The 56,362-nt window shown below is 72.0% G+C and carries 46 protein-coding genes and 2 pseudogenes (1 of these 48 cut by a window edge); 24 read left to right on the top strand and 24 right to left on the bottom strand.

Features of this window, described 5'->3' with window-relative positions; translation table 11 throughout:
• Window positions 1-382, top strand: the 3' end of a protein-coding gene (locus tag ACZ7L4_RS38345; RefSeq protein WP_472109673.1) for a carbohydrate ABC transporter permease. The gene continues 452 nt to the left of window position 1, outside the view; 382 of the gene's 834 nt are visible here — the last part of the coding sequence; its start codon lies off the left edge, out of view; it ends in the stop codon at window positions 380-382.
• Window positions 383-389: 7 nt separating this feature from the next.
• On the top strand, window positions 390-1,622 hold the full coding sequence (locus ACZ7L4_RS38340; RefSeq protein ID WP_472109672.1) for a Gfo/Idh/MocA family protein: 1,233 nt from the start codon (window positions 390-392) through the stop codon (window positions 1,620-1,622).
• 15 nt (window positions 1,623-1,637) lie between these two features.
• Here ACZ7L4_RS38340 and ACZ7L4_RS38335 read toward each other — a convergent pair whose 3' ends face one another.
• The 3 genes from ACZ7L4_RS38335 to ACZ7L4_RS38325 all read right to left on the bottom strand — a co-directional run bounded on the left by ACZ7L4_RS38335 (window position 1,638) and on the right by ACZ7L4_RS38325 (window position 6,949).
• A complete protein-coding gene (locus ACZ7L4_RS38335; protein ID WP_472109671.1) occupies window positions 1,638-4,001 on the bottom strand; it encodes a phosphoketolase family protein in 2,364 nt (787 codons plus the stop codon).
• Between the two features lie 149 nt (window positions 4,002-4,150).
• Window positions 4,151-5,749 carry a carbohydrate-binding protein gene (locus ACZ7L4_RS38330; RefSeq protein ID WP_472109670.1) on the bottom strand — a complete coding sequence of 533 codons (1,599 nt, stop codon included), beginning with the start codon at window positions 5,747-5,749 and terminating at the stop codon, window positions 4,151-4,153.
• A 243-nt stretch (window positions 5,750-5,992) separates the two neighbouring features.
• The gene (locus ACZ7L4_RS38325; protein WP_472109669.1) at window positions 5,993-6,949 is read right to left on the bottom strand and encodes a helix-turn-helix transcriptional regulator; all 957 of its coding nucleotides are present in this window, start codon (window positions 6,947-6,949) and stop codon (window positions 5,993-5,995) included.
• Between the two features lie 307 nt (window positions 6,950-7,256).
• Between ACZ7L4_RS38325 and ACZ7L4_RS38320 the strand changes: the two genes are divergently transcribed.
• On the top strand, window positions 7,257-7,610 hold the full coding sequence (locus ACZ7L4_RS38320; RefSeq protein WP_472109668.1) for an ANTAR domain-containing protein: 354 nt from the start codon (window positions 7,257-7,259) through the stop codon (window positions 7,608-7,610).
• 22 nt (window positions 7,611-7,632) lie between these two features.
• Here ACZ7L4_RS38320 and ACZ7L4_RS38315 read toward each other — a convergent pair.
• Window positions 7,633-7,923: pseudogene (locus ACZ7L4_RS38315) on the bottom strand (WCX domain-containing protein); the annotation flags it as partial.
• A gap of 6 nt (window positions 7,924-7,929) precedes the next feature.
• On the opposite strand from ACZ7L4_RS38315, the pseudogene ACZ7L4_RS38310 reads away from it, so the two are divergent.
• Window positions 7,930-8,091 (top strand): annotated as a pseudogene (locus ACZ7L4_RS38310) (RidA family protein); the annotation flags it as partial.
• A gap of 29 nt (window positions 8,092-8,120) precedes the next feature.
• On the opposite strand, the gene ACZ7L4_RS38305 reads toward ACZ7L4_RS38310, so the two are convergent.
• Window positions 8,121-8,642, bottom strand: a complete 522-nt coding sequence (locus tag ACZ7L4_RS38305) for a GNAT family N-acetyltransferase (RefSeq protein ID WP_472109667.1) — start codon at window positions 8,640-8,642, stop codon at window positions 8,121-8,123.
• Between ACZ7L4_RS38305 and ACZ7L4_RS38300 the strand changes: the two genes are divergently transcribed.
• Window positions 8,641-9,222, top strand: a complete 582-nt coding sequence (locus ACZ7L4_RS38300; RefSeq protein ID WP_472109666.1) for a helix-turn-helix domain-containing protein — start codon at window positions 8,641-8,643, stop codon at window positions 9,220-9,222. The two genes, ACZ7L4_RS38305 and ACZ7L4_RS38300, sit on opposite strands and share 2 nt — an antisense overlap.
• The gene (locus tag ACZ7L4_RS38295) at window positions 9,219-10,439 is read left to right on the top strand and encodes an MFS transporter (protein ID WP_472109665.1); all 1,221 of its coding nucleotides are present in this window, start codon (window positions 9,219-9,221) and stop codon (window positions 10,437-10,439) included. Before ACZ7L4_RS38300 ends, ACZ7L4_RS38295 begins: the two co-directional genes overlap by 4 nt.
• Window positions 10,440-10,457: 18 nt before the next feature.
• Here ACZ7L4_RS38295 and ACZ7L4_RS38290 read toward each other — a convergent pair whose 3' ends face one another.
• Complete coding sequence (locus ACZ7L4_RS38290) at window positions 10,458-10,862, bottom strand: DUF5997 family protein (RefSeq protein WP_472109664.1); 405 nt, start codon at window positions 10,860-10,862, stop codon at window positions 10,458-10,460.
• Between the two features lie 58 nt (window positions 10,863-10,920).
• On the opposite strand from ACZ7L4_RS38290, the gene ACZ7L4_RS38285 reads away from it, so the two are divergent.
• Window positions 10,921-11,694 (top strand): LysR substrate-binding domain-containing protein, encoded by a 774-nt coding sequence (locus ACZ7L4_RS38285; protein ID WP_472109663.1) that lies wholly within the window; start codon window positions 10,921-10,923, stop codon window positions 11,692-11,694.
• 248 nt (window positions 11,695-11,942) lie between these two features.
• On the opposite strand, the gene ACZ7L4_RS38280 is transcribed toward ACZ7L4_RS38285, so the two are convergent.
• Window positions 11,943-12,560, bottom strand: a complete 618-nt coding sequence (locus ACZ7L4_RS38280; RefSeq protein WP_472109662.1) for a TetR/AcrR family transcriptional regulator — start codon at window positions 12,558-12,560, stop codon at window positions 11,943-11,945.
• A 223-nt stretch (window positions 12,561-12,783) separates the two neighbouring features.
• Here ACZ7L4_RS38280 and ACZ7L4_RS38275 point away from each other — a divergent pair, with 223 nt between their 5' ends.
• Genes ACZ7L4_RS38275 through ACZ7L4_RS38260 form a run of 4 tightly spaced genes read left to right on the top strand, consistent with a single transcriptional unit; the run spans window position 12,784 to window position 17,588 of the window.
• Window positions 12,784-13,371, top strand: coding sequence for a (2Fe-2S)-binding protein (locus tag ACZ7L4_RS38275; RefSeq protein WP_472109661.1), 588 nt, complete (start codon window positions 12,784-12,786; stop codon window positions 13,369-13,371).
• Entirely contained in the window at window positions 13,368-14,357 is a 990-nt protein-coding gene (locus ACZ7L4_RS38270) for an FAD binding domain-containing protein (RefSeq protein WP_472109660.1), read from the top strand. Before ACZ7L4_RS38275 ends, ACZ7L4_RS38270 begins: the two co-directional genes overlap by 4 nt.
• Window positions 14,354-16,486 (top strand): xanthine dehydrogenase family protein molybdopterin-binding subunit, encoded by a 2,133-nt coding sequence (locus tag ACZ7L4_RS38265; RefSeq protein ID WP_472109659.1) that lies wholly within the window; start codon window positions 14,354-14,356, stop codon window positions 16,484-16,486. The genes ACZ7L4_RS38270 and ACZ7L4_RS38265 overlap by 4 nt, the downstream gene beginning before the upstream one ends.
• The gene (locus tag ACZ7L4_RS38260) at window positions 16,479-17,588 is read left to right on the top strand and encodes an XdhC family protein (protein WP_472109658.1); all 1,110 of its coding nucleotides are present in this window, start codon (window positions 16,479-16,481) and stop codon (window positions 17,586-17,588) included. Before ACZ7L4_RS38265 ends, ACZ7L4_RS38260 begins: the two co-directional genes overlap by 8 nt.
• Window positions 17,589-17,641: 53 nt before the next feature.
• Here the strand turns inward: ACZ7L4_RS38260 and ACZ7L4_RS38255 are convergent, their stop codons facing one another.
• From ACZ7L4_RS38255 to ACZ7L4_RS38245, 3 genes are read right to left on the bottom strand one after another with little or no spacing between them, the layout of a single operon-like run.
• On the bottom strand, window positions 17,642-18,592 hold the full coding sequence (locus ACZ7L4_RS38255; protein WP_472109657.1) for a YihY/virulence factor BrkB family protein: 951 nt from the start codon (window positions 18,590-18,592) through the stop codon (window positions 17,642-17,644).
• Window positions 18,576-18,773: a hypothetical protein gene (locus tag ACZ7L4_RS38250; RefSeq protein WP_472109656.1), complete on the bottom strand. Its 198-nt coding sequence runs from the start codon at window positions 18,771-18,773 to the stop codon at window positions 18,576-18,578. Before ACZ7L4_RS38250 ends, ACZ7L4_RS38255 begins: the two co-directional genes overlap by 17 nt.
• A 44-nt stretch (window positions 18,774-18,817) precedes the next feature.
• On the bottom strand, window positions 18,818-20,344 hold the full coding sequence (locus tag ACZ7L4_RS38245) for an FAD-dependent oxidoreductase (RefSeq protein ID WP_472109655.1): 1,527 nt from the start codon (window positions 20,342-20,344) through the stop codon (window positions 18,818-18,820).
• 78 nt (window positions 20,345-20,422) lie between these two features.
• On the opposite strand from ACZ7L4_RS38245, the gene ACZ7L4_RS38240 reads away from it, so the two are divergent.
• Window positions 20,423-21,268, top strand: coding sequence for an endonuclease/exonuclease/phosphatase family protein (locus tag ACZ7L4_RS38240; protein ID WP_472109654.1), 846 nt, complete (start codon window positions 20,423-20,425; stop codon window positions 21,266-21,268).
• On the opposite strand, the gene ACZ7L4_RS38235 is transcribed toward ACZ7L4_RS38240, so the two are convergent.
• Both ACZ7L4_RS38235 and ACZ7L4_RS38230 read right to left on the bottom strand, forming a co-directional pair.
• The gene (locus ACZ7L4_RS38235; RefSeq protein ID WP_472109653.1) at window positions 21,208-22,380 is read right to left on the bottom strand and encodes an aromatic acid exporter family protein; all 1,173 of its coding nucleotides are present in this window, start codon (window positions 22,378-22,380) and stop codon (window positions 21,208-21,210) included. The genes ACZ7L4_RS38240 and ACZ7L4_RS38235 overlap by 61 nt on opposite strands.
• Before the next feature lie 37 nt (window positions 22,381-22,417).
• On the bottom strand, window positions 22,418-22,858 hold the full coding sequence (locus ACZ7L4_RS38230; RefSeq protein WP_472109652.1) for a CBS domain-containing protein: 441 nt from the start codon (window positions 22,856-22,858) through the stop codon (window positions 22,418-22,420).
• Window positions 22,859-23,058: 200 nt separating this feature from the next.
• Here ACZ7L4_RS38230 and ACZ7L4_RS38225 point away from each other — a divergent pair, with 200 nt between their 5' ends.
• The gene (locus ACZ7L4_RS38225) at window positions 23,059-24,585 is read left to right on the top strand and encodes an aminotransferase class I/II-fold pyridoxal phosphate-dependent enzyme (protein ID WP_472109651.1); all 1,527 of its coding nucleotides are present in this window, start codon (window positions 23,059-23,061) and stop codon (window positions 24,583-24,585) included.
• Here the strand turns inward: ACZ7L4_RS38225 and ACZ7L4_RS38220 are convergent.
• The 3 genes from ACZ7L4_RS38220 to ACZ7L4_RS38210 all read right to left on the bottom strand — a co-directional run bounded on the left by ACZ7L4_RS38220 (window position 24,524) and on the right by ACZ7L4_RS38210 (window position 27,887).
• On the bottom strand, window positions 24,524-25,576 hold the full coding sequence (locus ACZ7L4_RS38220; protein WP_472109795.1) for an acyltransferase family protein: 1,053 nt from the start codon (window positions 25,574-25,576) through the stop codon (window positions 24,524-24,526). The genes ACZ7L4_RS38225 and ACZ7L4_RS38220 overlap by 62 nt on opposite strands.
• Window positions 25,577-25,677: 101 nt before the next feature.
• Entirely contained in the window at window positions 25,678-27,021 is a 1,344-nt protein-coding gene (locus ACZ7L4_RS38215; RefSeq protein WP_472109794.1) for a vWA domain-containing protein, read from the bottom strand.
• Between the two features lie 8 nt (window positions 27,022-27,029).
• Entirely contained in the window at window positions 27,030-27,887 is an 858-nt protein-coding gene (locus ACZ7L4_RS38210; RefSeq protein WP_472109650.1) for an AAA family ATPase, read from the bottom strand.
• A 146-nt stretch (window positions 27,888-28,033) separates the two neighbouring features.
• On the opposite strand from ACZ7L4_RS38210, the gene ACZ7L4_RS38205 reads away from it, so the two are divergent.
• The 3 genes from ACZ7L4_RS38205 to ACZ7L4_RS38195 all read left to right on the top strand — a co-directional run bounded on the left by ACZ7L4_RS38205 (window position 28,034) and on the right by ACZ7L4_RS38195 (window position 30,215).
• Window positions 28,034-28,531, top strand: a complete 498-nt coding sequence (locus tag ACZ7L4_RS38205) for a winged helix-turn-helix transcriptional regulator (protein WP_472109649.1) — start codon at window positions 28,034-28,036, stop codon at window positions 28,529-28,531.
• A gap of 95 nt (window positions 28,532-28,626) precedes the next feature.
• The gene (locus ACZ7L4_RS38200; protein WP_472109648.1) at window positions 28,627-29,157 is read left to right on the top strand and encodes an SRPBCC family protein; all 531 of its coding nucleotides are present in this window, start codon (window positions 28,627-28,629) and stop codon (window positions 29,155-29,157) included.
• On the top strand, window positions 29,157-30,215 hold the full coding sequence (locus ACZ7L4_RS38195; protein WP_472109647.1) for an LLM class flavin-dependent oxidoreductase: 1,059 nt from the start codon (window positions 29,157-29,159) through the stop codon (window positions 30,213-30,215). Before ACZ7L4_RS38200 ends, ACZ7L4_RS38195 begins: the two co-directional genes overlap by 1 nt.
• On the opposite strand, the gene ACZ7L4_RS38190 is transcribed toward ACZ7L4_RS38195, so the two are convergent.
• Window positions 30,195-31,211 (bottom strand): Ppx/GppA family phosphatase, encoded by a 1,017-nt coding sequence (locus tag ACZ7L4_RS38190; RefSeq protein WP_472109646.1) that lies wholly within the window; start codon window positions 31,209-31,211, stop codon window positions 30,195-30,197. The two genes, ACZ7L4_RS38195 and ACZ7L4_RS38190, sit on opposite strands and share 21 nt — an antisense overlap.
• A 59-nt stretch (window positions 31,212-31,270) precedes the next feature.
• A complete protein-coding gene (locus tag ACZ7L4_RS38185) occupies window positions 31,271-34,393 on the bottom strand; it encodes an acetyl-CoA carboxylase family protein (RefSeq protein WP_472109645.1) in 3,123 nt (1,040 codons plus the stop codon).
• Between the two features lie 87 nt (window positions 34,394-34,480).
• Here ACZ7L4_RS38185 and ACZ7L4_RS38180 point away from each other — a divergent pair, with 87 nt between their 5' ends.
• A complete protein-coding gene (locus tag ACZ7L4_RS38180; protein ID WP_472109644.1) occupies window positions 34,481-35,122 on the top strand; it encodes a TetR/AcrR family transcriptional regulator in 642 nt (213 codons plus the stop codon).
• A gap of 11 nt (window positions 35,123-35,133) precedes the next feature.
• The gene (locus tag ACZ7L4_RS38175) at window positions 35,134-36,792 is read left to right on the top strand and encodes an AMP-binding protein (RefSeq protein ID WP_472109643.1); all 1,659 of its coding nucleotides are present in this window, start codon (window positions 35,134-35,136) and stop codon (window positions 36,790-36,792) included.
• Here the strand turns inward: ACZ7L4_RS38175 and ACZ7L4_RS38170 are convergent.
• The 6 genes from ACZ7L4_RS38170 to ACZ7L4_RS38145 form a co-directional block, all read right to left on the bottom strand.
• Window positions 36,740-37,456, bottom strand: a complete 717-nt coding sequence (locus ACZ7L4_RS38170; protein ID WP_472109642.1) for an HAD family hydrolase — start codon at window positions 37,454-37,456, stop codon at window positions 36,740-36,742. The genes ACZ7L4_RS38175 and ACZ7L4_RS38170 overlap by 53 nt on opposite strands.
• Window positions 37,457-37,488: 32 nt before the next feature.
• Window positions 37,489-37,974, bottom strand: a complete 486-nt coding sequence (locus ACZ7L4_RS38165) for an Lrp/AsnC family transcriptional regulator (RefSeq protein WP_403838607.1) — start codon at window positions 37,972-37,974, stop codon at window positions 37,489-37,491.
• 53 nt (window positions 37,975-38,027) lie between these two features.
• On the bottom strand, window positions 38,028-38,564 hold the full coding sequence (locus ACZ7L4_RS38160) for a flavin reductase family protein (RefSeq protein WP_472109641.1): 537 nt from the start codon (window positions 38,562-38,564) through the stop codon (window positions 38,028-38,030).
• Window positions 38,561-40,765 (bottom strand): tetratricopeptide repeat protein, encoded by a 2,205-nt coding sequence (locus ACZ7L4_RS38155; RefSeq protein ID WP_472109640.1) that lies wholly within the window; start codon window positions 40,763-40,765, stop codon window positions 38,561-38,563. Before ACZ7L4_RS38155 ends, ACZ7L4_RS38160 begins: the two co-directional genes overlap by 4 nt.
• Complete coding sequence (locus tag ACZ7L4_RS38150) at window positions 40,762-41,949, bottom strand: hypothetical protein (protein WP_472109639.1); 1,188 nt, start codon at window positions 41,947-41,949, stop codon at window positions 40,762-40,764. The genes ACZ7L4_RS38155 and ACZ7L4_RS38150 overlap by 4 nt, the downstream gene beginning before the upstream one ends.
• 575 nt (window positions 41,950-42,524) lie before the next feature.
• The gene (locus ACZ7L4_RS38145) at window positions 42,525-43,610 is read right to left on the bottom strand and encodes a LacI family DNA-binding transcriptional regulator (RefSeq protein ID WP_472109638.1); all 1,086 of its coding nucleotides are present in this window, start codon (window positions 43,608-43,610) and stop codon (window positions 42,525-42,527) included.
• Window positions 43,611-43,884: 274 nt separating this feature from the next.
• Between ACZ7L4_RS38145 and ACZ7L4_RS38140 the strand changes: the two genes are divergently transcribed.
• The 5 genes from ACZ7L4_RS38140 (at window position 43,885) to ACZ7L4_RS38120 (ending at window position 49,384) form a co-directional block, all read left to right on the top strand.
• Complete coding sequence (locus ACZ7L4_RS38140) at window positions 43,885-45,159, top strand: extracellular solute-binding protein (RefSeq protein ID WP_472109637.1); 1,275 nt, start codon at window positions 43,885-43,887, stop codon at window positions 45,157-45,159.
• Between the two features lie 107 nt (window positions 45,160-45,266).
• Entirely contained in the window at window positions 45,267-46,259 is a 993-nt protein-coding gene (locus ACZ7L4_RS38135) for a carbohydrate ABC transporter permease (protein WP_472109636.1), read from the top strand.
• Window positions 46,260-46,278: 19 nt separating this feature from the next.
• The gene (locus ACZ7L4_RS38130) at window positions 46,279-47,193 is read left to right on the top strand and encodes a sugar ABC transporter permease (RefSeq protein WP_472109635.1); all 915 of its coding nucleotides are present in this window, start codon (window positions 46,279-46,281) and stop codon (window positions 47,191-47,193) included.
• Window positions 47,194-47,217: 24 nt separating this feature from the next.
• Window positions 47,218-48,873, top strand: a complete 1,656-nt coding sequence (locus ACZ7L4_RS38125) for a glycoside hydrolase family 13 protein (protein WP_472109634.1) — start codon at window positions 47,218-47,220, stop codon at window positions 48,871-48,873.
• A gap of 67 nt (window positions 48,874-48,940) precedes the next feature.
• The gene (locus tag ACZ7L4_RS38120; RefSeq protein WP_472109633.1) at window positions 48,941-49,384 is read left to right on the top strand and encodes a hypothetical protein; all 444 of its coding nucleotides are present in this window, start codon (window positions 48,941-48,943) and stop codon (window positions 49,382-49,384) included.
• 4 nt (window positions 49,385-49,388) lie between these two features.
• Here ACZ7L4_RS38120 and ACZ7L4_RS38115 read toward each other — a convergent pair whose 3' ends face one another.
• Window positions 49,389-50,822, bottom strand: a complete 1,434-nt coding sequence (locus ACZ7L4_RS38115) for an alpha-amylase (RefSeq protein ID WP_472109632.1) — start codon at window positions 50,820-50,822, stop codon at window positions 49,389-49,391.
• 218 nt (window positions 50,823-51,040) lie between these two features.
• On the opposite strand from ACZ7L4_RS38115, the gene pulA reads away from it, so the two are divergent.
• Complete coding sequence (gene pulA, locus ACZ7L4_RS38110; RefSeq protein WP_472109631.1) at window positions 51,041-56,359, top strand: pullulanase-type alpha-1,6-glucosidase; 5,319 nt, start codon at window positions 51,041-51,043, stop codon at window positions 56,357-56,359.
• The last annotated feature ends 3 nt before the right edge of the window (window positions 56,360-56,362 follow it).

Here is a 56,362-nt window from a genome sequence, read left to right as displayed (position 1 = left end):
GGCGTTCGGCACCTTCCTGCTGCGGCAGTTCTTCATGGGGCTTCCCGAAGAGGTGGAGGAGGCGGCGCGGCTCGACGGCGCCAACCCCTTCACCGTCTTCTGGCGCATCGCGCTGCCGCTCGCCCGACCCGGCCTTCTCGCGCTCGGCATCCTCACGTTCCTGTGGTCCTGGAACGACCTGATGTGGCCGCTGATCGTCAACACCGACCCGGCCAAGATGCCGCTGTCGGCGGGCCTCGCCTCGCTCCAGGGCGCCCACCTCACCGAGTACCCGGTGCTGATGGCGGGATCCCTGCTCGCCACGCTCCCGGTGATCGTGGTGTTCGTCGCGATGCAGCGCCAGTTCATCCAGGGCATCGCTTTCTCCGGCATGAAGGGCTGAACCACGCATGACCACCCAACTCCGTACGGACGAGCCGCAGCACACCCCCACGCCCACCCGCGACCTGCGCCTCGGTGTCATCGGCCTCGGCCTGCGCGCCACCGTCGCCCGCGAGGCCCACCACCCCGGCGAGGGCTCCTCCGTGGTGGCCGTCGCCGACACCGCGCCCGGCATGTTCGGCCGCGCCCGCGAGTGGTTCGGCGACGACGTGCACACCTACGAGGGCCACAAGGCCATGCTCGACGCCGAGGACCTCGACGCCGTCTTCGTCATCACCCCGGACCACACCCACGAGGAACTCGCCGTCGACCTCCTCGAAGCCGGTGTCGCCGTCTTCGTCGAGAAACCCCTGGCGATCACCACCGAGGGCTGCGACCGCGTCCTCGCTGCCGCCCGCGCCTCCGGCTCCCGGCTCTACGTCGGGCACAACATGCGCCACATGCCGGTCGTCCGCGTCATGCGCGAGCTCATCGAGCGCGGCGAGATCGGCGAGGTCAAGGCCGTGTGGTGCCGGCACTTCGTCGGCCACGGCGGCGACTTCTACTTCAAGGACTGGCACGCCGACCGCCGCAACACCACGGGCCTGCTCCTCCAGAAGGGCGCCCACGACCTCGACGTCATCCACTGGCTTGCCGGGGCGTACGCCGAGCGGGTCAGCGCGCTCGGCGGACTCACCGTGTACGGGGACATCGCCGACCGCTCGGGCCAGGCACCGGGCGCCACCATGCCCGACTGGTACGACCCCGAGAACAACTGGCCGCCGCTGTCCCTCACGGGCCTCAACCCGGTCGTCGACGTCGAGGACCTGTCGATGATGGTGATGCGGCTCGAAGGCGGCATCCACGCCAGCTACCAGCAGTGCCACTACACGCCCGACTACTGGCGGAACTACACCGTCATCGGCACCGAGGGCCGCCTGGAGAACTTCGGCGACCACGGCGACACCGCCGAGGTCCGCGTCTGGAAGCACCGCAGCGGCTACCGCGCCGACGCCGACCTCGTCGTCCCGATGCCCTCGCCCGGCGAGGGCGGACACGGCGGCTCCGACCCGCTGCTCGTCGCCGAGTTCCTGCGCTTCGTGCGCGAGGGCGGCGCCACCGACACCAGCCCCGTCGCCGCCCGCGAAGCGGTGGCCGCCGGTGTCGCGGCCACCGAGTCGCTGCGGGCGGACGGCCAGCCGGTGACGGTGGAGCGCGTCGCACCGGAACTCGCCGACTGGTTCACGGGCGGCCAGAGCTGAGGGGAGCGGAGCCGCTCACCCCGTCCACGACCAGTTCGCGACCTCCGGCAGATCGGTGCCGTGCTCGCGGATCCACGCCTGGTGCCGCGTGCGGGCGTCGGCCATCGTCTGGCGCACTGCCGTGGCCCGTACACCGAGCCCCGGCACCCGGTCGATGACGTCCATGACCAGGCGGTACCGGTCGAGGTCGTTGCGCACGACCATGTCGAACGGCGTGGTCGTGGTCCCCGACTCCTTGTAGCCGCGCACGTGCAGGTGTTCATGGCCGGTGCGGCGGTACGCGAGGCGGTGGATCAGCCACGGGTAGCCGTGGTACGCGAAGATCACCGGCTTGTCGGCCGTGAACAGCGCGTCGTACTCGAAGTCCGGCATGCCGTGCGGGTGTTCGCCCTTGGGCAGCAGCCGCGTCATGTCGACGACGTTGACGACACGCACCGCGAGCTCCGGCAGGTGCTCGCGCAACAGGCCCGCCGCCGCGAGGACCTCCTGCGTCGGCACGTCACCGGCGCACGCGAGGACGACGTCCGGCTCGCGGCTGCCGTCCTCGGTGCCCGCCCACTCCCACACACCGGCGCCGCGCGCGCAGTGGGCACGGGCGTCGTCCAGGGACAGCCAGTCGAAGCACGGCTGCTTCCCGGCCACCACGACATTGACGTAGTCGCGGCTGTGCAGCACGTGCTCGGCCACCGAGAGCAGCGTGTTGGCGTCCGGCGGCAGATAGACCCGTACGACGTCGGGGCTCTTGTTGAGGACGTGGTCGACGAAGCCGGGGTCCTGGTGCGAGAACCCGTTGTGGTCCTGACGCCAGACGTGCGAGGTCAGCAGGTAGTTCAGGGAGGGCAGCGGCGCCCGCCACGACAGCTCCCGCGAGGTCTTCAGCCACTTGATGTGCTGGTTCACCATCGAGTCGACGATGTGCACGAACGCCTCGTAGCAGGAGAACAGGCCGTGCCTGCCCGTGAGGTTGTAGCCCTCCAGCCAGCCCTGGCAAAGATGCTCCGACAGCACCTCCATCACACGGCCGTCGTGCGCCAGGTGCTCGTCGGTGGGCAGCGTCCCCGCCTGCCAGGCCTTGCCGGTGGCGTCGTAGACGGCCTGGAGCCGGTTGGACGCGGTCTCGTCGGGGCCGACCATGCGGAAGTCGCGGCGGTCGGCGGTGTCCTTCATGATCTGGGCCAGCAGATCGCCGAGGACCCGGGTGGGCTCGTGGAGCGCGGTGCCCGGCTTGTCGACGGGCACGGCGAAGCGCTCCAGCGGCGGGATCGGCAGCCTGCGGGTGAGCAGCCCGCCGTTCGCATGGGGCGTGCCGCCGAGGCGCCGGGAGCCCTCGGGCACGTACGAGAGGACCTGTTCGGTGGGGCGGCCGTCGGCGTCGAAGAGTTCCTCGGGGCGGTAGGAGCGCAGCCACGCCTCCAGCTGCCGCAGGTGGTCCGGGTTCTCGCGGACGCCGGGCAGCGGCACCTGGTGGGAGCGCCACGTGCCCTCGACGGGCTCGTCGTCCACGCTCGCGGGCCCCGTCCAGCCCTTCGGCGTGCGCAGCACGATCATCGGCCAGCGGGCGCGCTCGGTCGTCTTCCCCTCCCGGGCCTCGCGCTGGATGCGGGCGATGCGGTCGAGGGCCTGGTCCATGGTGCGGGCCAGATCGCGGTGCACGCGCAGCGGGTCGTCGCCCGTCACGTGCAGCGGCTCGTGCCCGTACCCGCGAAGCAGCTCGTCGAGCTCGGCGTCGGGGATGCGGGCGAGCACGGTCGGGTTGGCGATCTTGTAGCCGTTGAGGTGCAGGATCGGCAGGACCGCACCGTCGTGCACCGGGTCGAGGAACTTGTTCGCGTGCCAGGACGTCGCGAGCGGCCCGGTCTCCGCCTCGCCGTCGCCGATCACACAGGCGACGAGCAGGTCCGGGTTGTCGAGGGCGGCGCCGTAGGCGTGCGCGAGGGAGTAGCCGAGTTCGCCGCCCTCGTGGATCGAGCCGGGCGTCTCGGGCGCGACATGGCTGGGCACACCGCCGGGGAACGAGAACTGCTTGAACAGCCGCCCCATGCCGGCGGCGTCCCGCGAGACGTCCGGATACGTCTGCGAGTACGTCCCCTCCAGCCAGGAGTTCGCGAGCACGGCGGGCCCGCCGTGGCCGGGACCCCAGACGCACAGGGCGTCGAGGTCGCGCTCCTTGATGACACGGTTGAGGTGGGTGTGCACGAGGTTGAGGCCGGGGGAGGTGCCCCAGTGGCCGAGAAGGCGCGGCTTGATGTGTTCGGGGGCGAGCGGCTCGGTGAGCAGCGGGTTGTCGAGCAGGTAGATCTGGCCGGCCGCGAGATAGTTGGCGGCCCGCCAGTGCGCGTCGAGCGCGGCGGCCTGGTGCTTGGACAGATCCTTCGCCATGGCAGCTCCATCGGTAGCGGCAGAGATGTGCTCGGCGCCGCCAGTCTGCCGCCCGGTCCGGCCGCGCACGTAGGGCCCTTGGGGCCATCGTGCCGGGTCGCCGGACCGACCCGCCCCAAACACGACGGGGCGAGTCGGGTGACGTGCGGCTACAGGGTGACCTGCCTGCCGCCGAGGGTCACGACGAGCTTGCCGTCCGCCGCGTACGACCACGCGAGCGCGCCGCTGTAGGAGGCACAGCGGGAGCCGTTCGTACCCGTCCAGAACTGGTTCGTGGAGTCCGCGCTGCCGACGGTCTTGTCGTTCGACCCGGAGACCGAGAACCGGCACGAGGTGTTGCTCTTGAACACCGAAGTCCCCTCGTCCCAGGCGAAGTTGCGCTGCGGATTGTCGATGCTGAGGTTGTTCGACACCGCCATGGAGCCCGGGTTGCTGTTGTACGTGAACCCGTGCTTGCCGTTCTTGTACGCGATGCTGCGCCGCACGACGTGGTTGACGGCGATGTCCTCGCCGCCGAGCTTGTACCCGTTGCGGTCGCCGTTCGCGTTCACGGTGCCGTCGCTGAGCGTGCCGTTGTTGTACGCGAGGGAGTCCTCGATGGTCACCGGGCCGATGGGGCCCGTGTCGGACTTCGTGTAGAGGTCCCAGCCGTCGTCGATGTTGTTGTGGGAGACGGCGTAGCGGAAGACGTTCCCGGTGCCGGTGGTCAGCTTCGCGGCGAAGCCGTCGGCGTCCTCGCCGTCCGAGTCGGCGTTGTCGTGGGACTCCGCGCTCACGATCAGGTTGTCGGAGGGCCACTGCGACTGCGGGGTGGTGGAGGCGATGCGGCCCAACTGCAGCCCCGTGTCGCGGTTGTAGCGGGTGACGGTGCGCTCGATGACGTTGTCGCTGCCGCCGACGTAGATGCCGTTGTCCCCGGCGCGCTCCACGACGAGCCCCTTGAGGTGCCAGTACGAGGCGTTGAGCTGGAGCCCGCGGTTGCTCGAACTCTCGCTCTGCGCCGAGAAGTTGAGGACCGGCTTCTCGCCCGGGTAGGCGGCGAGCGTGGTGCGGGCGGCGGCCGTGCCGTTCTTGCCCTCGGGGATGGTGACCGTGGAGGAGTACGCGTACGTGCCGCCGCGCACGTAGATGGTGCCGCCCGCGGAGACCCGGCTGATGGCCGAGGTCAGCGTGGTGGGCGCGGACTCGGTGCCCGCCGCCCCGTCGGTGCCTGTCGGTGACACGTACAGGGCGCCGCTCGCGGGCGGCGTGGTGGTGTCGCCCGTCGGCGTGTCGACATCCACGTAGTCGATGTTGGGAAGCCCTGCGGAGCTCGTCGGGTCGAGGCGGATGGTGTTGCTGCCCGCCTTGAGTGGCACCGTGACGGTCTTGGTGGCCCATGTGGTCCAGGCCCCGGTGCCGGCGAAGGAGGTCGAGGCGGCGGTGGCGCCGTTCACCACGATGTTCGTGGCGCGCGCGGTCGTGGTGCCGTTCGCGTAGCGGATGGCGAGGGTCGCGGTGCCGGCCGCGGGGGAGTCCACGGTCACCTGCGCGTACGCGCCGCTCGCGTTGGTGGCGTTGCAGTAGCCGGAGCCGGTGTAGCCGGACCATTCGGTCTCGACGACGCCGGTGCACACGGCCGGGGAGGACTCGGCCTGGTAGCGGGTGGTGGCGGCCTGGGCCGTGGTGCCGGACAGGGCGACGAGGGTGCCGGCCAGGAGTCCGGCCGAGGTGAGGGCGGTGAGGGGTCTCGCGGCTCGTGAGTTCATCGTTCGTCTCCAGGTGCGTGAACGTGGCTGGTTCGAATCCGTGAACAGGACCGTCCGGAGGCGCCATAATCGCGACGGGGGAAAGCCCTTTCTGCGGGCGGTCGTCGGTGACGGTAGAGCTGGCGCGCCACCCGAGTCAACGGCTATGTATGTGATCGTTGTTCGTGGACATGAACGATCACGGCATGGGGCGGCTCCTCGTCCAGCGCCCTGTGATCCGCCGTGGTCCTGCCGCGGCGGCCCTCAGTCGCCGGTCAGGGTCCGAAGGGGCGGGTGTCCGTAGGCCTGCCGGTAGGGCGCCGCGAACCGGCCCGTGTGGTGGAAGCCCCAGCGTGCGGCGATCGCGGTGACGGTCTCGGTCGCCGGGTCGGCGGCCCGCAGCTCGTCGTGCGCGTGCGCGAGGCGGACCCGGCGCAGATGCGCCAGCGGCGTGGTGTCCAGATGCCGCCGGAACGCGTACTGCAGCGCCCGGACCGTGACATGGGCCGCCGCCGCGATCTCCCGGACGGTGAGCGGCTCCTGGGCGTGCGCCTCGATGTGCGCGACGGCGCGCCGCAGGGTCGCCGAGTGGGCGTCGTGGCGGTCCGTCGCGGTGGGCGGGGCGAGCGCGGTGCTGGGGAAGGCGCCGAGGACGCTCGCGGCCAGGTACTGGGCGGCGGTCGACGCGATCAGCGGCTGCGCCGCGAGCGCGGGGTCGGCGAGGACGTGGTCGCGCACATGCGCGATGGTCCGCTTCAGATGGTCGCCCGCGGCGGCGGAGACCGGCCGGTGGCCGAGGAGCCTGACCGGTCCGGGGCCCGCTCCCGGGGCGGTGGCGGCGACCTCGTTCAGGAGGCCGGGGTCCAGCATCGTGATGTTGTACCGGGCGCCGCAGATCCGCCCCTCGTAGGGCAGTTCCGGCGGGGCGAAGGAGACCATGTCGCCGGGGCCGAACGCGTCCTCGACCTCGCCGAAGGCATGGTCCTGGATGGTGCCCTCGTGGACGAGGCACAGGCAGATCTTCTGCAGCGGCGTCACCTCGTAGCGCATGTCGAAGTCGAGGTCGAGTTCGTCGACGCTCACCCCCGGCATCACGTCGCGCCGGATCCGCGCCCGGCTGGACTCGGGCGTGCCGTTGCCGATGCGCATGCGCGCGTAGTGCCGACTGAGGAAGTCCTCGGTGACCCCGATGTCGCTGCTGTCGAAGTGCAGTGTGCCCATGTGCGCGGCGCTCCCCACTGAATATGCCCGAGCGGTCAGCCTACGGCCGCCGGCCCCGTGCCTGCGACGACGCGCGGCACCGGGTGAGTGCCCTTGCCCACGTTTCGTTTTCCGGATGACGTCCGCCGGAGACTTCGCTGGGAGGACTGCGGCCCGTGTGCGGCAGGCCCGAGTATCGAGATGTCGACCCCTGCCCGGCCCAAGTACCGTGTCGGGTACGGGTCGAGAGTGCCGGTCGCGGCGCTCCCGCCGAAGTCCGAGAAAGGTGAACACCCTGCCAGCTCCCGCTTCCCGACCAGGTGGCCCCATGGCCTTCTTCATGCTGTCCTCGACGAGGCCGCTCGCCCTGCTCTCGGCCACCGACCTCGCCAAGGAACACGAACGGCTGCAGACCGAGGTGGGCCAGCTCAAGCAGGCCGTGACCTCGCACGCCCTGGTGGACCAGGCCATCGGCGTGGTCGTCGTCCTCGGCCGGATCCCGCCCGAGGACGCGTGGCGCGTGCTGCGCGACGTGTCGCAGCGCAGCAACGTCAAGCTGAACCTGGTGGCCGAGCACCTTCTGCAGTTCGCCCAGGGCGGCGAACTGCCGGACGCCGAGCGGGTGGAGCTGCAGCGGGCCATCGAGCGCTACGCCGCGCTCCGGCCGCCGTCGGCGGAGTGACCGGCGGGACCGGGGGCGGCGGTCACGGCAGGCCCTCGACGGCCGTGGCCGCGTACCGGGCCGCCGGCGCGGCGGCGCGTTCGCGCAGGGCGGTGCGCAGCTCCGGCGGGGCCACGGCCTCCGCGTCCGTGCCGAGGCGCCACAGCGCCCACTCCGCGTGCCACAGATCCTGGAACGTCACCTCGAGCCGCAGCAGGCCGTCCGCCTCGGGCCGCGCGGCGCGCACCGCCACCACGGTGTCCAGCAGCTCTTCCCGCCGTGCCGGAGCGACCCGTAGGAGCACGGTGAGGTGCCCGTCGGACAGGAAGCGCGCGCAGCCCGGCTGAACGTCCACACCACCGACGTCGACCAGCTGCTCCCGCACTACGGCGTGCTGGCGGGCCGCCTTGCCGCGGCCGGGGTGGCGCCGACGACCACGATGCTCGGTGTCGTGCGCCTCGCGGTCCCCGGTCAGCTGGTCGAGCTGGAGGGGGCCGCCGTCGACCGACCCGCGCGGGCGCTCGGCGGCGGTCAGCTCAACTGCCGCCGCATGAGCGTCAGATCGAGCCAGCGGCCGAACTTGGTGCCCACCTCGCGCACCGTGCCCTCGTGCTCGAAGCCGTGCCGCTCGTGCAGCCGGATCGAGGCCGCGTTGCCGGCCTCGATCCCGGCGATCATGACGTGCAGACCCGCGGCGGTGGCCGAGTCGACGAGTGTCGTCAGGAGGGCGGACCCGATGCCGGCGCCCTGGTGGCCACCGGTGACGTACACCGAGTTCTCCACGGTGTGCCGGAAGCCCGAGTACGCCTTCCAGGGCCCGTAGGCACCGAACCCGACGACCTCGCCGTCCAGCTCGGCCACGTACGCCGAACCGCGCTCGAGATGCGCGCCCAGCCAGGCCGCTCCCTCCTCGCGCGACTGCGGCGTGTCCGTCCACAGCGCCGTGCCGTGCTCGATGGCGTGATTGCGAATGGCGAGGACGGCGTCCAGGTCGTCCTCGTGGGCCGGGCGGACCTTCACCGCCGGGGCCCGGGTCTCGTATCGTGGATTCATGTCCAATATCGTAGACCCCCTGGTGGAGCGCATCGGTGCCCGGATCCGCGCGGAGCGCGACCGGCGCCATTGGACCCTGGCGGAGCTGGCCGAGGAGTCCGGGGTGTCGCGGGCGATGATCCACCGGATCGAGCGCGGCGAGAGCAGCCCGAGCGCCGTGATCCTGGGCAAGCTGTCGGCGGCGTTCCGGCTGAGCGTGGCGACGCTGCTCGACCCGGAACCGGATCCCGCGTCGGCCGAGGAGCGCGTGCGGCGCGCGGCGGCGGCGCCCCGGTGGCAGGACCCCGAGACGGGATACGCGCGGCGGCAGGTGTCGGGCCCCGGCTTCCCCGCGGAGGTCGCCGAGATCCGGCTGCCGGCCGGGGCGGAGGTGCCGTACCCGGCCGCCGCGTTCGCCTTCCACCGGCAGATCATCTGGGTGCTCGAAGGACACCTCACGTTCCACGAGGGCGACACGGTGCACGAGCTCGACGCGGGCGACACCGTCGAACTGGGCCCGCCCACGGCCTGCGTCTTCGTCAACTCCACGGAGCTGGACTGCCGTTACGCCGTGGTCCTCGTGCGCGGTGAGGCGCCGTGAGGCTGCCGCGCGGGGGCGTCGCGGTGCTCTCCTGCACCGCCGGAGTGGCGCTCTCCAACAATTACGCGATCCAGCCGGCGCTCGGCGACGTCGCCCGCGACACCGGCGCGTCCGCCGCCGCCATCGGCCTGGTCACCACCGCGGCGCTCGCCGGATGCATCGCCGGATTCGCCTTCCTGCTGCCGCTCGCGGACCGGGCGGCGCCGCGCCGGCTCGTCGCGGGCCAGCTCGCGCTGCTCACGACGGGCCTGCTGCTCGCCTCCCGCGCACCCGGCCTCGGCGTGCTCCTCCTCGCCTACGTGATGGTGGGCGCGGGCGCGAGCGTCAGCGCGATGGCGTCCACGATCGCGGGGCGCGGGGTGCCGGGGGAGCGGCGCGGGACGGCCGTCGCGGGTGTCGCGGCGGGCATGTCGGCCGGGATCCTCCTCAGCCGGCTCGTCGGCGGGGCGCTCGCGGACGCGCTCGGCTGGCGGGGGATGCTGCTCGCGTTCGCGGGGCTCGTCGTGGTGTGCGGGGCGGCGGCGTGGGCGCGACTGCCGAGGGAGCGGCCCGAGGGCGGTGGAGGCGGGTACCTCGCCACGCTCGCCGCGATGCCCGGACTGCTCCGGCGGCACCCGGCCCTGCGGCTCGCGGTGCTCAGCGGCAGCCTCTGGTACCTGGCCTTCAGCCTCGTCTGGGTCGCGCTCACGGTGCGGCTCGCGCAGCCGCCGTACGGTCTCGACGCCTCGGCCATCGGCCTGTACAGCCTGGCCGGGGCGCTCGGATTCGCGGCGCTGCCGGTGGCCGGGCGCCTCGGTGACCGGTACTCGCCGCGTGCGGTGATCGCCGGGAGCATGGCGGTCGCGGCCGCCGGTGCGGCGCTGCTGTGCACGGGCCTCGACCGTCCCGTGGTCACGGCGGCGGGCCTCGCCCTGGTCGACGCGGGCTGCTTCACGGCGCAGGCCGCCAACCAGACCCGCGTGCTGTCCATCGACCCACGCCGCAGCGGCAGCCTCAGCGGGGTCTACCTGCTCCTGTACTTCTTGGCGGGAGCCCTGGGGGCGGGTGTGGCGGCGCCACTCGTGTCGGCGGGCGGCTGGGGCGCGGCGAGCGGGGTGGTGTGCGGGGCGTTGGTCCTCGCGGGTGTCGTAACGGTGGGCAATATCAAGCCCCTGCGGCGATTGAGCAGCGGGGTCCGGGGCAGAGCCCCGTGCGGTGGGGCGCAGGCCGAACGGTGACCCGAACCCCCCACCCGATCACGCCTCGCGCCGCGCCCGCTTCTCCGCCTGCTCGGCGTGCAGCTTCTTGACCCGGACGTTCTCCTTGCGGACGTCCGCCTGCGTGGCCCGCTCCGCCTGCAGCCACTCCGGGTTCTCGGACTTGATGGCCTCGATCTGCTCCGTGGTCAGCGCCTCCGTGACGCCGCCGCGGGCCAGGCCCGAGATGGAGACGCCCAGCTTCTGCGCCACCACGGGGCGCGGGTGCGGGCCGTTCGCGCGCAGGTCGACGAGCCACTGCGGCGGCTCGGCCTGCAGCGCGGTCAGCTCGGCGCGCGAGACGGTGCCCTCCTGGAACTCGGCGGGCGTGGCCTCGAGGTACACACCCAGCTTCTTCGCCGCGGTCGCGGGCTTCATGGTCTGGGTGCTCTGGTGCGAACTCATGAGGTCAAGGGTATCGAGCGTGACGGGGCCCGCCGACCACGGCGGGTAGCCTTGGCCCGTGACCGGCACGCAAGAAACCCCCGCACCGTCCTCAGGCCCCGGCTTCCGGCTGGCCTACGTTCCCGGGGCGACCCCCGCCAAGTGGGTGCGGATCTGGCGCGAGCGGCTGCCCAATGTGCCGCTCGATCTGGTGCAGGTGACCGCGGCCGAGGTGGCCGACGTGCTGCGCCGCGGGGACGCCGACGCGGGGCTCGTGCGGCCGCCCGTCGACCGCGAGTACTTCAGCGCGATCCCGCTGTACACGGAGAAGACCGTGGTCGTGGTCCCCAAGGACCATGTGGTGACCGCGGCGGACGAGGTCACCCTCGCCGACCTCGCCGACGAGATCGTGCAGCATCCGCTCGACGACGTGCTGGGCTGGGAGCGGCCGCCGGGGCAGCCCGCCTTCGAGCGCCCCGCCACCACGGCCGACGCCGTCGAGCTGGTCGCGGCGGGCGTGGGCCTGCTCGTCGTCCCGATGTCGCTGGCCCGGCTGCACCACCGCAAGGACCTCACGTACCGGACGGTCACCGATGCTCCGGAGTCGAGCGTGGCGCTCGCCTGGCCGCAGGAGCGCACCACGGACCAGGTCGAGGACTTCATCGGCATCGTGCGCGGCCGGACGGTGAACAGTTCGCGGGGCCGTGCGCAGGCGGAGCCCGAGAAGAAGGCGTCCGACAAGAAGAAGCAGCCGGCGGGGAAGAAGTTCGTGAAGCCGGGGCGCCTTCGGCAGGACGGGCGGCCGCAGTCGAAGCGGAGTGCGAACAAGCCGGCGAAGCGGAAGCGGTCCTGAGGTACCGGGCTGGGTGTACGGTCGGCCGTCCTCCGGTCGCGGGGCTCCGCCCCGGGCCCCGCGCCTCAATCGCCGGCGGGGCTTGAAAAGATCGGGGCTCTGCCCCGGACCCCGCTGCTCAATCGCCGCAGGGGCTTGATTGGCTCAGCCGCCGCTGGGCATTGGTTGGTTCAGTCGCTGCTGGGGCTTGGTTGGCTCAATCGCCGCAGGGGCTTGATTGGCTCAGCCGCGGCAGGGGGCTGATTGGCTCAGTCGTCGCAGGGGCTTGGGTGATCGTTGGTTGTCGGAGGTGATGGCGCTCCCGACCGCAGGCCGTCCATCACCAGGTCCAGCAGGCGGCCCGCCCGGTCCTGCCAGTCGCCCCGTGGGTCGATCAGCCACAGGCCCGCGATGGCCAGCATGAAGTCGTCCGGGGTGACGCCGGGGCGGATCGTGCCCGCCTTTTCGTTCGCGTCCAGGAGGTGGGTCACCGCCTCGGTCAGCGGGCCGTGTGCGAGCTGCTTCATGGTGCCGCGTGCGCTCGTCGCCTCGCGGAGCGCGTCCGCGAGGCCCGCCTTGGCCATCGCGTACTGGGCGAGGCGGTCCATCCACTCCCGCAGGGCCAGCTCCGGCGGCCGGCAGCACAGCAACTCGCAGGCCGCGTCGGCGACCTGCTCCACCTCGTAGCGGTACACCTCGAGGACGAGCGCCTCACGGCTGGGGAAGTTGCGGTAGAACGTGCCCTGCCCGACGCCCGCCTTCTTCGCGATCGCGCTCAACGGCGTGTCCGCCGAGCGCGTCAACTCGGCCAGGGCCACTTCGAGGATGCGGTCGCGATTGCGCTGCGCGTCCGAGCGCAGCGCGGCCGACTTCTTCGAGTGCCCCACGCGAGTTCTCCTCTCTTCTGCCGTGGCGGGGAATAGTCCTTGCTAGGCGGACAGTTGTCCACTACGTTCGTGTCCCGTAGAACGGACAGCTGTCCGGTTAGGGTCAACACCCTAGTGGGTACCGGCCCGGGCCGCACCCACGTCCGGCCCGCCTCCCATCTCGAGCACAGCGAGTACAGCGCCGATTCTCCACGCATCAGACACGCGAAAGAAGGCTGCACCCATGCCCCCAGCTGACATCGGCGGCACGACCGTGTCCGCTACGTCCAGCGTCGTCACCTTGAACATCAACGGGGAGAAGCACACTCTGCCCGTCGACCACCGCACCACGCTGCTCGACGCCCTGCGCGAGCGGCTCGATCTGACCGGCACGAAGAAGGGCTGCGACCAGGGGCAGTGCGGAGCCTGCACGGTGCTGGTCGACGGGCGCAGGACCGTCGCCTGTCTGCAGCTCGCGGTCGCCGCCGAGGACCGGGAGATCACCACCATCGAGGGCGTCGCGGGCCCGGAGGGTGAACTGCACCCGGTCCAGGAGGCGTTCGTCGACCTCGACGGGTACCAGTGCGGCTACTGCACGCCCGGCCAGATCTGTTCGGCCATCGCCGTCATCGAGGAGCACGCCGCGGGCTGGCCGTCCGCGGCCACCGGCGACGTGCGGCCCGAGGCGGGCCCGCAGCCGCTGAGCCCGGAGGAGATCAGGGAACGGATGAGCGGAAACCTGTGCCGCTGCGGCGCGTACGTGTCGATCGTGCAGGCGGTCGCCCACGCGGCCGCGCACGCCGCCGAGGACGCGAAGGAGACCGTGGCGTGAGGGAGTTCGGATACGAGCGTGCGACCGATGTGTCGGGCGCGGTGGCGGTGCTCGGCGCCGACCCCGAGGCGCGCTTCCTCGGCGGCGGCACCAACCTCGTCGACCTGATGAAGATCGGCGTGGAGCGCCCCGCGCGCCTCGTCGACGTACGCGAACTGCCGCTGGACAGCGTCGAGGTGACCGCCGACGGCGGGCTCCGGATCGGCGCCACCGTCACCAACAGCGACCTCGCCGCCCACCCCGAAGTCCGGCGCCGCTACCCGGCGTTGGCGCAGGCCGTGCTCGCCGGGGCCTCCGGGCAGCTGCGCAACATGGCCACCGTCGGCGGGAATCTGCTGCAGCGCACCCGCTGCGGCTACTTCACCGACGTCAGCAAGCCGTGCAACAAGCGGGAGCCCGGCAGCGGCTGCCCGGCCGTCGAGGGTGAGCACCGCAATCACGCCATCCTCGGTGCCAGCGAGCACTGCGTCGCCGTGCATCCGTCCGACATGGGTGTCGCGCTCGCCGCGTTCGATGCCGTCGTCGAGTACGAAACCGCCGAGGGCAAGGGCGAGTTGGCGCTCGCCGACTTCTACCGGCCCGTCGGCGACACCCCGCACCTGGAGACCGGCCTCCCGGCCGGTGCGCTGATCACCGCGGTCACCCTGCCGCCCGCGCCCGTCGCGGCCAACTCGACGTACCGCAAGGTCCGCGAGCGCGCCTCCTACGCCTTCGCCATCGGCTCGGTGGCCGCCGCCGTCGACGTCCAGGACGGCGTCGTGCGGGACGCGCGGATCGCGCTCGGCGCGGTCGCCTCGCGGCCGTGGCGGGCCCGGGCCGCCGAGGCCGCGCTGATCGGACAGCCCGCCGAGGGTGCGACGTTCGCGGCCGCGGCCGACGCCGAGCTCGCCGCGGCGAAGCCGCTGCCCGACAGCACGTACAAGGTGCCCCTGATGCGCAATCTGATCGTTGCGCTGCTCACCGAACTCTCGGAGGCCACCCGATGACGACGACCACCACCACAGCGGCCGGCACGAAGAACACGGACTCGGTGGGTGTCGGGCGCAGCCGGATCGAGGGCCGCGAGAAGGTCACTGGCGCCGCCCGGTACGCGGGCGAGTTCCCGTTCACCGACCTCGCGCACGGCTGGCTCGTGCTGTCCACCGTGGCGCGCGGCCGGGTCCGTTCCGTCGGCGAGGAGGCCGTGCGCACCATGCCCGGCGTCCTCGCGGTCATGCACCACGGCAACGCGCCCCGCATCAACACGCAGTACATGGGCATGCTCGGCCAGCCCGACGGCATCCTGCACGTCTTCCAGCACGACCAGGTGCTGCACGCGGGATGGCCCGTCGCGCTCGTCGTCGCCGAGACCCCGGAGCAGGCCCGCGAGGCCGCCGAGGCGCTCGTCGTCGAGTACGACACCGAGCCGCACGACATCGCGTTCGAGGCCGACCGGCCCGGCACCTACGCCCCCGAGGGCTCGGAGGTGAGCAAGGGCGACCTGGAGGCCGAACTCGCCGCGTCCGCCGCCGTCGTGGACGAGCGGTACACCACGCCCGAGACGCACCACACGGCCATGGAGCCGCACGCGGTGACCGTGCGCTGGGAGGACGGGCGCCTGGAGGTGTACGACGCCAACCAGGGCAGCAAGGCCGTCGCCGACGAGCTCGCGCAGCTGTTCTCGCTCGACCCGTCCGCCGTCCGCGTCGTCTCCGAGCACGTCGGCGGCGCCTTCGGCAGCAAGCTCGTGCGCTCGCACCACGTGGCCGCCGTGATGGCCGCGACCCAGCTCCAGCGCCCCGTCCGGCTCGCCATGACGCGGCGTCAGGTCTTCGCGCTCACCGGCTACCGCAGCCCGACCACCCAGCGGATGCGGCTCGGCGCCGACGCCGACGGACGCCTGCGCGCGTTCGGGCACGACGCGCAGTCGCTGACCTCGAACATCCGCGAGTTCGTCGAGGCGAGCGCCGGATACGGGCGCGTGATGTACGCCTCCGACGCGCACCTGTCCGTGAACCGCGTGGTGCCCGTCGACCTGCCGACCCCGACGTTCGTGCGGGCGCCCGGCGAGGCCCCCGGAAGTTACGCCGTGGAGTCCGCGCTCGACGAGCTCGCCGAGAAGCTCGGCATGGACCCGGTCGAGCTGCGCGTGCGCAACGAGCCGGAGGTCGGTCCCGTCTCGGGCCTGCCCTTCAGCAGCCGCAACCTGCTGGGCTGCTACGAGGACGGCGCCCGCCGCTTCGGCTGGGAGGGCCGCGACCCGCGGCCGCGCGTGCGCCGCGAGGGCCGCTGGCTGCTCGGCACGGGCGTCGCGGCGTGCTCGTTCCCGTCCGGCGTCGCCCCGTCCACGGCGTCCGTCACCGCCGAACAGGACGGTACGTTCACCGTCCGGATCACGGCGGCGGACGTCGGCACCGGGGCGCGCACCGCGCTGACCCAGATCGCCGCCGACGAACTCGGCGTCGACCAGGGCCTGGTGCGCGTACGGATCGCCGACAGCGACTTCGGTCCGGCGTGGGTGTCCGGCGGCTCCATGGGCACGCGCTCCTGGGGCTGGGCCGTGATGGCCGCGAGCCGGGAGCTGCGCGACCGCGTCACCCCGACCGCCGCCATCCCGGCGGAGGGCCTCACCGTGCGCACGGACACCACCGAACTGGTCGGTGCCCTCGCGCAGAAGGAGCGGTACTCCTACGGCGCGCAGTTCGCCGAGGTGGCCGTGGACGTGGCGAGCGGCGAGGTCCGCGTGCGGCGTCTGCTCGGTGTCTTCTCCGCGGGCCGCATCATCAACCCGCTGACCGCGCGCAGCCAGTTGGTGGGCGGCATGACGTGGGGCATCTCCATGGCGCTGCACGAGGAGGCCGTGCGGGACGCGGCGGACGGCGGGCACGTCGGCGCCGACTTCGCGGGCTACCACGTCGCGGCCAACGCGGACGTGCCGGTCGTCGAGGCCCACTGGGTCGACGACACCGACCCGGACGACCCCGTCGGCATCAAGGGCGTCGGCGAGATCGGCATCGTCGGCACGGCCGCCGCGATCGGCAACGCCGTGTGGCACGCGACCGGGGTGCGCCACCGCGACCTGCCGCTGCGCCCCGACCGGGTGCTGCTCGCGGAGGCGCAGCGCGACCATGCTTGATCTCGCGACCGAACTGAGCGAATGGGCCGCGCAGGGCCGGGAGTTCGCCGTCGCCACCGTGGTCTCGGTGAGCGGCAGCGCGCCCCGGCCGCCCGGCGCGGCCCTCGCCGTCGACTCTGCGGGCGAGGTCATCGGCTCGGTCTCCGGAGGCTGCGTCGAGGGCGCGGTGTACGAACTGTGCGTCCAGGCCCTCGCGGACGGCACGCCCGCCCGCGAGCGGTTCGGGTACAGCGACGACGACGCGTTCGCGGTGGGGCTCACCTGCGGCGGCGAGGTCGAGGTGCACGTCGAACCGGTGCGGCGCGACGCGCCGTCCCGGGCGGCGGTGGTCTCGGCGCTCGCCGTGGCGGCGCGCGGCGAGGCGGTGGCGCTCGCCCGGATCCTCGACGGGCCGGGTGAACTCGCCACCACGGGTGGCCTGTTGACGATCCGCCCCGACGGCTCGTCCGAGGGCCACCTCACGGCCGGCGACGACTCGGGGCTCGCGGCGCAGGCCCGCGCCTACCTCGACCTCGGCCGGACCGGGCTGTGCGAGGTGCCGGAGAGCAAGGCGCGGTGCGACGGCGACGTCACCCTGTTCGTCGAGTCGAGCGTGCCGCCCGCGCGGATGATCGTGTTCGGCGCGGTGGACTTCGCGGGCGCGCTGGTCAAGGTCGGCAAGCTGCTCGGCTTCCACGTCACCCTGTGCGACGCGCGCGGTGTCTTCGCGACGCCGACCCGCTTCCCCGAGGCCGACGAGGTGGTCGTGGAGTGGCCGGACCGCTATCTCCGCTCGACGGCGACGGACGAGCGCACGGTCCTGTGCGTCCTCACGCACGACGCCAAGTTCGACGTGCCGCTCCTCGAAGTGGCGCTGCGGCTGCCCGTCTCCTACGTCGGCGCGATGGGCTCGCGGCGCACGCACGACGACCGGATGGAGAAGCTGCGCGAAGTCGGCCTGAGCGAGGGTGAGTTGGGCCGCCTGCACTCCCCGATAGGGCTCGACATCGGCGGCCGTACGCCGGAGGAGACCGCCGTGTCGATCGGGGCGGAGATCGTCGCGGCGCGGCGCGGCGGGACCGGTCTTCCGCTGCGCGGCGGCGAGGGGGCGATCCACGGCTGACGGCCCGCGGCGCCCCGGGGCGGACTCCCGCGCGGCCTCCGTACGCCCCGCGCCTACGGAGGCATCGTGCGGGTGTCCCGCGGCTCCAGGTACGGCTCCTCACCCTCGGGGAGCCCGCTGTTGATGGCGCGCTGCCGGGCCAGCTCCGCGTCGAATTCGAGGCCGAGCAGCAGCGCCAGGTTCGACAGCCACAGCCAGACCAGGAAGATGATGACGCCGGCCAGGGTGCCGTACGTCTTGTTGTACGAGCCGAACCCGGCCACGTACAGCGCGAAGCCGCCGGACGCGGCCAGCCACAGCAGGACGGCGAGGAAGCTGCCGGGGCTCAGCCAGCGGAAGCCGGGGCCGTGCACATTGGGGGCGCGCCAGAAGAGCAGCGCCACCATCAGGGCCATCAGGGCGAGCAGTACGGGCCACTTCGCGATGTTCCACGTCATGAGCGCCGCGTCGCCCGCACCGAGCGCGTCGCCCGCCCGCTTGGCCAGCGGTCCTGTGAACACGACGATGGTCGCGCTCGCCGCGAGCAGTGTCATCAGCGCGACGGTCAGCGCGAGCCGCAGCGGTGCCAGCTTCCACACCGGGCGGCCCTCCTCCGTGTCGTAGACGGCGTTCGCGGTGCGGATGAACGCGGCGATGTAGCCGGAGGCCGTCCAGACGGCGGCCAGCAGGCTCACCACCGCGATCACCCCGCTCGAACCGCCCCTGTCCCGCAGCTGCTCCACCGCCTGGCCCAGCAGGTCCCGCACCGGGCCGGGCGTGAGATGACGCAGATTGTCCAGGACGCCCTGCGTCGCCCGCTCGCCGATCACGCCGAGCAGGGACACCAGGACGAGCAGCCCGGGAAAGAGCGAGAGGACGCCGTAGTACGTCAGCGCGGCCGCCCGGTCGGGCAGCTCGTCGTCGAGCGCCTCCTTGCCGGTGCGCCGCAGCACGGCCCACCAGGAGCGCGCCGGGAGGTCCGTCGGGTCCCTCGGGCCCTCGACCGGCTCACTCGTCGTCGCCATGGGCCTGTTCCTGGGCCTCCTCGTTGGGCGTGAGGGCGTCCCCGCTCTCGCCGCGGCGACGGTCCTTCTCCGCCCGGTGGCGCGGGTCGGTCTGAGCCTCCTCGAACTCCTCCAGGACGCTCTCGGTGGCCGTCTCGGCGCTCTGGTCCTCGTCACCGCGGCGATGCTCGTGGTGGGTCATGGCTCTCCCTCGACTCGTGCTCTGCGGCGGGTGGTTCAGGTGGCTCAGATGTCGCGCTGCTCGAGGTCCCGGGTGGCCGGGCCCTGGACGACCTGTCCTTCGGTGTCGAAGCGGGAGCCGTGGCAGGGGCACTCCCAGGCGCGCTCCGCCGCGTTGAACGCGACCAGGCAGCCGAGGTGGGTGCAGCGCGCGGACACGGCGTGCAGCTTGCCGTCGGGGTCGCGGTACACCGCGCTGCGGCCGCCCTGCGTGCGCAGCACGGCGCCGGTGTCCGGGGGCAGTTCGTCGACGGAGCCGACGCTCGGGGGCCGCAGCCGGTCGCCGATGAAGTGCGCGGCCACATCGGCCTGGTGCTTCAGGAAGCGGGGCGCCTCGCGCAGCACCGAGCGCACCCGGCGCGGGTCGTACAGGCCCGCCCACTCCGGCACGTCGCGGTCCGTGATGAGCGCGGTGAGCAGCGAACCCGCCATGATGCCGCCGCTCAGACCCCAGCCGCTGAAACCCGTCGCGACGTACGTGTGCCTGGCCGCCGGGTGCAGCAGACCGACGAGCGGTGTCGTGTCGCAGGGGAACGTGTCCTGGGTCGCCCACCCGTAGGCGGGCTCGATGCCGGGGAAGGACTTCTCGGCCCACTCCGTGAGGCGGTCGAAGCGCGCCCTGGTGTCGCCCGTGCCGGGCGTGAACTTCTCGCCGGTGACGATGAGCAGCCGCTGCCCGTCCTTGTAGGGCGCGGTGCGCACCGAACGCGTGTTGTGTTCGGGCGTGATGTACATGCCCCGCGGATCGCGCTCCGCGTCGATCGGCGCCGCCACCACCAGTTCCCGGCGGGGTGCGAGCCGGGCGAACAGCAGGGCCCGGTCGAAGATCGGGTAGTGCGTCGCGACGACCACGTCGCGGGCGGTCACCCGGGCCCCCGTCTCGGCCGTCACATGGCAGGCGTGGTCCTCCTCCAGGCCGAACACGGACGTGTGCTCGTGCACGAGCGCCCCGCGTTCCCGCAGGTCCTCGGCGAGCCCGAGCAGGTACTTGCGCGGATGGAACTGGGCCTGCCCCGTCACGCGCACCGCCCCCGCGACCGGGAACGGCAGCCCGGTGTCCCGCACGAAGGTCGCGGGAAGCCCGGCGGCCTGCGCCGCCCCCGCCTCCGCCCGCACCGCGGACAGATGCTGTCCCTCGGTCGCGTAGGTGTAGGCGTCACGGCGCTCCAACTCGCAGTCGATGCCGAGGAGTTCGGCCACCTCGAAGGCGTGCTCCACGGCCTCCGACTGCGAGCGCGCGTACAGGCGGGCGGCGTCGGCGCCCCGCGTGCGCCGCAGCCGTTCGTAGGTCAGCGTGTGCAGCGCGGACAGCTTGGCCGAGGTGTGCCCGGTGACGCCCTCGGCGATCCGCCCGGCCTCCAGGACCGCCACGCTCAGCCCGGCGCGCGTCAGCTCCCACGCGGTGCTCAGCCCGGCGATGCCCGCGCCGATCACGACGACGTCCACGTTCACGTCCCGCTCCAGCGGTGGGAAGTGCGGCCCGGGAGCGGACTCGATCCAGTACGAACCTTGAGCGGATGCGCTTACGGTCATGGGCGCCGAGTTCCCCTGAAAGGGCTGATCAAGCATCGAAACCGGGTACCCGGCCGGTGTCCCTTACAAGGAGCTTCGATGACCGGGAAACCGCGCCTGCGCGCGCTGACCATGAACGTCCTCGCCCCCGAGTACGCGGACGGGCCCGCGCGGCGCCGTGTCCTCGCCGCCGCGCTCGCCGACGCGGCCCCCGACGTACTGGCCCTGCAAGAAGTGGTGCGGGACGACGTGCGGCGGCTCGAGGCGGACGGCTGGCGGGTCGTCCCGCACCCGCGCAGCGGCCCCGACGGGGTCGGCGCGGTGCTCGCCGTGCGCGCCCCGCTCGGCCGCGTGCGCACCGATCCGCTGCAGGTGACCGAGCGTACGGCGGGTACGCCGTGGTGCGGGGTGGCGGCGGCCGAGGTCGCGTACGGGGCGCCCCTCGGCGGCGTCCTCGTCGTCCACCACAAGCCGAGCTGGCCCTACGGCTTCGAGGCGGAACGGGAGCGGCAGGCGCGGGCCGCGGCCCTCCTCGCGGAGCGGATGCTGGCCGAGGGGGCGGGGCGGCTGCGGCACGTCGTCGTCCTCGGCGACTTCGACGCCGGGCCCGATGCCGCGAGCCTGCGGTTCTGGCGCGGGCTGCAGTCGCTCGGCGGCGCGAGCGTCTGCTATCAGGACGCGTGGGAGGCCGTGCACGGCGCCGCGCCGGGACACACCTTCAGCCCCCGCAATCCGCTGGTGCGCGCGGGGGACATGCCGTTGGAGGCGGGGCGCCGCATCGACCACGTACTGGCGCGCTGCGGACGGCACGGGCCGACCCTGCGCGTCGAGGCCTGCGAGCGGTTCCTCGTCGAACCGGTCGACGGGGTCCAGGCCAGCGACCACTACGGAGTGTGGGCCGACTTCGCCGTGCCGGAGCGGGAGCCCGGTGCCTGGGAGGAGTGATCCGTCGCGGCCTCCAGGTCGTCCAGCAGACGGGTCGTCGCCGTGGTCAGCTCGCCCAGCGACGCGAAGCCGCGGCCGTCCGGGTCGGCCAGGTGCGCCGCGATGCGGTCGCCGGCCGCCCGCGCCTCTGCGAGGGACTCCGCGGCCTGCTCCCCGTCGGCACGGCCGATCCGGTCGGCGTCCGTGGCGCACGCCTCGCCCGCCGAGCGCAGCAGCGCGGCCAGCTCGCGCAGCGCCTGCGGCGGGGGTGTCTCGAACGGTGGTGTGTCGTGCGCGACCTCCGTCAGCGCGCGCAGCGCCTCCGCGAGGTGGTCCGCGATCCGCTCCCAGCGGAGGTCACGGGACGGCGGTGCGGGCCGCACGCGGCGCAGCCGGCGCCCGGGGTTGAGCCGGCGGCTCTCGTCCTCCCGGTGCCGCGCGGTGCGCAGTTCGGCGACCGTGGCACCGAGCCGCAGCGCCCGCCCGTGCCACTCCTGCGCGTCGGCCGCGCCGTATCCGTCCTCGATGCCGTCCGCGATCTCCCGCAGCAGCCGGGCGCAGTCGGCCGGCACCTGAGCCCGCAGCCGCAGCACGTCGCTGGTGTGCACGGGCGGCAGCACGAGCGCGTTGACCAGGACACCGACGACCGCGCCGAGCACGGTCTCCATGAGCCGGTGGCCGATCTCCACGGGCGCGTACGAGCCGTACGTCAGGACGAAGAGGGCGGCGCTCGGCGCGTACCAGCCCTGGTCGCCGAAGCGCCCGTACGAGCCGATCAGCACGGTGATCGGGAGCGCGATCGCCATCCCGATCAGCACGTCCCGGGTGAGCGCCATCGCCCCGGACGCGACGAGCGTGCCCGTCGCGACGACCAGGAACTGCTGCACCGCCGAGCGCACCGAGCGGTACACGGTGCTGTGCACCAGGACCACCGCGGTCCACGGCGCGAGCAGCGCCATCGGCGCGTTCCACCACCAGCCCGCGAGGGCCCACGCCACGATCGCCGCGGCGGCCGCCTTCAGCGCCTGCACGGCGGTGGCCCGCTCGGGCCCCGGAACCGCCACGGCACGGCAGGTGGAACGGCCGATGGCCCGGGCCTCGCCCGCGAGCGCGCGCCCCGCCTGACGGAACACGCACCTCACCCCGCCGGGCGGAGGCGCGCGAGAGCCGTCATGTCGCCACGAAGCCCTGGCCGGGACTGGCGTCCGCCCTGCTGACGTCGGCGAGCGCCGAATCGGGGTCCCGGTGCCGGGCCAGGTCGCCCATGCTCACGATGCCGACGGGCAGGCCCTCGCTCAGCACGGGCAGCCGCCGCACCGCGTACCGCCGCATCAGGGCCGCCGCGTGCTCGGCCTCCTCGTCCGGGCCGACGCACCGCGGGTCGGGGGTGCACACCATGCCGACGTCGATGACCTGCGGATCCGCGCCGTCCGCGACGACACGCAGCGTGATGTCCCGGTCGGTGACCAGGCCGACCAGCCGGTCCTCCGCGCACACCAGCACGGCCCCGATGTCCTCGTCGCGCATCGCCTGCGCGGCCTGGCCGAGCGGGGTGTCCGGGGGCACCGCCGTCACACCCTGGGTCATCACGTCCCGCACCCTGGCGGTCATGTCGCGTCCTCCGTCCTGTGGATCGGGTGGATGGGTCACCCGGCGCGGAGTACCCGGGCGGCAGCCGCTCATGCAGCCGGATCGACCGCCCGTCCCGCGTTCACGCAGCTCACGGGAGCCATACATGGAGGAAATCGGGTGACTCGTGGGTACGCGGCCGAATCCGTTCGCCACCCCACGAATCGGCAGGAGCAGGCGGCATGAACAGCCCCGACACCCGGTACCCGGGTCCCATGGACCACACCTGCGCCCCCGTACTCGAAGCCCTGGACTCCTACCACGCGCACGGCAGGCTCGCCTTCACACCGCCCGGTCACAAGCAGGCGCGCGGCGCCGACGAGCAGGCCAGAAGAGTGCTCGGCGACGCCTTCCACGCCGACGTCCTCGCGAGCGGCGGACTCGACGACCGCCGGATGCGCGGCCGCGTCCTGCGGCGCGCCGAGGAGCTGATGGCCGACGCGGTCCACGCCGACCACACCTTCTTCACCACGTGCGGCAGCTCGCTTTCGGTGAAGGCCGCGATGCTGAGCGTCGCCGGCCCCCGCGAGCAGCTGCTCATCGGGCGTGACGCGCACAAGTCCGTGGTGAGCGGGCTCATCCTGTGCGGCATCGACCCCGTGTGGGTCGAACCGCAGTGGGACGCCGAGCGCGGCCTCGCGCACCCGCCGTCCCCGCAGGCGTACGAGGAGGCCTTCGAGCGCCACCCGGACGCGCGCGGAGCGCTGATCACCAGCCCGACCCCGTACGGCACGTGCGCCGACCTGGTCCGGCTCGCCGAGGTGTGCCACGCGCGCGGCAGGCCGCTGATCGTCGACGAGGCGTGGGGCGCGCACCTGCCGTTCCACCCCGACCTGCCCAAGTGGGCCATGGACGCGGGCGCCGACGTGTGTGTCACCAGCATCCACAAGATGGGCAGCGGCCTGGAACAGGGCTCGGTGTTCCATCTGCGCGGCGACCTGATCGACCCGGACACGCTCACCTCCCGTGCCGACCTGCTCGGCACCACCAGCCCGTCGGTCCTGATCTACGCGGGTCTCGACGGCTGGCGCCGGCAGATGCGGCTGCACGGCCGGGAGCTGCTCGGTGATGCCCTCGACCTCGCGGCGCGGGCGCGGCAGGACATCGACGCGATCGACGGCCTGCACGTGTACGGACCCGACGACCTGACGGGCCCCGGGCTCGCCCACGACCTCGACCCGCTGCCCGTCCTCGTCGACGTCGCGGACCTCGACACGAGCGGCTACCGCGTCGCCGACTGGCTGCGCTCCCACCGCGCCCTCGACGTGCACATCGCCGACCACCGCAGGATCGGCGCCCAGCTCACCTTCGCCGACTCCCCGGCGACGCTCGCGGCCCTCCTCGACGGGCTCCGGGACGTCGCGGAACACCGCGCCGAACTGCGCGGCGCGCCGGCCGTCGCGGTGCCCAAGCCCTCCGAACTCCGCCTGGAACAGGCCATGTTGCCGCGCGACGCGTACTTCGGGCCGGTCGAGGACGTCCCGCTGGAGCGCGCCGCGGGCCGGGTGGCCGCCGAGATGACGACCCCGTACCCGCCGGGCATCCCGACGGCGCTGCCGGGGGAGCGGCTCACCGAACCGGTGCTCAGCTATCTGCGCACCGGCATCGAGGCGGGCATGAACGTGCCGGACCCGGCGGACCCCTCGCTCAGGACGATCCGGGTGGTGGCACGGGACGCGTCGCCTCCTGCTCGACGGGGTCCCGCTTGAACGCCCACGCCATCTCGGGCTCCATCGCCCAGTGGAACAGCCACCGCACGGGCCGCGTGCACAGCGCGGTGATGACCGCCGCCGCGATCACGGTCACGGTGATCTCGCCGAGCGGCGTGTGCACCCAGTCGTGGTCGTACCAGCCCCAGAAGCGGGAGCCCTTCGCGAGGAACCCGTGCAGCAGATAGCCGTACAGGGTGCCCGCGCCGAGCGCCGTGCACCACAGCCTGCGCCCGGGCACCCACGCGAAGAAGCAGGCCATCAGGATCACCGAGCAGCCGAACAGGGCGAGCGTCATCACCACGCCCGTCCAACCGGGCGCGCCCAGCTCCTGCGCGCTGTCGCGGCGGTAGAACCAGGCGGCGGTCATCCGCGGCGAGGCCCAGTACGCGACGAGCAGCGCGCTCGCGAAGACCGGCAGGGCGAGGATCCGGGCCCGCCTGCGCCGCACCAGCTGGAAGTGCTCCGGCTTCAGGACCAGGCCGAGCACGAAGAACGGCAGGAACTGCAGCACCCGCTGGAGGTCCAGGTCGTCGCCGATGTCGGGGGAGACGGCGGCGAGCACGGCGACCGCGAGTGCCAGCGGCAGCGGCGCCCGCACGACCTTCCACAGCGGGGTGGTGATGCGCCAGATGAACAGCGCGATCAGGAACCAGGTCAGATACCAGGGGTCGAGGAGCGTGATCGGGTAGTCCGGGTCGTCGCCCACCGTGCGCTTGAAGAACGTGTACGCGACCTCGAAGATCACGTACGGCACCAGTACGCCCGTGACCAGGCGCTTCATCCGTCGTGGGCTCGCGTCGAACGACCGCGAGAAGTAGCCGGAGATGACGATGAACGCCGGCATGTGGAACGTGTAGACGGTGAAGTACAGCGCGGAGGCCGCCCGGCTGTCCCCGCGCAGCGGCTCCCAGGCGTGCCCGAGCGCGACGAGGACGATGGCCAGGTACTTGGCGTTGTCGAAGTACGCGTCACGGCCGTCCGCCTTCATGCGGCCTCCGTCCCGGTCGGTGAGCCTCCCGGTCACGCTTCCCGGACCTGCACGATCGCGCAAGTGAAAGAGCCACGGAGAGTGCGTCCGGACGGTTGCCCCTACACGGGGAGCAGGCGGCCCACCAGCGCGCTCAGCTGGCGTGCGTTGCGGCATTCGTGCATGGCCACCACCTCCGCGTACGTGGAGGCCGCCGAGTCGCCCGTGTCCCACTGGGAGCGGGGCTCCGGGTTGAGCCAGTAGGTGCGGCGGGAGGCGCGGGTGATGCGGCGCAGCGCCGGGAGGTTCGGGTTCTGCTGGTTGTTGCGGGCGTCGCCGAGGATCAGCACCGTGGTGCGGGGGCCCACGGCGGACTCGTAGCGCTCCACGAACTCGCCGAGCGCCGTGCCGTAGTCGCTGCTGCCGTGCCAGCCGGTCAGCGTGGCCTCGGCCGCGATACGGGCGCCGAGGCCCTCCGCGTCCGCCGCGCCGTGCGCGATGAGGTCGGTGACCTCGTCGGTCCGGTTGACGAAGGCGAAGACGCGGATCTTGCTGAACTGGTCGTGCAGGGCCTGGACCAGGAGCATCGTGAAGTTCGCGAAGCCGGCCACCGAGCCCGACACGTCGCAGAGCAGCACCAGTTCGGGACGCGTAGGGCGGCGCTTGCGCAGCACCGGCTTCATCGGGACGCCGCCCGTCGACAGCGAGCCGCGCAGCGTCCGGCGCAGGTCGATGTGGCCGCGGGCCGCGCGGCGCCTGCGGGCGGCGAGGCGCGTGGCCAGCTTGCGGGCCAGGGGGTGGACGGTGCGGCGCAACTCGGCGAGCTGGGCCTTGTCCGCGTAGAGGAACACGGTGCGGTCGGGCGTCTGGACCGGCATCCGGCGGGCCAGCTCGTCGCGGTCGCGGGCCTCCGCGACCCTGCGCCGCGCCTCGCCGCGCACCCCTTCGCGGAACTCCTCGATGCGGCGGCGGATCTCGTCCGCCTCGATGCGGTCGGTGAAGGCCCCGGACTGGCCGCTGCCGCCCGCGCGGATCGCGGACATGACCGGGGCGAGGAGTGTCTGCGGGCGCAGCCGGTCGAGGGTCTGCTGGGACGACCAGCCGTTCGCGTCGTAGCCGCCGAGGGAGTCCACCGCCTCGGCGGCGAGGCGGGCAAGCGCGGCCCGGTCGTTCGCGGCCAGGGCCTCGGTGAGACGCTCGCGCAGGCTGTCCCGGTCGGTGGCGCCGCCCTGGCCGGGCGCGCCCACCGCGTGCGGGAAGTACACGTCGAAGACGGGGTCGAAGACCGCGCGCTGGCCCTGGTCGTGGAGCAGGGCCGAGGCCAGGCCCTCGCGCAGATGCTCCCGGCTGTCCATGCCGAGCGCCGCCACCGCCTGCGCGGCGTCCACGCTCTCGCCCGTGCCGATCCGGATGCCGTGCGCGCGCAGCGCCCGCACGAGCGAGGTGACCCGGTCGGCGACCGACAGGGCCGTGCTCACACCGCGTCCAGGTCGAGCTTGGCCGCCGCCGTGTTCACGTCCTCCTGATGCTTGAGGACGACGCCGAGGGACGCCCGTACGACCTCCTCGTCCAGGCGGTCCGCGCCGAGCGCGAGGAGGGTGCGCGCCCAGTCCACCGTCTCCGCGACCGAGGGCACCTTGCGCAGGTCCATGGCGCGCAGCGCGCCCACGACCCGTACGAGGGACTCGGTGAGCACCGCGTCGAGCTCGGGCACCTTCAGGGCGACGATGCGGCGCTCCAACTCCTCCTCGGGGAAGCCGATGTGGAGGAAGAGGCAGCGGCGGCGCAGCGCCTCCGACAGCTCACGGCTCGCGTTGGAGGTGAGGACCACGAAGGGGCGCCGGGTGGCGGCGATGGTGCCCAGCTCGGGGACGGTCACCTGGAAGTCGGAGAGCACTTCGAGGAGCAGCCCCTCCACCTCGACGTCCGCCTTGTCCATCTCGTCGATGAGCAGGACCTTCGCGTCGTCGCCGCGGATCGCGGAGAGCAGCGGGCGCGAGAGCAGGAACTCCTCGCTGAAGATGTCCGTGCGGGTCTGGTCCCAGGTCTCGTCGCGGCCCGCAGTGATCCGCAGCAGCTGCTTGGCGTGGTTCCACTCGTACAGGGCGCGGCTCTCGTCCACGCCCTCGTAGCACTGGAGGCGGATCAGACTGGCGTCGCTGATCGCCGCGACCGCCTTCGCCAGTTCCGTCTTGCCGACGCCCGCCGGGCCCTCGACGAGCAGCGGCTTGCCGAGCTTGGCGGCCAGGAAGACGGTGGTCGCCACGGCGGGGGAGGCCAGATAGCCCGTCCCGGCAAGGCGCGTGGTGACTTCGTCCACGGAAGCGAACAACGGGGCCTCCAGCTCGGTGCGTTGTAGGACTCCAGGTGATCAGCCGGGGGCCCCGTCCACAATGGGTCGACGCCGTTCATGGCGAACGTCACGTCCTGAGTCCTGTACCGAGACCCTCTCCGTGGCCCGTCCGTATCCTTTCGGTCATGAGGCGCACTTCCTTTGCCGACTGGCCCTGCTCCATCGCCCGCACCATGGATCTGCTGGGGGACTGGTGGACGCCGCTCGTGCTGCGCGAGGCGTTCTACGGCATCACCCGCTTCGACGTGTTCCAGCAGGAGCTCGGCATCGCCCGGACGACCCTGGCGGAGCGGCTGCGGCGGCTCGTCGACGCGGGCCTCATGGAGAAGCGCGCCTACGACACCGCGCCCGTGCGGCACGACTACGTCCTCACCGAGAAGGGCCGCGACTTCTTCGGCGTCCTCGCCGCCATGAACGCCTGGGGCAACCGCTGGCTGTCCGGCGAGGAGGGCGCGCCCGTCGTCTTCGAGCACGACCGGTGCGGCCACGAGAGCGAGGCGGCCGTCGTCTGCGGGCACTGCGGCGAGCCGATGACCGCAGACGACACCCACGCGCGGATGGGCCCCGGCTACCCGGAGAAGCTCGCGCGGCGCCCGGACATCGCGGCGCGCTTCACCCGCTGAACCGATCCCTCAGGTTGCCGGGTTGCTCTTGACGTAGTGAGTCCATCTACGAAACTCTCGTGGTCACAGGCTGTTCTACGGAGAGGTGGAGCACGATGGAATGGACCGGCGCACGCTACGCGGACACGCCGACCGTCGAGGCGCGACGCACGATCGCGGCGCCCCCGGACCGGGTGTGGGAGCTGGTCGGCGACGTCGGCCTGATGCCCCGGTTCAGCGCCGAACTCCAGTCGGCCGAGTGGCTGGGCGATGAGCGCGGCGTCGGCGCCCGCTTCCTGGGGCGCAGCCGGCACGAGGCGTTCGGGGCGTGGGAGACCACCTCGTACGTCGTCGAGTGCGAGCCGGGCCGCGTCTTCGCGTGGGCCGTGGGCGATCCCGAACGGCCCAGCGCTGTCTGGCGGTTCAGCATGGCGGCGACGGAGGACGGGGGCACGGAACTGACGCAGTGGGCGCGGATGGGGCCGGGACGCTCCGGCCTCTCGTACGCCATCGACCGGATGCCGGAGAAGGAGCAGAAGATCGTGTACGGGCGGCTGCGGGAGTGGGAGCGGGGCATGAACGCGACGCTCGACGGGCTGAAGGCGCTGGCGGAGTCGGGCCCGGGCGCGGAAGGGATGGAGGCCTGATGCGTACATCGACCACCATCGAGGCGTCCGGCGGGAACTGGCGGGAGACCGTCGACTTCGTCACCGAGGCCGAGAAGCTGGGCCTGGACATCTGCTGGGTCGCCGAGGCCTGGGGCTCCGAAGCGCCGTCCCCGCTGGGGTACTTGGCGGCGCGCACGGAGCGGATGCTGCTCGGCTCCGGCATCATCCAGCTCGCCACCCGCACCCCGGCCGCCATCGCGCGCGCCGCGATCACCCTGTCGAACATCTCCGAGGGCCGCTTCCTGCTGGGGCTCGGTCCTTCCGGGCCGCAGGTGATCGAGGGGCTGCACGGGGTGCCGTTCGCGCGCCCGTTGGCCCGGATGCGGGAGACGGTCGAGATCGTGCGGATGGCGGCGACCGGCGAGAAGATCGCCTACGAGGGGCGGGAGTTCACGCTGCCGCTGCCCGGCGGGGACGCGAAGCCGATGCGGCTCTCGATGCGGGCGGAGCACGAACTGCCCATCTACCTCGCGACGTTGTCACCGAAGATGCTGCGGCTCACCGGGGAGGTCGCCGACGGGTGGCTCGGGACGAGCTTCGTGCCCGAGGGGGCGAAGGAGGCGTACTTCGACCACCTGGACGCGGGGCTCGCGGCGTCGGGCAGGACCAGGGCCGACCTCGACATCTGTCAGGGGGCCGAGGTGAACTTCGTCGAGGACGAGGAGGAGCTGGCGGCCGTGGTGGGCGGCCGGAAGAAGGAGCTCGCGTTCAGCCTCGGCGGCATGGGCTCCGCCTCGACCAATTTCTACAACCAGGCGTACAGCAGGCAGGGTTGGGCCGACGTCGCCGCGGCGGTCCGCGAACGCTGGCAGGCGGGCGACCGCGAGGGGGCGGCCGCCCTGGTCACCGACGACATGGTCCTCGCGACGACGCTCATCGGCACGGAGGCGATGGTCCGGGAGCGGTTGGCCGTGTGGCGGGAGGCGGGGGTGGACACCGTCCGCCTGTACCCGGCGGGGGACACGGTGTCCGCGCGCCTCACGACCCTGGGCCGAGCGATCGAGCTGGTACGCCAGTCAAGCCCCGCCGGCGATTGAGGCGCGGGGTCCGGGGCGGAGCCCCGTGGCGTAGGGACGGTCGGCCGCAACGTGGAGCGGCGCGGACCACCCCGCATCGCCCTCGATCCGCCGCAGCAGAATCCCCTCCCGGATCGCCCAGGGGCACACCGTCAACTCGCGGATGCCCATGAGCTTCATCGCCGTATGCCCGACCAACGCCCCCGCAAGCGACTGCGACGCCCGCGGCGCGGAAATCCCCGGCAACTCCGCCCTCCGCTCGGCCGGCAGCTCCGCCAGCTCGTCCACCGCCAGGCCCAACGCCCTACGGCTCAACCGCCGCGGTACGAACGGCCCGTGCCGCCCCGGAGGGGCCCCGCACAGGCGCGCCAGCTGCGTGAACGTACGGGACGTGGCCGCCGCCGTGAGCGGCCCCTCCCAGCGGATCCGCGCCGCGACGTCCCTGAGCTGATGCCGCACATGACGCCGCAGCGCCTTCAGCTCCTTCTCCGTCGGCGGCATCCCGTCCCCCGGCAGGTGCTCGCGCGTGAGCCGCCCCGCCCCGAGCGGCAGCGAGATCGCGAACTCGGGCAGCCGCCCCCGCCCGAAGGCGACCTCCAGCGAGCCGCCCCCGATGTCGAGGACACCGAGCGGCCCGGCCCGCCAGCCCATCCAGCGCCGCGCCGCGAGGAACGTCAGCTCGGCCTCCACCTCGCCGGGCAGCACCCGGGGCCGCACTCCGGTCCCCCCCTCGACGGCGTCGAGGACCTCGTCCCGGTTCGGCGCGTCCCTGACGATGGCCGTGGCGAAGACGAACGGCTCGTCGCTGCCCCAGCGTTCGGCTTCCGTGACCGCCGCCCGTACCGCGTCGACCAGCCGGTCCACCGCCACGGGGCCCAGTCTGCGGTCGCGGTCGACCAGCTCCGACAGCCGTAACCGCCGCTTGGCCGTGTGCACCGGCAGCGGCGCTCCGTCGCGCGCGTCCGCGATCGCGAGGCGCACGGTGTTCGAACCGACATCCACCACACTGATACGCATGATCGACCGAGTACCCCTCTCTTCGCGCATCAATGCGCGGGCACTTCCACGACGGTCGCCTACGCGTCCAGCGCGGACATGATCCAACTCCGCGAGTCTGCCGGGTCGATGACCGCGTCGATCTCCAGGGCCGCCGCCGCGTTCACCGCCTTGCCGTGCTCGTACAGCTCCGCGACCCGGGCCTCGAAGGCCCGCTCCCGCTCGGCGGGGTCGGCGATGGCCTCCAGCTCGCGGCGGTAGCCGAGCCGCACCGCACCCTCCAGACCCATGCCGCCGAACTCGCCGCTCGGCCAGGCCGCCGTGCCGAGCGGCGCCCGCGTCGAACCGCCCATCATGGCCATCGCCCCGAGCCCGTACGCCTTGCGCAGCACGAGGCAGACCAGCGGCACGGTGAGGCGCGCGCCCGCGACGAACAGGTCCGCGAACTGCCGCACCGTCGCGCTGCGTTCGGACTCCGGACCCACCATGAAGCCCGGTGTGTCGCACAGCGAGAGAACCGGGAGGCCGAACGACTCGCACAGCCGCAGGAAGCGCGCCGCCTTGTCCGCCGCGTCCCGGTCGACGGCGCCGCCGAGGTGCGCCGGGTTGTTCGCGACCAGGCCCATCGGGCGGCCCTCGATCCGCACCAGCGCCGTGATCGCTCCGGCTCCGAAGCCGCGGCGCAGTTCGAGCACCGAGTCCGTGTCGGCGAGCCCTTCGATCGCGGCGCGGATGTCGTAGGCGCGCCGCCGGTTCTCGGGGATCGCGTGGCGCAGACGCCGCGGGTCGGGCGCCTCCCAACCCGCCTGCGGACCCTGGAAGTACGACAGATAGGCGCGGGCCACGCGCACCGCCTCCGCCTCGTCGGCGACCGGGAGGTCCACGACCCCGTTCGGCACCTGCACCGACAGCGGGCCGATGTCCTCGGGGCGGTGCACGCCGAGGCCGCCGCCCTCGATCATCGCGGGGCCGCCCATCCCGATGTTCGCCTCGGGCGTCGCGATGATGACGTCGCAGCTGCCGAGCAGCGCCGCGTTCCCCGCGAAGCAGCGGCCCGACGCGATGCCGACGAGCGGCACCCTGCCGTTGAGCCGCGCCATCTGATGGAACGTCATGACGTCCAGGCCCGCGATCGAGGAGGTGTCGGTGTCACCGGGCCGGCCGCCGCCGCCCTCCGCGAACAGCACGACGGGCAGCCCGCGCTCCTCGGCCAGATGCAGCATCCGGTCGGTCTTGCGGTGGTTGTTGTGGCCCTGTGTCCCGGCGAGCACCGTGTAGTCGTACGACATGGCGACCACGGGCGCGCCGCCGATCCGGCCGGTGCCGGTGACCATGCCGTCGGCGGGCGTCGAGCGGATCAGGTCGTCCAGCGCGCGGCGCCGCCGTTGCGCGGCCACCGCGAGCGCGCCGTACTCGGTGAACGTCCCCGCGTCGCACAGGTCCTCGATGTTCTCGCGGGCCGTGCGCAGCCCGGTCGCATGCCGCTTGGCGACGGCCTCGGGGCGGTTCTCGTCGAGTCCGAAGGCGTGCCGCGCGACGACCTGCGCGAGATCGGGGCGCACCGCGTCGAGGTCGAGTTCCTCGGCCGCGTCCTCCTGGGATCCGCCCTCCTCCGTCACGTCCAGGAGCACCAACTCGGCGCCCTCGGCGACGGTTTCGCCGACCCCTGCACGCACCGCACGGACGACCCCCGCGTGCTCGGCGCGCACCACGTGCTCCATCTTCATCGCTTCGAGCACGAGCAACGTGGCGCCCGCGGCGACGTGTTGGCCGGGTTCGGCGTCGACGGTGACGACGGTTCCCGCCATCGGTGCGGTCACCGTGCCCGGCTCGGTGACACCTTCGGGCGCAGTGGCGTCGGGCGGTGCCAGCTCCGCCAGGTGGCGCTGTACGAAGCCGGTGTCGAAGCCGCCCGCCGTGAACCCGGGGTGGTCGAGCAGCCGGGCCAGGAAGGGGATGCCGGTCCGCACACCCTCCACCGTGAACTCGTCGAGCGCCCGCCGCGCCCGTGCGCACGCCGCCGCGAAGTCGCCGGCCGGAGCGTGCGCGACGACCTTGGCGAGGAGCGAGTCGAAGCGCGTGCCGAGTTCGGTGCCGGTGCGGGCCGCGGTGTCGACGCGCACGCCGGGGCCCGTCGGCACATCGAGGCGCGCGAGCCGCCCCGCCGACGGCCGGACCGTACCGTCGGGGCCCGTGACCTCCGCGTTCACCCGCAGCTGCACCGCGAAGCCGCGCGGGGCGGGCGGCTCCCCGGCGAGACCGAGGTCGGTCAGGCTCTCGCCCGCCGCTATCCGCAGCTGCGCCGCGACCAGGTCGACACCCGTCACCTCCTCCGTCACCGTGTGCTCGACCTGGAGGCGCGGATTGGCCTCCATGAACACGAACTCCTCGCCCCTGACGAGGAATTCGACCGTGCCGACGCCCGCGTAGCGGGAGGCGCGGGCCAGGCGCAGGGCGGCGTCGAGGAGCCGGTCGCGCACGCTCGCGTCCAGGCCCGGAGCCGGGGCGATCTCGACGAGCTTCTGGTGGCGGCGCTGCGCGCTGCAGTCCCGCTCCCACAGATGACTCGCGGCGGCACCGTCGCCGACGACCTGCACCTCGATGTGCCGAGCGCCCTCCCACAGCCGCTCGACGTACAACTCGCCGCGCCCGAAGGCCTGTTGCGCCTCCGAAGCGCACCGCTCCCACGCCTCGTCCAGCTCCGACGCGTCCCGCACGACCCGCATCCCGCGCCCGCCGCCCCCGCCCACGGCCTTGACCATCATCGGCCCTTCGGCGAGGAACGCCCGCGCCTCCTCCAGCGTGGTGTCACCCTCCGTGCCGGGCAGGACCGGCACCCCCGTCCCGACGGCGAGCGCCCGGGCGCGCGCCTTGTCCCCGAACAGGTCGAGCACCTCGGGGGACGGGCCCACGAAGGTGACACCGGCGTCCGCACACCGCCGGGCGAGCCCCGCGGACTCGCTCAGGAAGCCGTAGCCGGGGTGCAGATACGTACAGCCGCTCCCACGCGCGGCCGCGACCAGCGCCTCGGCGTCCAGATAGCCGCCCGCCGCGAGCGGCACGGCCTCGTCCGCCAGGTGCAGATGCGCCTCGTCGCCCGGCTCGTGCACGGCCACCGTGCGCAGCCCGAGCTCGGCGGCGGCGCGCAGCACCCGGACGGCTATCTCCCCACGATTGGCGACGAGTACGGCGGCAGACCCCATGAACCCCTCCGGGAAGTCGAATTCGGATTCAGAACCGGATTCCGTCATGCTCATTGACACTGACGTCAACGTCAATACTCTGGCGCTGTGGCACGCAGTCAGCAGGCACAACAGGAATGGTCCGTCCGCACCGCCCGGGACCGGACCGACGCCCCGGCGCGCGGACGGCTCCTCGACGCGGCCGAGCAGGTCTTCGCGCGGCTCGGCTACGGCCCGGCGACCATCGCCGACATCACGGCGCAGGCCGAGGTGTCGCGGGCCGGGTTCTATGTCTACTTCGCGTCCAAGGAAGAGGTCTTCCGGGTGCTCGCGGGGCGCGTGCGGGACGCGTTCCTCAGCGCGCAGGACGTGCCCGGGGTGGACACCGACGACGTGGCGGCGGTGGCCCGCGCCTCCACGGCCGCGTTCATCGCCGCCTACGCGCGGCACCTGCCGCTGCTCGTCCTGCTCGAACAGCAGGCACGGGCAGACGCCGAGGTGCGCGCCCTGTGGGAGGAGATCCGCGAGCGTCCGGTCCGCCGCGCCGCCCGCTACGTACGCCGGGTCGCGGCGGAGGGCCGGGCGCACCCGGTCGTCGACCCGCTCACCCTGTCGCGTGCCGTCGGCGGCATGAGCATCGAGTTCGCGCGGCTGGTCGCCGAGCGCCCGGCCGCGTACGACCAGGCGGTCGCCGACGCGACCGTCATGTATCTGCATCTCCTCGGTATCGGAGCAGCACCGCAGCAGTAGGGAGCCGCACGTTGTCCACTGGCACGTCATCCATCGAGGCGCATCTGCGCGATCTGCGCGCCCGCCAGGCCAAGTCCAGGGCGGGCCGCCAGCCGTCCGAAACCCGCCATGAGGCGGGGGAGCTGACGCTCCCCGGGCATGTGGCCCGCTGGGCGGCCCGGAATCCGGACCGGCCCGCGATCGTCACGGCGGACGAGACCCTCAGCTACCGGCAACTCGACGACCGGAGCGCCCGGTTGGCGGGCTGGATGGCCGGACAGGGCGTGCGCCCCGGCGACCGCGTCGGTGTCTTCCTGCCGAACGGGGCCCGCTTCGTCGTCGCCCTGCTCGCCGTGCTGCGCATCGGGGCGGTGCATGTGCCGGTGAACCCGATGTTCCGCGCGGCCGAGCTGCGGCACGAATTCAACGACGCCGGACCGGAGTTGATCGTCACGCGGGACGCGCTGCTGCCCGCCGTCGAGGAGGTGCGGGCCGACACCCCCGTACGTACCGTCCTCGCGGACGCCGACTGGCCGCGGGCCGTCGCCCACGACCGCCACGAGGACATCGCCGACGACCTCGACGCGCTCGCCGCCCTCAACTACACCGGCGGCACCACGGGACTGCCCAAGGGCTGCGAGCACACCCAGCGGCACATGGTCTACACGGCCACCGCCATCGACAACGGCCGGGTCACCACGGACGAGGCGAAGGCCCGCGGCATCGTCTCGGTCTGCTATCTGCCCATCTTCTGGATCGCGGGCGAGAACCTCGGCATCCTCGCCCCGCTCGTCTCCGGCGGCACCAGCGTCCTGCTCACCCGCTGGAACGCGGCCGAGGTCCTCGACGCCATCGAGACGCACGGCGCGACCACCATGGCCGGCACCGTCGAGAACTACCTCGAACTCCTCGACCACCCCGACTTCGCCCGCCACGACCTGACGAGCCTGTCGACCCCGCTGACGGTCTCCTTCATCCGCAAGCTCACCCCGGCGCTGCGCGCCCGGTGGAAGGCGGCCGTCGGCGAGCACAGTGTGCTGCGCGAGGCCTCGTACGGGATGACCGAGACACACACCAGTGACACCAACACCCTCGGCTTCCAGGACGGCGACCACGACCTGCTGAGCGACCCGGTGTTCTGCGGACTCCCGGTCCCCGGCACGGACTTCATGGTCGTCGACTTCACGACAGGGGAGCCGCTGCCACTGGGGGAGCGGGGCGAGATCGTGGTGCGCGGCCCGTCCGTGCTCACCCGGTACTGGCGTGCTCCCGAGGCGACGGAGAGGGCGCTGCGGGACGGCTGGCTGCACACCGGTGACATCGGCGCCCTCGACGAGGAGGGGTGTCTGCACTACCTGGGCCGCGACAAGGACATGATCAAGGTGAAGGGCATGAGCGTCTTCCCGACGGAAGTGGAGACGCTGCTCGCCCAGCACCCCGACGTGCTCGCCGCCGCGGTCGTCGCCGTCGAGGACCCGGAGAGCGGTCAGCGCCCCTACGCGTTCGCCCGCACCGTCCCCGGGTCCGCGCTCACCGCGGACGCGCTGAAGGAGTGGGCGGCCGGGAACATGGCGACGTACAAGGTCCCGCACGTCGTCGAGATACTCGACGAGCTGCCGCTCACCCCCACAGGGAAGATCAGGAAGACGGAGCTGAGCGCTCGAGCCACTCGCACGCGGCCCGCGCAGTGAACTCCTCCTGACCGCCCTTGAACAGCAGGTCGGCCGTGGTGAACGCCGGGTCGTCCGCCTGCGCCGCGACATACGGCAGCGCGATGCAGCGCATGCCGGCCGCGTGCGCGGCGGCGGCCCCCGGCGCCGCGTCCTCCAGGACCACACAGTGCGAGGCCCGCGTGCCCAGCCGGTGTGCCGCCTCCAGGAACACGTCGGGGGCCGGCTTGCCGTTGTCCACCTCGTCCGCCGACACGTACAGCGGGAGCTGCGCGGCGAGCCCCGTGCCGGTGAGGATCGCGTCGATGGCCTCGGGCGACGAGCCGGACGCGACGATCATCGGCACGCCCGCCGCGCTCAGCCGCTCGACGAACAGGCGCATCTGCGGGAAGACATGGGTCTCGGCGCGCGCGAGCTCCAGATAGCGGGCGTTCATCTCCTCAAGCAGCTCGCCGTCCGGCACGTCGATGCCGTACCGCCGCTTCCAGATGCCGATGGTCTCCAGTGTGGAGATCCCGACGTACGTCTCGTGGTCGGCCCACGTGAAGTCCGTGACGCCCTGACGGGCCAGGGTGCCGAGGGAGGCCTTGAAGTAGTTCGGCTCGCTGTCGACGAGGGTGCCGTCGAGATCGAAGACGACCGCGGTGTCGCCGAAGTGGTACGAGGGGTGGTTCGCGTCGCTCATGTGACCCAGGATGCAGGACCGGGAACCCCCGATCATCCCCGCGGCTGTGCCGCCGCCTTCCCGATCGCCTCGACCAGCGGCAGCAGCCGGTGCGGGACGCGCTCGCGCAGGGCCACCTCGGTGCGGGTGCGCACCACACCGGGCAGCCGGTTGAGCTGCTGGATCACATCCTCCAGATGCTCCGCGTCGCGCGCCGCCACGCGGGCGAGGAGATCGCCGCCGCCGGTGGTGGAGTACGCCTCGATGATCTCCGGCACCCCGGCCAGCTCGTCCCCGACGTCCCCCAGGTGGCCCTGCGTCGTCTCGATGTGCACGAACGCGAGCACCGGGTGGCCGAGGGCCGCGGGGGAGAGGGACGGCTGTACGCCCGTGATCACACCGTCCCGCTCCATCCGGTCCACCCGGGCCTGCAGCGTGCCGCGGGCCACCCCGAGGATCCGGGCGTACTCGCGCATGCTGGTGCGGGGCTGTTCCAGGAGGAGCCGCAGGATGCGGGTGTCGAGCTGGTCCACGGCCATGGCGTCGGACTCCTTCGGTGGCGCGGCGGAACGCCGCCGACTGTACCAATGGCTCAGTGCCGCGCGCCTGCCGCGCCGGATGGCCCCGGGAGGCCGACGAACGCCCCGTCGTGGTGCACCAGCGGCCCCGCCTCCGCGACCCGGCCCGCCCGCACCACGAGCCCGATGACCAGCGCGTGGTCGCCGACCGGGCGCATGCTGACCGGGGTCAGCACGAAGCGGGCCAGTACGCCGTCCAGGGCGGGCAGCCCCAGCGGATCCCGGTGCCAGGAGGTGCCCGGCCCGAAGCGGGCGTGGCGCGGGCCCGCGAAGACCCGCGCCACCTCCTCCTGACCGGCCGCGAGCAGCTGCACCATCACCCACGTCGCGTCCCGCACCGCCTCCCACGAACCCGACCGCAGGCCGACCGTGAACGACAGCAGTGGCGGGTCCAGGGAGAGCGAGGCGAGCGAGGTGACACAGAACCCGGCGGGCCGCTCCCCGCCGACCGTGACCACGGCGACCCCCTTGGCGTGCCGCCGCAGCGCGGACCGTACGAGGTCGGAGCGGGCCGCTTCGATGTGCGGCGGACTCGTCGCCTCGGCGGTCACGCCGCCCGCTCCCGCAGCGCGGCCCCGGCACGGGCGTGGATCTCCTCGGCGTGCGGCGACGCCTCGTCCCGCTCGTACGCGTCCAGGTGGGCCCGCCAGTCCGTGACCGCCCCGGCCGGGTCGTCGAGGGCGAATCGGCTGACGCCCCGCAGGTAGAACAGCTCGGGGTCGGGCACGCCGCCGGCCGATTCGAGCGCGCGCTCCAGGTCGGCCACGGCGCGCCGGTGCTCGCCGAGGGACTGCAGCGCCACGGCCCGGTTGATCCGCAGCTCCGCGTCGTCGTCGAGGGCGAGGGCCGCGTCCAGGTCGTCGACGGCCTCGGCCGGGCGCCCCGCGTCGAAGGCGAGGACGGCCCGGTTCGCCCAGGCGGCGAGGCAGCCCGGATCGGCTTTGAGAGCCGCCGAGTAACTCTCGTACGCGGCGTGCGTGTCGCCCAGTTCGGAATGCAAGGTGCCCTGTGCCGCGAGCAGTTGGGGGCTTCCCGGTGCGAGGCTCAGGCCGTGGTCGATGTCCGCGCGGGCCCGGTCGAAGTCGCCGCGCTCCAGGGACAGGTCCGCGCGGTGCAGCAGCGAGTCGACGTGGTCCGGTTCGACGGCCAGGGCGTAGTCCAGATCGCGCAGCGCGCCCGCGTCGTCGCCCAACTCCCGCAGCAGATCCGCCCGGTTGAAGTGCGCCTCGTAGAACGGTGGCGTGAGCCGGATCGCCGCCGCGTAATCGGCGAGCGCCTCGCGGGTCGCGCCGAGCGCGCGGTGCTGGGCGGCCCGCTCGAAGTAGTAGTCGCCGTAGTCGGGGTCGCGGCGGATCACCTCGTCGTAGTCGGCCAGTGAGGCGGTGTGGTCGCCGCGCGCGCCCCGTACCTGCGCCCGGTTGTACAACAGCACGGAACGGTGCAGGAGTTGCTCGTCCGGGCCGAAGTCGGCGTCGGTGATCGCCATCGCCTCGTCGACCAGGGCGAGCGAGCCGTCGGCGTTGCCGCGGTGCAGCTCGACCAGGGCCCGCGCGTTGCGCATGAACGCCCGCACCAGGACCCGCTTGTGCGGATCGGGGTGCACGTCCGCGATCGAGATCGCCGTGTTCACCCAGGCCAGCGCGAGGTCCTCGTCGTGCGCGTCCTTCGGCAGGAACCGGGTGTAGAGCATCGCCATGAGGTACGCGGTCCCCATGTGCGCGTCCTGCGAAGTGGAGCCGCGCCGCATCTCCTCGAAGTACGCGAACGCGTCCGCGCCGCGCCCCAGGTAGCACAGGCAGGCGCCGGTCTTGTGCGTCAGATTCCAGTACGTACGGTCGGGTTCGCTGTCGGCGAGGAGCGCCCGGCCGCGTCCGGCGAGCTCCACCACGGCCTCGTAGAACCCCTTGTTGAAGCAGGCGGTGACGGCCTCGACGATCGCCTCGACGCCCGCGCCCCGCGGGTCCGTGCCGTGCTCCAGGTGGTACGGGATCGCCCCGAGCCGCAGCGTCGGCTCGTCCCGCCCGGCGAGGAGTTCGGCGCGCGCGGTGTGCCGGCGGGCCCGCTCGGCGGCGGGCAGCGCTTCATAGGCGCGGCGCAGGCGCGCGTCGTCACTGGTGCCGTCGCTGTCGATGTAGCGCTGCGCGAGGTCCGTGTCGGGCAGCAGTTCCGCGTCCACGAACGGCAGGCGGGGAACCCGGCGGGTGTGCGCGGCGAGCGCCCTGCCGAGCAGGTCGTCGGCCGCCCCCGCGCCGTCCACGACCACGGTCAGGGTGGCGGGATCGCAGCGCCGCAGCAGCACGGCCACCAGGTCCCGGTCCGTGGGGTCGGCCTCGTCCAGGCCCCGGAAGGCGAGGGTGAGGCCGCGCGGGTGGGCCACCCGCGCCCAGTCCATGAGGAGTTCGGCCACGCCGTGGGCGATGCGCAGGGCGCGGGTCGCCGGATAGAAGCGGGTGCGCTCCTTGGCGTCGGCGAGATTGGTGAGGGTCTGTGGCGGCGTCGGCACGATCGCCATCAGTTCGGGTGCGATCGACTCCACTTCGGTCGCCCGCGCCGAGGCCACCAACTCGCTGTCGTGAGCGACCAGTTGGGGGAGGGCCTGGTGCAGGAGGAAGTGCGCGGCGGTGAACGGGCCGCGTAACCGGCGGTGGCAGCGGACCTCCAGCGACGGGGACGGCGGCGACTCGGCGGCCGTGGTGTCCGCGGTGGCGGCGGCGTCGAACCACCAGTGGCGTGTCGACAGAAGGGCGGTCATGTCAGGGCTCCTTGCGGTGAGTGGGGACGGGACCGGTTCCGCCGGTCCCGCAGCGTGACGTGGACGAGCAGCCCGATCTGGAGCGCGGACAGGAGCAGGAAGCCCGCCGCGTCGACCAGGTCCCAGAACGGGGTGTGCGGGTCGCCGAGCCGGTCCGCGACCGTCGTCCAGAAGTGCGTCGCGGTGGGGATCCCGGCCCAGGCCAGCGAGGCCAGCGAGAACCCGTACCCGGCGAACAGCAGCGGCGCGTACCAGCGGGCCACGTCGCGGTCGCGCGGCGACCACTCGGTGTCCGGCACCGGCGGTGCGAGGCGCAGCGTCCTGCGGAACCCGGAACGCAGCCGGAACCGCGACGCATTCTGCAGATCCGTGCATCCTGTCGCGGTCGACACCACGTAATAGATGTCCGTCTCCAAATAGAACAGGAATTGCCAGATGAGGCGCAGGACGCAGGTGAAGGCGACAGCGAGACAGAGTTTGTGAATCCACGACGGAATGGCGTTCGTGTCGAGCGCGAGCGAAAGCAGCGTGAACCCGCACAGCAGGACCACATCCGCCAGCATGCCCGCCCAGAAAACCAGATAGCGTTTCCGGCGCTCCACGCTGAGCAGTGAATCGAGTCGGGTCTCCGCGACCAGGTAGTAGAGCCTGCGCCCGATCCCGAGCGTGGACGGCAGGCCGAGCCGCCGCGCGGCGAGCGCGTGGAACGCCTCGTGCACGACGATGCACGGCAGCGCGAGCGCGAAGACGGTCAGCGGAATGAGCGTCAGGTAGTGCGTGAAGAACACCTGGTGGTACGAGGGCCGCAGCCCCGGATCGCGCACCATCATGGCCACCGCGGCCGCCACGAGGACGGCGTACGCGGTCCAGGCGGGCCAGGAGAACAGCGCTCTGCCGAGCCCCTGCCAGCGCACCCGCCGCTGCTCGGGATCCGGCTCGCCGGTGTGCAGAAAGCCGAGTTCGGCGAGGGTTTCCAGGAAGTCGTCCATGTCGAGCGGGCCGCCGCACGTGCGCTCGTACCAGTCGGCGACCTCGCCGACGGGCACCCCGTCGGCGAACATCCGCAGCGCCTGTGCCCCCTCCTCGGGGAACACCGCGTACGAACCGGTGTCGGGCCGGCCGACCATCACGCCGTCGTCCTCGGCGACCATCGTGAGCCGGTGCAGCCGAACGGTGCCGTTCATCCGGCACACCCCCTTGTGGGAGACGGGAGTTGCAGGTGGCCGGGGCCGGACCCCGAAGGCGGTCCGACCCCGGCCGGGGAGGCGCAGAATTACGCGGCGTCGCCGCAGAGGTAGTAGCAGGCCGTGGTCAGGCGGATGGGCCCTGCCTTGCGGACAGAAATCTTCTTCATGGTGTTCCCCCTTCCGGATCATCGGAGTTGTGCGAATTCCGGAATCGCTGTGCTGGAGCAAGCTTTGGCATGCGAATTCGGGCATGTCAACGGGGAATCGGAGCGTCCGACACAAATAACGTAAATGTATTGGGGAAATGCTCTCGGGCCGTTTTCCCGCTGTTTTCGGGCAGGGGGAAGCGGCACTCCTTGCACGGGGAAAAAAGAAAGCAGAGTTCGCTCGGTGAACAAGGAGAAGAGATCGAAACGGGCGCGGCGCCTTCGGTCGGCCGCGCCACCCGTGATCAGCGGTGCGCTCTGCGTGCCATCCGTACCTCCCGCACGGCCCCCGTAACAGCCCGGTGCGCCCCGGGCTCAGTGCAGGATACGGAGCGGGGTGGCGCGGCGTTCAGCGAATCCGCGCGGCTATCGCCGCCCGACAACCCCCGGCCCCGACGCCGTCGACCCCCGCACGACCAGCTCCGGCATGAACACGAACTCGGTGTGCGGCGCAGGCGTCCCGCCGATCTCCTCGAGCACCGTGCGGACCGCGGCCTGGCCCATCGCCTGCACCGGCTTGCGGATGGTCGTGAGCGGCGGGTCCGTGAACGCGATGAGCGGGGAGTCGTCGAACCCGACCACCGAGATGTCGTCCGGCACCTCGAGGCCCCGCTGCCGGGCCGCCCGGATCGCGCCGAGCGCCATCATGTCGCTCGCGCACACGATCGCCGTGCAGCCCCGGTCCATCAGGTCGCAGGCCGCGGCCTGCCCGCCCTCCAGTGTGTAGAGGGAGTGCTGGACGAGCTCGCGCTCGATGTCGTCCGGGCTGAGTTCGAACCGGTCCCGCATCGCCCGCACGAAGCCCTCGATCTTCCGCTGCACCGGCACGAACCGCTTCGGCCCGAGCGCCAGGCCGATCCGCGTGTGGCCGAGGGAGCCGAGGTGGGTGACCGCCAGTTGCATGGCCGCCCGGTCGTCCGGCGAGATGAACGGCGCCCGCACCTGCGGAGAGAAGCCGTCCACGAGCACGAACGGCACGCCCTGCGCCCGCAGTTGCTCGTAGCGCCGCATGTCCGCGGTGGTGTCGGCGTGCAGTCCCGAGACGTAGATGATGCCGGTGACACCCCGGTCGACGAGCATCTCCGTCAGCTCGTCCTCCGTCGAGCCACCGGGGGTCTGCGTCGCGAGCACCGGTGTGTAGCCCTGGCGGGTCAGAGCCTGGCCGATGACCTGGGCAAGCGCCGGGAAGATCGGGTTCTCCAGCTCGGGCGTGATCAGGCCGACGAGCCCCTCGCTGCGCCGGCGGAGCCGCACCGGGCGTTCGTAGCCGAGCACGTCGAGCGCGGCGAGGACGGACTGGCGGGTGGCCGCGGCGACGCCCGGCTTGCTGTTGAGGACCCGGCTCACCGTCGCCTCGCTCACCCCCGCCTGCGCCGCGATGTCGGCGAGACGCGCGGTCGCGGGTGCGGCCGGGGGCGCCTTGCGGGCGGCCTGGGCGGGCAGCTGGGTCATCGCACTCCTTGTGGGGGCCAAGAGCTGGGGGAGCCGGGGCAGGAGTCCCGATGATCCCTGTGACGGCGCCCCGTGGCAAGAGCTTGCAGACCCTTGCAGCGCCACATAAGCCCATGTAACAGGTGATAACCACCCGTCGAGTGCCGGAACTTGGAGGTCACGAACCCGTAACCTCCGGCCGTCTCTGCAAATTTTTTCAGCAAGGTCTTTCCTCGGGCTTGCAGCGCTGTTACGTTCACGTCGCCCAGTCGGGCCCAACCCTCTAGGAGTTCTCATGCGGCGTGGCATAGCGGCCACCGCGGTGGTGGCGTCCCTCGCACTCGCGGCGACGGCCTGCGGCGGAAGTGACGACAGCGGTGACAAGGCGGCGGGCCCGGTCACCATCACCTGGTGGGACACGTCGAACGGCACCAATGAGGCGCCCACGTACAGGGCGTTGGCCAAGGACTTCACGAAGGCCAACCCGGACATCAAGGTCAAGTACGTCAACGTGCCCTTCGACCAGGCCCAGAACAAGTTCGACACGGCGGCCGGCGCGAGCGGCGCCCCCGATGTGCTGCGCGCCGAGGTCGGCTGGACGCCCGCCTTCGCCAAGAAGAGCTACCTGCTGCCGCTCGACGGCACGGAGGCGCTCGCCGAGAAGGACAAGTTCCAGGCGTCCCTCATCAAGCAGGCCCAGTTCGACGGCAAGACGTACGGCGTCCCGCTGGTCACCGACACCCTCGCCTTCGTCTACAACAAGGCCCTCTTCAAGAAGGCCGGCATCACCGAGGCGCCCACCAGCTGGGACCAGCTGAAGAAGGACGCGGCCAAGGTCAAGGACAAGACCGGTGCCGACGGCTTCTGGGGCTCCACGGCCGGCTACTACGCCCAGCCGTTCCTGTTCGGCGAGAACACCGACACCGTCGACGCCGCCGGCAAGAAGATCACCATCGGCTCCGCCGAGGCCAAGAAGGGCCTCACCGCCTGGAAGGGCCTGTTCGACGGCAAGGGCCTGCACAAGGCCGACGCCACCGCGGACGCGTACGCGCACATCCAGGACGCGTTCGTGAACGGCAAGGTCGCCTCGACCATCCAGGGCCCGTGGGAGATCACGAACTTCTACAAGGGTTCGGCGTTCAAGGACAAGAAGAACCTGGGCATCGCCACCGTCCCGGCCGGCTCCGGCGGCAAGCCGGGCGCCCCGACGGGCGGCCACAACCTGTCCGTGTACGCGGGCTCGGACAAGGCCCACCAGGAGGCCTCGCTGAAGTTCGTGAAGTGGATGACGTCGGCGAAGACGCAGGAGCAGATCGCCCTGAAGAACTCGACGCTGCCCACCCGCGAGGACGCGTACACCGACAAGGTCACCGCCGACCCCGGCATCGCCGGCTACCAGCAGGTCCTCGACGCCGCCCGGCCGCGCCCCGAGCTGCCCGAGTACAGCTCGCTGTGGACGCCGATGGACCAGGAACTGCCGAAGGTCGCCACCGGCAAGGAGTCCCTCGACCAGGGCGTGAGCGGACTCGAGACCTCGTTCGCCAAGCTGCTGCCCGGCTTCTCCAAGTGACCTGGTAAGACCGCCGGTTCGCGCCCCGGAGGGGAGGGCGCGAACCGGCAAAGACCTGTCCGAGGGCCGGTCGTCGAACCACCGGCCCGACTCAGAAGGTGCTCCGCATGACCCTTGCCGTCGACCGCCCGGACGCGAAGAAGCCCGCGCCGCGGCCGGGCCCGATCCGGCGCCTGAAGGACTCGTACCGCACGTACTGGTACGCGTACGCGATGATCGCTCCGGTCGTCGTCGTCCTCGGCGTCCTCGTCGTCTACCCCCTGATGCGCGGCTTCTATCTGACGCTCACCGACGCCAACAGCCTCAACTCGGCCCGTACGATCGGCGTCAACCAGATCGAGGCCACCTACAAGTTCATCGGCCTCGACAACTACGCCGACATCCTGTGGGGCCCCTCCGCCTACGACCGCTTCTGGTCGCACTTCGTGTGGACCATCGTGTGGACGGCGGTCTGTGTCGCTCTCCATTACGGGATCGGACTCGGCCTGGCCCTGCTCCTCAACGAGAAGCTGCGCGGACGCACCTTCTACCGGCTCCTGCTGATCCTGCCGTGGGCGGTCCCGACGTTCGTCACCGTCTTCGCCTGGCGGATCATGCTCGCCGACTCCGGGATCATCAACGTGGCCCTCGGCACGCTGCATCTGCCCGAACCGAGCTGGCTGGAGGACCCCTCCTTCCAGCGGATCGCCGCGATCCTCGTCAACACGTGGTGCGGTGTCCCGTTCATGATGATCTCGCTGCTCGGCGGCCTCCAGTCCATCGACGCGTCGCTGTACGAGGCCGCGGAGATGGACGGCGCCAATTCCTGGCAGCGCTTCCGGCACATCACCCTGCCCGGCCTCAGGTCGGTCAGCTCCACCGTCGTGCTGCTCGGCATCATCTGGACCTTCAACCAGTTCGCGATCATCTTCCTGCTCTTCGGCAACACGGCACCGGACGCGCAGATCCTCGTGACCTGGGCCTACCGCCTCGGATTCGGGCAGCAGCCGCGCGACTTCGCGCAGTCCGCCGCGTACGGCGTGCTGCTCCTGTCGATCCTCGCCGTCTTCACCTCCTTCTACTACCGCTGGTTGAAGCGCAATGAGCAGCTCGCCGTCTGACGCCGCAGGAGCCACCATCATGACTACGACCACCGAGTCGCGGGTCCCCACGCAGCGTTCAGTGGCCGGGCCCGCCCCCGCGGACAAGCGCCGCGTGCGCGGACGCGGCGAGCGCAGCCCGCTCGCCAAGGCGCTGACGCACGGCGTCCTCGCCGTGGCGAGCCTCGTCGCGCTGTTCCCCGTCGTCTGGCTGACGTATCTGTCGCTCGGGCCCGACAAGGACGACTATCTGCACCCGGGCGACATCGTGGGCAAGGCGACCCTCGACAACTACGCGTACGTCCTGCAGCACACCCAGTTCTTCCACTGGGCGGCCTCGACGCTGATCGTCGCGCTCGGCACCACGCTCGTCGGCGTGCTGTTCGCGGCGACCACCGGCTACGCCGTCTCCCGCATGCGCTTCCCCGGCTACCGCTCGCTGATGTGGGTGCTGCTGCTCACGCAGGCCTTCCCGATCGCCGTGCTGATCGTGCCGATCTACGAGATCTTCTCGGAACTCGGCCTGATCGACACCTACCAGGGCCTCATCCTCATCAACTGCACGACGATCGTGCCGTACTGCACCTGGCTCCTGAAGGGCTACTTCGACACCATCCCCGGTGACATCGACGAGGCGGGCCGGATCGACGGACTCAGCCCCTTCGGCACCTTCTGGCGGCTCATCCTGCCGCTCGCGAAGCCCGGCATCGCGGTCGCCGCGTTCTACGCCTTCATCACGGCGTTCGCCGAAGTCGCCTTCGCCAACACGTTCCTGCTCAGCGACACCAAGTACACCTTCGCGATCGGCCTGGCGAGCTTCGTCAGCGAGCACGACGCGCAGTGGAACCTGATGGCCGCGACCGCGGTGTTGATCGCCATCCCGGTGACCGCTTTCTTCTACCTTGTCCAGAAGCACCTGGTCACCGGCCTGACCGCCGGCGGAACCAAGGGCTGAACCCGGCTACGCAGCAAGGACATCATGAGCCAGCACTCCACGGACCGGCCGGTGGCGGCCGCCACCACGACCCGCGAGACCACCGACTGGTGGCGGGACGCGGTCATCTACCAGGTCTATCCGCGCAGCTTCGCGGACAGCGACGGCGACGGCACCGGCGACCTCGAAGGCATCCGCCGACACCTGCCGCATCTGCGCGAGTTGGGCGTCGACGCGGTGTGGCTGTCCCCGTTCTACGCCTCGCCGCAGGCCGACGGCGGCTACGACGTCGCCGACTACCGGGCCGTCGACCCCATGTACGGCACGCTGCTCGACGCCGACGCGGTGATCCGCGACGCGCACGCCCTGGACCTGCGCATCATCGTCGACCTGGTCCCCAACCACTCCTCCGACCAGCACGAGTGGTTCAAGCGGGCGGTCGCGGAAGGACCCGGATCGCCGCTGCGCGACCGCTACCACTTCCGCGCCGGCAAGGGTGCGAACGGCGAACTGCCGCCCAACGACTGGGAGTCCATCTTCGGCGGTCCCGCCTGGACCCGGCTCCCCGACGGCGAGTGGTATCTGCACCTCTTCGCCCCCGAGCAGCCCGACCTCAACTGGGAACACCCGGCGGTCGCCGACGAGTTCCGCTCCATCCTGCGCTTCTGGCTGGACATGGGCGTCGACGGCTTCCGCGTCGACGTCGCCCACGGCCTCGTCAAGGCGGAGGGCCTGCCCGACATCGGCGGCGGCGAGCAGCTGAAGCTGCTGGGCAACGACGTGATGCCGTTCTTCGACCAGGACGGCGTCCACGAGATCTACCGCTCGTGGCGCACGATCCTCGACGAGTACGACGGCGAGCGGATCTTCGTCGCGGAAGCCTGGACGCCGACCGTCGAGCGCACCGCCAACTACGTCCGCCCCGACGAGCTGCACCAGGCCTTCAACTTCCAGTACCTGGGCGCTCCTTGGGACGCCGAGGGTCTGCGCGACATCATCGACAGCTCCCTCGACGCGATGCGCCCGGTCGGCGCCCCCGCGACGTGGGTGCTGTCCAACCACGACGTCACCCGGCACGCCACCCGCTACGCCAACCCGCCCGGCGGCACCCAGATCCGCACCCCCGGCGACCGCGAACTCGGCCTGCGCCGTGCCCGCGCCGCCACCCTCCTGATGCTCGCCCTGCCTGGCTCGGCGTACCTCTACCAGGGCGAGGAACTCGGCCTTCCCGACGTCACCGACCTCCCCGACGAGGTGCGCCAGGACCCCTCGTACTTCCGCGCCGAGGGCCAGGACGGCTTCCGCGACGGCTGCCGGGTGCCGATCCCGTGGACCCGCACCGGGCCCTCGTACGGCTTCGGCGGCGGCGGCAGCTGGCTCCCGCAGCCCGACACGTGGGGCGAGCTGAGCGTCGAGGCACAGACCGGCGACCCGGACTCGACCCTCGAGATGTACCGCTCGGCGCTCGCGCTGCGCCGCACCACCGCGGGCGCCGGCGACGGCGTGAAGTGGCACGGCGAGGCCCCGCAGGGCGTGCTGCACTTCGAGCGCCCCGGCTTCGCCTGCACGGTCAACACGACGGGCGCGGCGGTACGCACCGCGGCGCCGGGCACGGTGCTGCTCGCCTCGGCGCCGGTGACGGTGGCGGACGGACACATCGACCTGCCCGCCGACACGACGGTGTGGTGGGAGATCGCCTGACACCTGGCGCCAGGAAGGGGCGGCACCCGGTCGGGTGCCGCCCCTGAGGCATAGGCTCCCGCCTGTGATGGCACAGGGGAGGGGCGGTCGGCGTGCGGGCGCGCGCCGGGCCGTGAGGGTCGTGGTGTGGGCGGCGGTGCTCGTCGCGTTCGCGCTGCCGCTGCGCCACGGGCTGCTGGCGACGCGCGCGTACGTGGACGGGTACTGGGCGACGGCGGACCAGGTCGGCGACCGGAACATCAGCGAGACGTTCAGGTGGAGGACGCCACAGGGCGAGGCCGTGCACGGTGTCGTGCACGGCCTCGGGGAGAAGGGGTACTTCGACGAGCCGGTCGAGGAGGACGCCGAGATCTACCCGGTGCGCATCTGGGTCTCCGCCGCCGGCTCGGCCCACTACGACGAGGCGCCGCCCGAAGCCGCGATGGTGATCGGCTACGGTGCGGCGCTCGCCGTCGCGGGCGCGACCGCCTACGTGCTGTGGGCGGTGCGGCGCGCCCGCGACCCGCGCTGAGCGGCTACGCGGTGTGGAAGGCCACCGCCCCCTTCGCCGGCACCGTGAGCTCGGCCTTGCCGCCGGAGACGGTCACCGAGCCCTCGCCGACGACGTTGTCGTACGTGCCGTCCGGCACGCTCGTCGTGTACGTGTGCGTGCTGGCGGACGACGAGTTGTTGATGGCGACGAAGCCGACGTCGCCGCGGCCGAAGCCGATCACGTTCGAGCCGGGTGACTGCCAGTCCGTCACCGCCTTGCCCGCCGCCGCGTTGTGCCAGCCCACCATCCCGGTGATCGCGGTGTCCCGGTCGAGGCAGGACCAGGCGCCCGAGCAGTCGGTGTCGGAGACGATCCCGCTGCCGTCGTTCGGCGGTGCCTGGTCGCTCTGGTCGAACTTCCAGGCCGCGTAGACCGAGGGCCGTCCGTAGCCGCGCGCCAGCTGGAAGATGTTGGCGAGGGTGGCGGTGGCGCCGTCCTTGTAGCTGAGGGTGTCGCCGTTGCGCTCGGTGTCGTGGTTGGTGACGAAGGTGTTGGAGTTCGCCTCGTCGGCGAGTCCCCAACTGCTGCCGAAGGACGACAGGTTGGCGATGTCGCCGCCGCCGAACTGCGACTTCATGGCGGACGCGTACGTGAAGTCGAGGACGTCGCCGTTGCCGTAGTAGTCGCCCGTGGCCGGTGGTGTGCCCGGATACACCTCCTGGGTGATGTACGGGGCGTCGCCCGACGTGGTGGTGTGCAGTGCGCCCACGATCGCCTTGAGGTCGCCGGTCTCGATGTGCTTCGCGGCGTCGACGCGGAAGCCGTCGACGCCCAGGTCGATCTGCTTGTTGAGGAACCCGACGATCTTCTCGCGGACGCCGGACTCGGAGGTGTCCAGGTCGGGCAGGCCGAGCAGCTCGCAGTGCTGGACCTCGTGCTGGTCCGACCAGTTGGCGATGGTCTTGGTGCAGTCGTCGCTGTCGGCCGGGTCGTAGTCCGGGGTGTCGTACTTGTTGGAGATGGTGGTGCCCGCGTAGCCGGTCCCGGGCTGGGCGGACGTGTGGTTGATGACGGCGTCCGTGTAGACCTCGATGCCGGCCGAATGGCAGCTGTCCACCATGGACTTGAAGTCGCTCGCGCTGCCGAAGCGGCTGTCGAGCTTGTACGAGTACGGCTGGTAGACGTCCCACCAGTAGTGGTTGTCCTGCCTGAGGGACTCCTGGGGCGGGGCGACCTGGACGGCGCCGTAGCCCGCCGGGTCGAGGGTGTCGGTGCACTCCTTGGCGACCGAGGCCCAGTTCCACTGCCACAGATTGGCGATGACATCACCGTTGGGTGTGCCGGTGTCGGCGGCCGTCGCGGTCGGGGCGGGCAGGGAGGCCATGCCGCCGAGGGTGAGGGCGCCGAGGGCCATCGCGGTGGCGGTGCGGCGGCGCCTGCGGGGGCTTCTTGGCGTGGGGGATGTGCCGTGCTGCATGTGCGGCTCCTGAATGTGGGGTTCTGGTGGCGCGTCGTGAGCGTGGGGCAGACGAGTACGCCCCGTCAATGGGCAGTTGAAAATTCTTGCTACATCTTTCGCAACTCTTGCAGTGGTGTTCCGGCAGGCGTTACCGTCACGCGGCGGACCGGCCCCACCCTCCCCACGCGCGCGGCCGGTCCGCCCCAACACACCGCATCCCGCGAGGAGTTCCCGACGTGAGCCGCAGTCCGATTCGCGTACCGCACAGACGCGCCGCCGCGTACACCGCGGCCGCCGCGCTCCTCGTGACGCTCGCCCAGCCCCTGGCGGCCCGCGCGGCCGCACCGCCCCCGCCGCCGTCCGACGCGAAACTCGCGGCCGAGCCGGCCCGCCACGACCTCACGCGCGAGCAGTACTACTTCGTGCTCCCGGACCGCTTCGCGAACGGCGACACCGGCAACGACAAGGGCGGCCTGACCGGTTCACGCCTGGCAACCGGCCACGACCCGACGGACAAGGGCTTCTACCAGGGCGGCGACCTCAAGGGCCTGACGAAGCGCCTCGACTACATCAAGGACCTCGGGACGACGGCCATCTGGCTCGCCCCGATCTTCAAGAACAAGCCCGTGCAGGGCGAGGGCAAGGACGCCTCGGCCGGCTACCACGGCTACTGGATCACCGACTTCACGCAGGTCGACCCGCACTTCGGCAGCAACGCCGACCTCAAGAACCTGATCTCCAAGGCCCACGGCAAGGGCATGAAGGTCTTCTTCGACGTCATCACCAACCACACCGCCGACACGGTCGACTACGCCGAGAAGAAGTACGGCTACCGCCCCAAGGGCGCCTACCCGTACCTCGACACCAAGGGCCGTCCCTTCGACGACAGCAAGGGCGTCACGGCGAAGGTCGACGGCGACTCCTTCCCGTACACACCGAAGAACACGGGCGAGATGGTCCCGTCCTGGCTGAACGACCCGACGATGTACCACAACCGGGGCGACTCGACCTGGGAGGGCGAGTCGACCACCTACGGCGACTTCTCCGGCCTCGACGACCTGTGGACCGAACGCCCCGAGGTCGTCTCCGGCATGGAGAAGATCTACGAGAAGTGGGTGCGGGACTTCGCCGTCGACGGCTTCCGCATCGACACCACCAAGCACGTGAACATGGACTTCTGGACGCAGTGGGCGACGGCGCTCGACAAGTACGCCGCCGCGCACGGCCGTGAGGACTTCTTCATGTTCGGCGAGGTCTACTCGGCCGACACCGACGTCACCTCCCCGTACGTCACCCAGGGGCGGCTCGACGCGACGCTCGACTTCCCGTTCCAGGACGCGGCCCGCGCCTACGCCTCGCAGGGCGCGTCCGCCGACAAGCTCGCCAAGGTCTTCGCCGACGACTACAAGTACGCCACCGACAAGGCGAACGCGTACGAGCAGGTCACCTTCCTCGGCAACCACGACATGGGCCGCATCGGTACGTTCCTGAAGTCCGACAACCCGAAGGCGTCCGACGCGGAGCTGGTCCGGCGCGACAGGCTCGCGAACGAGCTGATGTTCCTCTCGCGCGGCAACCCCGTCGTCTACTACGGCGACGAGCAGGGCTTCACCGGAGCGGGCGGCGACAAGGACGCCCGTCAGACCATGTTCGGCTCGAAGGTCGCCGACTACCTCGACGACGACGAGCTGGGCACCGACCGCACGCACGCCGACGCCGCGTACGACACCGGGCACCCGCTGTTCAGGTCGATCGCCGCGCTGTCGAAGCTCCGCAAGGACAACCCGGCGCTCGCCGACGGGGCGCAGAAGGAGCTGTACGCGAAGGACTCGGTGTACGCGTTCTCGCGCACCGGCGACGACCGCGAGTACGTCGTCGCCGTGAACAACGCGAGCGAGGCGAAGACGGTCGAGCTGCCGGTGGAGTCCGCCAAGTTCCGCACCCTGTACGGCGGTTCCGGTGCCGAGCCGGCGTCCGACGGCCGCGTGAAGGTCACCGTGCCCGCGCTGTCCTCGCTCGTCCTGCGCGCCGAGTCGAAGCTCCCCGCGCCGGCCGCGAAGCCCACGCTGTCCCTGAAGGCGCCGTCCGCCGGGGCCACCGGCACGGTCACGCTCTCGGCCGACCCCGTCGACACGGCTTCGGCCCGCGTCGTCTTCGCGGCCCAGGTCGGCAACGGCAAGTGGCGCACGCTCGGCTCCGTCGACCACGCCCCGTACAAGATCACGCAGCACATCCCCGACACGGTGTCGGCCGGAACGCCCTTGCGGTACAAGGCAGTTGTGGTGGACCGTGCCGGACGCACCGCCAGCGCCCTCGCCGACACGACGGCGGGGCAGCCGCCCGCGCCCGAGAAGCCGACGGCCGTGGACCGCGACCACGCCGTCGTCCACTACAAGCGCGCCGACGGCGACTACGACGGCGTGCGCCTGAAGTCCGGTGACACCACCGCCGAGTTCGTCGGCCGCGACGCCTACGGCGCGTTCGCCTGGGTGAAGGTACCGGACGCCGCGAGCTCGGTGACGTACACGATCGAGAAGTCCGGTACATCCGACGGTCCGCAGCGCACCGTCGACCTCGGGAGGACCGGCGAGGTCTGGGTCGAGCAGGGCAAGGAAGGCCAGGAGACGGCCAGGCCCGACGGTGCCTACCCGCCGCAGGACGCCAAGAAGGCCGTCATCCACGTGCACCGCGCCGACGGCGACTACGACGGCTGGGGCCTGCACACCTGGACCGGCGCCGCGAACCCGACCGACTGGTCGAAGCCGCTCCAGCCCACCGGCAAGGACGCCTACGGGCTGACCTTCGAGGTGCCGCTGGCCGACGGCGCGACCTCGCTGAGCTACATCCTCCACAAGGGCGACGAGAAGGACATCGCCACGGACCGCTCGCTCGACTTCGCCACGTACGGCAAGGAGGTGTGGCTCAACTCCGGAGACACCAACTACCTTCTCCCGTCGGTGGGTTCGGGCGCCGACCTCGACCTCGCGAAGGCCGAGGCGCAGTGGATCGACGCCGACACGGTCGTCTGGAAGGTGAAGGCCACCGCCGCCACCAGCCAGCAACTGGTGTACGCGCCGGAGGGTGGCATCGGCGTGCAGGATGGGGCGCTGACCGACGAGGGGCAGTGGCTGCGGCTCAACCCCGGTGACCTGACCGACGCGCAGAAGGCGAAGTACCCGCACCTCAAGGACTATCCGGCGTTCACCGTCGACCCGCGCGACCGCGACCGGGTGCGCGACGCGCTGCGCGGCCAGCTGATCGCCACGCAGCGGGCGGCGAACGGGGCGCTGCTCGCGGCGACCGGCGTGCAGACGGCAGGCGTCCTGGACGACACGTACGCGGACGCCGCGCAGAAGGCCTCCCTCGGCCCGGTGTTCAAGAACGGCAAGGTCACCCTGTCGGTGTGGGCGCCGACCGCCCGCGACGTCTCCCTGGAGCTCGGCGGGAAGCCGGTGGCCATGCGCCGTGACGACGCGAGCGGCGTCTGGTCGGCGACCGGGTCCGCCGCCGCGTGGCGCGGCAAGGAGTACCGGTACGCCGTGCGGGTGTGGGCGCCCAGCGTCCAGAAGCTCGTCACCAACAAGGTCACCGACCCGTACTCCGTGGCGCTCACCGCGAACTCGGAGCGCAGTCTCGTCGTCGACCTCGGTGACAGGTCCCTCGCCCCGAAGGGCTGGTCCGGCCTGGCCAAGCCGAAGGCCGTCCCCATGAAGGACGCGCAGATCCAGGAACTCCACGTCCGGGACTTCTCGGTCGAGGACGGCACGACACCGGCGAAGGACCGGGGCACGTACAACGCCTTCGGCGACAAGGACACCGACGGCTCGAAGCATCTGCGGGCGCTCGCCAAGTCCGGCACCTCGTACGTGCACCTGCTTCCGGCCTTCGACATCGCGACGATCCCCGAGAAGAAGTCCGAACAGGCCGCGCCCGACTGCGACTTGAAGGCGTCGGCCCCCGACAGCGACGAACAACAGGAGTGCGTCGGCAAGGTGGCCGGCAAGGACGCCTACAACTGGGGCTACGACCCGTACCACTACACGGTCCCCGAGGGCTCGTACGCGAGCGACCCGGACGGCACGAAGCGCACGGTCGAGTTCCGCGACATGGTCAAGTCGCTGAACGAGGACGGCCTGCGGGTCGTCATGGACGTCGTCTACAACCACACGGCGGCCGCAGGACAGGACAAGACCTCCGTCCTGGACAAGGTGGTGCCCGGCTACTACCAGCGGCTCATGGCCGACGGCTCGGTGGCCAACTCCACCTGCTGTTCCAACACCGCGCCCGAGAACACGATGATGGGCAAGCTGGTCGTCGACTCGATTGTGACCTGGGCGCGCGAGTACAAGGTCGACGGCTTCCGCTTCGACCTCATGGGACACCACCCGAAGGCCAACATCCTGGCCGTCCGCAAGGCCCTCGACGCGCTGACCCTGGAGAAGGACGGCGTCGACGGCAAGAAGATCATCCTCTACGGGGAGGGCTGGAACTTCGGCGAGATCGCGGACGGCGCCCGCTTCGAGCAGGCCACGCAGAAGAACATGGCCGGCACCGGCATCGCCACCTTCTCCGACCGGGCACGGGACGCGGTGCGCGGCGGCTCCCCGTTCGACGAGGACCCGGGCGTGCAGGGCTTCGCCTCCGGCCTCTACACCGACCCCAACTCCTCGAAGGCGAACGGCACATCGGCCGAGCAGAAGGCCCGGCTCCTGCACTACCAGGACCTCATCAAGGTGGGCCTGTCGGGGAACCTGGCGGCGTACGAGTTCACCGACACGGCGGGGGAGAAGGTGAAGGGATCCGGCGTCGACTACAACGGCGCGCCCGCCGGCTACGCGGACGCCCCCGGCGACGCCCTCGCCTACGCCGACGCGCACGACAACGAGTCCCTGTACGACGCGTTGACGTACAAGCTGCCCGCGTCGACGAGCACGGCCGACCGCTCCCGCATGCAGGTCCTCGCGATGGCCACGGCGGCCCTCTCCCAGGGCCCGGCGCTCTCGCAGGCGGGCACCGACCTGCTGCGCTCGAAGTCCCTCGACCGGAACTCGTTCGACAGCGGCGACTGGTTCAACGCGATCCACTGGGACTGCCGCACGGGCAACGGCTTCGGCCGCGGCCTGCCGATGGCCGCGGACAACAAGCCCAAGTGGTCCTATGCGAAGCCCCTGTTGGCGTCGGTGAAGGTGCCGGGCTGCCGGGACATCGAGGGGACCTCGGCCGCGTACCAGGACCTGCTGAGGATCCGCACGACCGAACCGGCCTTCCGGCTGTCGACGTCCGCGGAGGTCCAGAAGGAGCTGTCCTTCCCGCTCTCCGGCAAGGACGAGACACCGGGCGCCATCACGATGCGGCTCGGCGACCTCGTGATCGTGTTCAACGCGACTCCGGAGCGACAGAAGCAGAAGGTCACCGACGCGGCGGGCGCGGAGTACCGGCTGCATCCGGTGCAGGCGCGCGGCGCGGACGAGTCGGTGAAATCGGCGTCGTACACGGTCGGCACCGGGACGTTCACGGTGCCGGGACGTACGGTCGCGGTGTTCCGCCGAGGGTGAGCG

The organism is Streptomyces sp. NPDC107575 (genome assembly GCF_055657265.1).
Note: the sequence above shows the minus strand (reverse complement) of the source record. Positions and strands in the feature narration are given on the sequence as shown.

Excerpts from the sequence above, each read along its gene's own strand:
- ACZ7L4_RS38340 (WP_472109672.1), top strand. The coding sequence starts at position 390 with ATGACCACCCAACTCCGTACGGACGAGCCGCAGCACACCCCCACGCCC.
- ACZ7L4_RS38335 (WP_472109671.1), bottom strand. The coding sequence starts at position 4,001 with ATGGCGAAGGATCTGTCCAAGCACCAGGCCGCCGCGCTCGACGCGCAC.
- ACZ7L4_RS38330 (WP_472109670.1), bottom strand. The coding sequence starts at position 5,749 with ATGAACTCACGAGCCGCGAGACCCCTCACCGCCCTCACCTCGGCCGGA.
- ACZ7L4_RS38325 (WP_472109669.1), bottom strand. The coding sequence starts at position 6,949 with ATGGGCACACTGCACTTCGACAGCAGCGACATCGGGGTCACCGAGGAC.
- ACZ7L4_RS38320 (WP_472109668.1), top strand. The coding sequence starts at position 7,257 with ATGGCCTTCTTCATGCTGTCCTCGACGAGGCCGCTCGCCCTGCTCTCG.
- ACZ7L4_RS38300 (WP_472109666.1), top strand. The coding sequence starts at position 8,641 with ATGTCCAATATCGTAGACCCCCTGGTGGAGCGCATCGGTGCCCGGATC.
- ACZ7L4_RS38305 (WP_472109667.1), bottom strand. The coding sequence starts at position 8,642 with ATGAATCCACGATACGAGACCCGGGCCCCGGCGGTGAAGGTCCGCCCG.
- ACZ7L4_RS38290 (WP_472109664.1), bottom strand. The coding sequence starts at position 10,862 with ATGAGTTCGCACCAGAGCACCCAGACCATGAAGCCCGCGACCGCGGCG.
- ACZ7L4_RS38275 (WP_472109661.1), top strand. The coding sequence starts at position 12,784 with ATGCCCCCAGCTGACATCGGCGGCACGACCGTGTCCGCTACGTCCAGC.
- ACZ7L4_RS38265 (WP_472109659.1), top strand. The coding sequence starts at position 14,354 with ATGACGACGACCACCACCACAGCGGCCGGCACGAAGAACACGGACTCG.
- ACZ7L4_RS38260 (WP_472109658.1), top strand. The coding sequence starts at position 16,479 with ATGCTTGATCTCGCGACCGAACTGAGCGAATGGGCCGCGCAGGGCCGG.
- ACZ7L4_RS38255 (WP_472109657.1), bottom strand. The coding sequence starts at position 18,592 with ATGGCGACGACGAGTGAGCCGGTCGAGGGCCCGAGGGACCCGACGGAC.
- ACZ7L4_RS38250 (WP_472109656.1), bottom strand. The coding sequence starts at position 18,773 with ATGACCCACCACGAGCATCGCCGCGGTGACGAGGACCAGAGCGCCGAG.
- ACZ7L4_RS38245 (WP_472109655.1), bottom strand. The coding sequence starts at position 20,344 with ATGACCGTAAGCGCATCCGCTCAAGGTTCGTACTGGATCGAGTCCGCT.
- ACZ7L4_RS38240 (WP_472109654.1), top strand. The coding sequence starts at position 20,423 with ATGACCGGGAAACCGCGCCTGCGCGCGCTGACCATGAACGTCCTCGCC.
- ACZ7L4_RS38230 (WP_472109652.1), bottom strand. The coding sequence starts at position 22,858 with ATGACCGCCAGGGTGCGGGACGTGATGACCCAGGGTGTGACGGCGGTG.
- ACZ7L4_RS38225 (WP_472109651.1), top strand. The coding sequence starts at position 23,059 with ATGAACAGCCCCGACACCCGGTACCCGGGTCCCATGGACCACACCTGC.
- ACZ7L4_RS38220 (WP_472109795.1), bottom strand. The coding sequence starts at position 25,576 with ATGAAGGCGGACGGCCGTGACGCGTACTTCGACAACGCCAAGTACCTG.
- ACZ7L4_RS38205 (WP_472109649.1), top strand. The coding sequence starts at position 28,034 with ATGAGGCGCACTTCCTTTGCCGACTGGCCCTGCTCCATCGCCCGCACC.
- ACZ7L4_RS38200 (WP_472109648.1), top strand. The coding sequence starts at position 28,627 with ATGGAATGGACCGGCGCACGCTACGCGGACACGCCGACCGTCGAGGCG.
- ACZ7L4_RS38195 (WP_472109647.1), top strand. The coding sequence starts at position 29,157 with ATGCGTACATCGACCACCATCGAGGCGTCCGGCGGGAACTGGCGGGAG.
- ACZ7L4_RS38190 (WP_472109646.1), bottom strand. The coding sequence starts at position 31,211 with ATGCGTATCAGTGTGGTGGATGTCGGTTCGAACACCGTGCGCCTCGCG.
- ACZ7L4_RS38185 (WP_472109645.1), bottom strand. The coding sequence starts at position 34,393 with ATGGGGTCTGCCGCCGTACTCGTCGCCAATCGTGGGGAGATAGCCGTC.
- ACZ7L4_RS38170 (WP_472109642.1), bottom strand. The coding sequence starts at position 37,456 with ATGAGCGACGCGAACCACCCCTCGTACCACTTCGGCGACACCGCGGTC.
- ACZ7L4_RS38165 (WP_403838607.1), bottom strand. The coding sequence starts at position 37,974 with ATGGCCGTGGACCAGCTCGACACCCGCATCCTGCGGCTCCTCCTGGAA.
- ACZ7L4_RS38155 (WP_472109640.1), bottom strand. The coding sequence starts at position 40,765 with ATGACCGCCCTTCTGTCGACACGCCACTGGTGGTTCGACGCCGCCGCC.
- ACZ7L4_RS38150 (WP_472109639.1), bottom strand. The coding sequence starts at position 41,949 with ATGAACGGCACCGTTCGGCTGCACCGGCTCACGATGGTCGCCGAGGAC.
- ACZ7L4_RS38145 (WP_472109638.1), bottom strand. The coding sequence starts at position 43,610 with ATGACCCAGCTGCCCGCCCAGGCCGCCCGCAAGGCGCCCCCGGCCGCA.
- ACZ7L4_RS38140 (WP_472109637.1), top strand. The coding sequence starts at position 43,885 with ATGCGGCGTGGCATAGCGGCCACCGCGGTGGTGGCGTCCCTCGCACTC.
- ACZ7L4_RS38135 (WP_472109636.1), top strand. The coding sequence starts at position 45,267 with ATGACCCTTGCCGTCGACCGCCCGGACGCGAAGAAGCCCGCGCCGCGG.
- ACZ7L4_RS38130 (WP_472109635.1), top strand. The coding sequence starts at position 46,279 with ATGACTACGACCACCGAGTCGCGGGTCCCCACGCAGCGTTCAGTGGCC.
- ACZ7L4_RS38125 (WP_472109634.1), top strand. The coding sequence starts at position 47,218 with ATGAGCCAGCACTCCACGGACCGGCCGGTGGCGGCCGCCACCACGACC.
- ACZ7L4_RS38120 (WP_472109633.1), top strand. The coding sequence starts at position 48,941 with ATGGCACAGGGGAGGGGCGGTCGGCGTGCGGGCGCGCGCCGGGCCGTG.
- ACZ7L4_RS38115 (WP_472109632.1), bottom strand. The coding sequence starts at position 50,822 with ATGCAGCACGGCACATCCCCCACGCCAAGAAGCCCCCGCAGGCGCCGC.